This window comes from Bradyrhizobium sp. Arg237L (assembly GCF_029990105.1).
In the GTDB taxonomy this organism is placed as follows: domain Bacteria; phylum Pseudomonadota; class Alphaproteobacteria; order Rhizobiales; family Xanthobacteraceae; genus Bradyrhizobium.
Window position 1 is genome coordinate 56,389 of sequence record NZ_JAQMIL010000004.1, and the last position, 57,671, is coordinate 114,059.

Annotated in this window: 48 protein-coding genes (2 of these 48 only partly in view); 38 read left to right on the forward strand and 10 right to left on the reverse strand. The window is 62.1% G+C overall.

The genetic code is table 11. The features are described from left to right. From OZ411_RS03380 to OZ411_RS03400, 5 genes are all read left to right on the forward strand, one after another. Window positions 1–406: the end of a branched-chain amino acid ABC transporter permease gene (locus OZ411_RS03380; protein WP_282526803.1), read on the forward strand. 668 nt of this gene lie to the left of the window's left edge; only the last 406 of its 1,074 coding nucleotides appear in the window; the start codon falls outside the window, past its left edge; its stop codon occupies window positions 404–406. A 1-nt stretch (window position 407) separates the two neighbouring features. After that, window positions 408–1,127: an ABC transporter ATP-binding protein gene (locus tag OZ411_RS03385; protein WP_282526804.1), complete on the forward strand. Its 720-nt coding sequence runs from the start codon at window positions 408–410 to the stop codon at window positions 1,125–1,127. After that, the gene (locus tag OZ411_RS03390; RefSeq protein WP_282526805.1) at window positions 1,117–1,827 is read left to right on the forward strand and encodes an ABC transporter ATP-binding protein; all 711 of its coding nucleotides are present in this window, start codon (window positions 1,117–1,119) and stop codon (window positions 1,825–1,827) included. Before OZ411_RS03385 ends, OZ411_RS03390 begins: the two co-directional genes overlap by 11 nt. 82 nt (window positions 1,828–1,909) lie before the next feature. Then, entirely contained in the window at window positions 1,910–2,671 is a 762-nt protein-coding gene (locus OZ411_RS03395; protein ID WP_282526806.1) for an SDR family NAD(P)-dependent oxidoreductase, read from the forward strand. Window positions 2,672–2,805: 134 nt separating this feature from the next. Then, window positions 2,806–4,209, forward strand: coding sequence for an amidase (locus OZ411_RS03400; protein ID WP_282526807.1), 1,404 nt, complete (start codon window positions 2,806–2,808; stop codon window positions 4,207–4,209). 17 nt (window positions 4,210–4,226) lie between these two features. Here OZ411_RS03400 and OZ411_RS03405 read toward each other — a convergent pair whose 3' ends face one another. Further along, window positions 4,227–4,382 carry a hypothetical protein gene (locus tag OZ411_RS03405; protein ID WP_165420981.1) on the reverse strand — a complete coding sequence of 52 codons (156 nt, stop codon included), beginning with the start codon at window positions 4,380–4,382 and terminating at the stop codon, window positions 4,227–4,229. A 242-nt stretch (window positions 4,383–4,624) separates the two neighbouring features. On the opposite strand from OZ411_RS03405, the gene OZ411_RS03410 reads away from it, so the two are divergent. The 6 genes from OZ411_RS03410 to OZ411_RS03435 all read left to right on the forward strand — a co-directional run bounded on the left by OZ411_RS03410 (window position 4,625) and on the right by OZ411_RS03435 (window position 10,204). Further along, window positions 4,625–5,194: a cytochrome c oxidase subunit 3 family protein gene (locus OZ411_RS03410; RefSeq protein ID WP_282526808.1), complete on the forward strand. Its 570-nt coding sequence runs from the start codon at window positions 4,625–4,627 to the stop codon at window positions 5,192–5,194. Further along, window positions 5,195–5,461 carry a hypothetical protein gene (locus OZ411_RS03415; RefSeq protein ID WP_349016971.1) on the forward strand — a complete coding sequence of 89 codons (267 nt, stop codon included), beginning with the start codon at window positions 5,195–5,197 and terminating at the stop codon, window positions 5,459–5,461. A gap of 105 nt (window positions 5,462–5,566) precedes the next feature. After that, on the forward strand, window positions 5,567–6,019 hold the full coding sequence (locus OZ411_RS03420) for a cytochrome c (protein WP_282526809.1): 453 nt from the start codon (window positions 5,567–5,569) through the stop codon (window positions 6,017–6,019). 40 nt (window positions 6,020–6,059) lie between these two features. Further along, window positions 6,060–7,406, forward strand: a complete 1,347-nt coding sequence (locus OZ411_RS03425; protein ID WP_130577318.1) for a cbb3-type cytochrome c oxidase subunit I — start codon at window positions 6,060–6,062, stop codon at window positions 7,404–7,406. Between the two features lie 61 nt (window positions 7,407–7,467). After that, on the forward strand, window positions 7,468–8,280 hold the full coding sequence (locus tag OZ411_RS03430) for a CbbQ/NirQ/NorQ/GpvN family protein (RefSeq protein ID WP_282526810.1): 813 nt from the start codon (window positions 7,468–7,470) through the stop codon (window positions 8,278–8,280). 10 nt (window positions 8,281–8,290) lie between these two features. After that, window positions 8,291–10,204, forward strand: coding sequence for a VWA domain-containing protein (locus tag OZ411_RS03435; protein WP_282526811.1), 1,914 nt, complete (start codon window positions 8,291–8,293; stop codon window positions 10,202–10,204). A 320-nt stretch (window positions 10,205–10,524) separates the two neighbouring features. Here OZ411_RS03435 and hemN read toward each other — a convergent pair whose 3' ends face one another. The 3 genes from hemN to nirK all read right to left on the reverse strand — a co-directional run bounded on the left by hemN (window position 10,525) and on the right by nirK (window position 14,017). After that, window positions 10,525–11,877, reverse strand: a complete 1,353-nt coding sequence (gene hemN, locus OZ411_RS03440; protein ID WP_282526812.1) for an oxygen-independent coproporphyrinogen III oxidase — start codon at window positions 11,875–11,877, stop codon at window positions 10,525–10,527. 90 nt (window positions 11,878–11,967) lie between these two features. Continuing rightward, on the reverse strand, window positions 11,968–12,831 hold the full coding sequence (locus OZ411_RS03445) for an SUMF1/EgtB/PvdO family nonheme iron enzyme (protein WP_282526813.1): 864 nt from the start codon (window positions 12,829–12,831) through the stop codon (window positions 11,968–11,970). A 64-nt stretch (window positions 12,832–12,895) separates the two neighbouring features. Continuing rightward, window positions 12,896–14,017 carry a copper-containing nitrite reductase gene (gene nirK, locus OZ411_RS03450; protein WP_130577323.1) on the reverse strand — a complete coding sequence of 374 codons (1,122 nt, stop codon included), beginning with the start codon at window positions 14,015–14,017 and terminating at the stop codon, window positions 12,896–12,898. 172 nt (window positions 14,018–14,189) lie between these two features. Here nirK and OZ411_RS03455 point away from each other — a divergent pair, with 172 nt between their 5' ends. Next, window positions 14,190–14,402: a DUF1858 domain-containing protein gene (locus tag OZ411_RS03455; protein WP_130224002.1), complete on the forward strand. Its 213-nt coding sequence runs from the start codon at window positions 14,190–14,192 to the stop codon at window positions 14,400–14,402. A 34-nt stretch (window positions 14,403–14,436) separates the two neighbouring features. Here OZ411_RS03455 and OZ411_RS03460 read toward each other — a convergent pair whose 3' ends face one another. After that, a complete protein-coding gene (locus tag OZ411_RS03460; protein WP_282526814.1) occupies window positions 14,437–15,159 on the reverse strand; it encodes a Crp/Fnr family transcriptional regulator in 723 nt (240 codons plus the stop codon). 189 nt (window positions 15,160–15,348) lie between these two features. Here OZ411_RS03460 and OZ411_RS03465 point away from each other — a divergent pair, with 189 nt between their 5' ends. Then, window positions 15,349–15,804, forward strand: coding sequence for a pseudoazurin (locus OZ411_RS03465; protein WP_282526815.1), 456 nt, complete (start codon window positions 15,349–15,351; stop codon window positions 15,802–15,804). 343 nt (window positions 15,805–16,147) lie between these two features. Here the strand turns inward: OZ411_RS03465 and OZ411_RS03470 are convergent, their stop codons facing one another. Then, window positions 16,148–16,279 (reverse strand): hypothetical protein, encoded by a 132-nt coding sequence (locus OZ411_RS03470; protein WP_282526816.1) that lies wholly within the window; start codon window positions 16,277–16,279, stop codon window positions 16,148–16,150. Between the two features lie 288 nt (window positions 16,280–16,567). Here OZ411_RS03470 and OZ411_RS03475 point away from each other — a divergent pair, with 288 nt between their 5' ends. The 10 genes from OZ411_RS03475 (at window position 16,568) to OZ411_RS03520 (ending at window position 38,231) form a co-directional block, all read left to right on the forward strand. Continuing rightward, window positions 16,568–17,956 (forward strand): hypothetical protein, encoded by a 1,389-nt coding sequence (locus tag OZ411_RS03475; protein ID WP_349016973.1) that lies wholly within the window; start codon window positions 16,568–16,570, stop codon window positions 17,954–17,956. Between the two features lie 21 nt (window positions 17,957–17,977). After that, on the forward strand, window positions 17,978–18,484 hold the full coding sequence (locus OZ411_RS03480; RefSeq protein ID WP_282526817.1) for a DUF2249 domain-containing protein: 507 nt from the start codon (window positions 17,978–17,980) through the stop codon (window positions 18,482–18,484). Then, window positions 18,481–18,795, forward strand: coding sequence for a metal-sulfur cluster assembly factor (locus OZ411_RS03485; protein WP_282526818.1), 315 nt, complete (start codon window positions 18,481–18,483; stop codon window positions 18,793–18,795). Before OZ411_RS03480 ends, OZ411_RS03485 begins: the two co-directional genes overlap by 4 nt. A gap of 234 nt (window positions 18,796–19,029) precedes the next feature. Further along, window positions 19,030–20,889: a flagellar hook-basal body complex protein gene (locus OZ411_RS03490; protein ID WP_130577329.1), complete on the forward strand. Its 1,860-nt coding sequence runs from the start codon at window positions 19,030–19,032 to the stop codon at window positions 20,887–20,889. 42 nt (window positions 20,890–20,931) lie between these two features. Further along, on the forward strand, window positions 20,932–22,824 hold the full coding sequence (flgK, locus tag OZ411_RS03495; RefSeq protein WP_282526819.1) for a flagellar hook-associated protein FlgK: 1,893 nt from the start codon (window positions 20,932–20,934) through the stop codon (window positions 22,822–22,824). Window positions 22,825–22,831: 7 nt separating this feature from the next. Then, window positions 22,832–24,400: a flagellar biosynthesis protein FlgL gene (locus OZ411_RS03500; protein WP_282526820.1), complete on the forward strand. Its 1,569-nt coding sequence runs from the start codon at window positions 22,832–22,834 to the stop codon at window positions 24,398–24,400. A gap of 267 nt (window positions 24,401–24,667) precedes the next feature. Beyond that, the gene (locus OZ411_RS03505) at window positions 24,668–25,303 is read left to right on the forward strand and encodes an STN domain-containing protein (protein WP_282526821.1); all 636 of its coding nucleotides are present in this window, start codon (window positions 24,668–24,670) and stop codon (window positions 25,301–25,303) included. Further along, a complete protein-coding gene (locus OZ411_RS03510) occupies window positions 25,300–25,812 on the forward strand; it encodes a sigma-70 family RNA polymerase sigma factor (protein ID WP_282526822.1) in 513 nt (170 codons plus the stop codon). Before OZ411_RS03505 ends, OZ411_RS03510 begins: the two co-directional genes overlap by 4 nt. 100 nt (window positions 25,813–25,912) lie before the next feature. Beyond that, a complete protein-coding gene (locus OZ411_RS03515) occupies window positions 25,913–26,923 on the forward strand; it encodes a FecR domain-containing protein (protein ID WP_282526823.1) in 1,011 nt (336 codons plus the stop codon). A 151-nt stretch (window positions 26,924–27,074) separates the two neighbouring features. Continuing rightward, window positions 27,075–38,231 carry a filamentous haemagglutinin family protein gene (locus OZ411_RS03520; protein WP_282526824.1) on the forward strand — a complete coding sequence of 3,719 codons (11,157 nt, stop codon included), beginning with the start codon at window positions 27,075–27,077 and terminating at the stop codon, window positions 38,229–38,231. Window positions 38,232–38,459: 228 nt separating this feature from the next. On the opposite strand, the gene OZ411_RS03525 is transcribed toward OZ411_RS03520, so the two are convergent. Continuing rightward, window positions 38,460–39,233, reverse strand: a complete 774-nt coding sequence (locus tag OZ411_RS03525; RefSeq protein WP_282526825.1) for an IclR family transcriptional regulator — start codon at window positions 39,231–39,233, stop codon at window positions 38,460–38,462. 169 nt (window positions 39,234–39,402) lie between these two features. On the opposite strand from OZ411_RS03525, the gene OZ411_RS03530 reads away from it, so the two are divergent. The 7 genes from OZ411_RS03530 to OZ411_RS03560 are packed head-to-tail and all read left to right on the forward strand — an operon-like array spanning window position 39,403 to window position 45,361. Further along, window positions 39,403–40,368 carry a tripartite tricarboxylate transporter substrate binding protein gene (locus tag OZ411_RS03530; protein ID WP_282526826.1) on the forward strand — a complete coding sequence of 322 codons (966 nt, stop codon included), beginning with the start codon at window positions 39,403–39,405 and terminating at the stop codon, window positions 40,366–40,368. Between the two features lie 35 nt (window positions 40,369–40,403). Then, window positions 40,404–41,021 (forward strand): flavin reductase family protein, encoded by a 618-nt coding sequence (locus OZ411_RS03535; protein ID WP_282526827.1) that lies wholly within the window; start codon window positions 40,404–40,406, stop codon window positions 41,019–41,021. A gap of 24 nt (window positions 41,022–41,045) precedes the next feature. Continuing rightward, window positions 41,046–42,371, forward strand: a complete 1,326-nt coding sequence (locus tag OZ411_RS03540; protein WP_282526828.1) for an MFS transporter — start codon at window positions 41,046–41,048, stop codon at window positions 42,369–42,371. Window positions 42,372–42,396: 25 nt separating this feature from the next. After that, the gene (locus tag OZ411_RS03545) at window positions 42,397–43,257 is read left to right on the forward strand and encodes a fumarylacetoacetate hydrolase family protein (protein ID WP_282526829.1); all 861 of its coding nucleotides are present in this window, start codon (window positions 42,397–42,399) and stop codon (window positions 43,255–43,257) included. 4 nt (window positions 43,258–43,261) lie between these two features. Further along, window positions 43,262–44,065 (forward strand): 2-oxo-hept-4-ene-1,7-dioate hydratase, encoded by an 804-nt coding sequence (hpaH, locus tag OZ411_RS03550; RefSeq protein ID WP_282526830.1) that lies wholly within the window; start codon window positions 43,262–43,264, stop codon window positions 44,063–44,065. A 23-nt stretch (window positions 44,066–44,088) separates the two neighbouring features. Beyond that, on the forward strand, window positions 44,089–44,481 hold the full coding sequence (locus OZ411_RS03555) for a RidA family protein (RefSeq protein WP_130578089.1): 393 nt from the start codon (window positions 44,089–44,091) through the stop codon (window positions 44,479–44,481). Window positions 44,482–44,491: 10 nt separating this feature from the next. After that, window positions 44,492–45,361, forward strand: a complete 870-nt coding sequence (locus OZ411_RS03560; protein WP_282526831.1) for an amidohydrolase family protein — start codon at window positions 44,492–44,494, stop codon at window positions 45,359–45,361. Window positions 45,362–45,566: 205 nt separating this feature from the next. On the opposite strand, the gene OZ411_RS03565 is transcribed toward OZ411_RS03560, so the two are convergent. From OZ411_RS03565 to OZ411_RS03575, 3 genes are read right to left on the reverse strand one after another with little or no spacing between them, the layout of a single operon-like run. After that, a complete protein-coding gene (locus OZ411_RS03565) occupies window positions 45,567–46,190 on the reverse strand; it encodes a hypothetical protein (protein ID WP_282526832.1) in 624 nt (207 codons plus the stop codon). 1 nt (window position 46,191) lies between these two features. Then, entirely contained in the window at window positions 46,192–48,363 is a 2,172-nt protein-coding gene (locus OZ411_RS03570) for a hydantoinase/oxoprolinase family protein (protein WP_282526833.1), read from the reverse strand. Window positions 48,364–48,378: 15 nt separating this feature from the next. After that, window positions 48,379–49,701: a hypothetical protein gene (locus tag OZ411_RS03575; RefSeq protein WP_282526834.1), complete on the reverse strand. Its 1,323-nt coding sequence runs from the start codon at window positions 49,699–49,701 to the stop codon at window positions 48,379–48,381. Window positions 49,702–50,070: 369 nt separating this feature from the next. Between OZ411_RS03575 and OZ411_RS03580 the strand changes: the two genes are divergently transcribed. The 8 genes from OZ411_RS03580 to OZ411_RS03615 form a co-directional block, all read left to right on the forward strand. Then, window positions 50,071–50,904: a phytanoyl-CoA dioxygenase family protein gene (locus tag OZ411_RS03580; RefSeq protein ID WP_282526835.1), complete on the forward strand. Its 834-nt coding sequence runs from the start codon at window positions 50,071–50,073 to the stop codon at window positions 50,902–50,904. 197 nt (window positions 50,905–51,101) lie between these two features. Next, window positions 51,102–51,767, forward strand: coding sequence for an HAD family hydrolase (locus tag OZ411_RS03585; protein ID WP_282526836.1), 666 nt, complete (start codon window positions 51,102–51,104; stop codon window positions 51,765–51,767). 9 nt (window positions 51,768–51,776) lie between these two features. Continuing rightward, window positions 51,777–52,730: a sugar-binding transcriptional regulator gene (locus OZ411_RS03590; RefSeq protein ID WP_130578092.1), complete on the forward strand. Its 954-nt coding sequence runs from the start codon at window positions 51,777–51,779 to the stop codon at window positions 52,728–52,730. 159 nt (window positions 52,731–52,889) lie between these two features. Continuing rightward, window positions 52,890–54,203 (forward strand): sugar ABC transporter substrate-binding protein, encoded by a 1,314-nt coding sequence (locus OZ411_RS03595; RefSeq protein ID WP_282526837.1) that lies wholly within the window; start codon window positions 52,890–52,892, stop codon window positions 54,201–54,203. A 63-nt stretch (window positions 54,204–54,266) separates the two neighbouring features. Further along, window positions 54,267–55,175, forward strand: a complete 909-nt coding sequence (locus OZ411_RS03600; RefSeq protein ID WP_282526838.1) for a sugar ABC transporter permease — start codon at window positions 54,267–54,269, stop codon at window positions 55,173–55,175. A 3-nt stretch (window positions 55,176–55,178) separates the two neighbouring features. After that, window positions 55,179–56,009, forward strand: a complete 831-nt coding sequence (locus OZ411_RS03605) for a carbohydrate ABC transporter permease (protein ID WP_282526839.1) — start codon at window positions 55,179–55,181, stop codon at window positions 56,007–56,009. Between the two features lie 18 nt (window positions 56,010–56,027). Further along, window positions 56,028–57,032, forward strand: a complete 1,005-nt coding sequence (locus OZ411_RS03610; protein ID WP_282526840.1) for an ABC transporter ATP-binding protein — start codon at window positions 56,028–56,030, stop codon at window positions 57,030–57,032. Window positions 57,033–57,045: 13 nt separating this feature from the next. Beyond that, on the forward strand, window positions 57,046–57,671 hold the 5' portion of the coding sequence (locus tag OZ411_RS03615; RefSeq protein WP_282526841.1) for an SDR family oxidoreductase. Its footprint extends 148 nt past the window's final position; 626 of the gene's 774 nt are visible here — the first part of the coding sequence; it begins with the start codon at window positions 57,046–57,048; the stop codon falls past the right edge of the window.

Below are 57,671 nucleotides of genomic sequence, written 5' to 3' on the forward strand. Positions count from 1 at the left end.
CGTCCGCAAGTATCAATTGCTCACGTTCATCATCGGAAGCGGGCTCGCGGGCCTCAGCGGCGCGCTGTATACGTCGTGGGGGCAATTCATCACCCCGTCGAGCATCGGGCTGCCGGCCGCCGCGATGCCGATCGTATGGGTGGCTTTCTCCGGGCGAAGCGATCTGACAGCGACGCTGGTTGGCTCGTTCCTGCTGCTGTTCGGGTTCCAGACCATCACCGTCTATAGCCAGCAGGCCGCGCTCGTGCTGATGGGTACGCTGCTGCTCGCCACCGTGATGTTGGCGCCGCAGGGTTTTGTGCTCGGCGTTGGCAAGCTTGTGGTTGACCGATGGACTAGGCGCCGGCGGCGTGACGCGAATTCCACTCTGGCGGACACCGGCCGCCTGCAATCGGACGAGGCCTGACATGGCGCTTGTCGATGTGAAGGGCGTGACAAAACGTTTTGGCGGATTGACGGCAGTCTCCGACGTCGATCTGACTGTCAATGTCGGGGAGGTTCACTGCCTGATCGGCCCCAACGGGGCCGGCAAGAGCACGCTGTTCAAGCTGATCGTCGGCCTCTATCCGCCGACCAAGGGCCATATCTTCTTCGACTCCATCGATATCACCGAAGAGCGGCCCTTTGCGCGTGTGCAGCGGGGCATGAGCATCAAGATGCAGGCGCCGAGCGTGTTCAAGGAGCTGCCGGTCCGGCAGAATATCCAGATCGCCCTGCAGGGGCGTTTCTCGGGCGCGGAGCGCGACGTCGAGGAGGAGCGGCTGCTTACGCTGCTCGATCTGGCGTCGGAGAGCAGCAAATTGGCCGGAGCACTTTCGCATGGCCAGCAGCAATGGCTCGAGATCGGCATGGCGCTGGCGCTGCAGCCGCAGCTATTGCTGCTGGACGAGCCGACGGCCGGCATGTCGCCGGAGGAGACGTTCAAGACCGGCGAACTCATCAAGTCGTTCAATGCCGAGGGCATGACGGTGCTCGTCGTCGAGCACGATATGGCGTTTGTGCGCCAGATTGCGCAACGCGTGACTGTGCTGCATCTTGGCAAGATCTTTGCGCGAGGCAGTCTGGAGACCATCATTCAGGACGAGAAGGTCGCCGAAATCTACCTTGGGAAGACGCATGCCCACTGATCGGATTCTGGAGGTATCGGAACTCTGGGCGGGCTACGGCGCCACGCCGATCCTGCAGGGCGTGAGCATGTCGGTATCCCGCGGCGAGATCGTCGGCGTGATCGGCCGGAACGGCGTCGGCAAGTCGACGCTGATGCGATGCCTGATCGGGCTGCTGGAGACGTGGCGCGGCACGATCACTTTCTTGGACCAGGATGTAACCCAGTTGCAGGCGGACGCCCGGGCGCGCGCCGGCTTCGGCTACATCCCGCAGGGACGGGATGTGTTTCCACAGATGAGCGTCGAGGAAAACCTGCAGGTCGGCGAGCTGATTGGCGGACCGGAGGGCAAGAAGCTGCCGGAGCTCGTCTACGAGTATTTTCCGCGATTGAAGGAACGACGGCGGCAGGTTGCCGGCACCATGTCGGGAGGCGAGCAACAGCAACTCGCGATCGGCCGGGCTCTGATCGGAAACCCGACCTTGATGATCCTCGATGAGCCGTCCGAGGGCATTCAGCCGTCGATCGTGCAGCACATTTGCGATGCGCTGAAATCGTTCCGGGCTGAGCTGGGCACGACGATCGTTTTCGTCGAGCAGAACCTCGACACGATCCTGGAGATCGCCGAGCGATGCTACATCATGGAAAAAGGCAAGATCACGCGATCACTGATCGGCGGGGACGTCAACGCCGACAATGTCCGCGGGCAACTGTTGTTGTGAGGCTGATCCGCCGTTTTTGAGAACGCGTCTTGTTCATCAGCGTGCCATTTGAAGTCAAAAATGACCAGGGAGGGAGACGAACATGGACTTAGGACTCAAAGGAGCCAACGTTCTCGTCACGGGCAGCACCAAGGGCATCGGCAGGGCGATCGCCGAGACCTTCGCCACTGAGGGCGCCAATGTCGGAATTTGCGCGCGCAATCAGGCGGACGTGGACAGCACCGTCGCCGCCCTCAAGGCAAAGGGCGTCGCGGCGTTTGGCGGTTCGGTCGATGTATCCAATGGTGCGGCGCTCAAGGCCTGGGTGAGCGACATGGCATCGAAGCTCGGCGGCGTCGATGTCGTCGTCGCCAATGTCAGCGCCCTCTCGATAGGGCAGGACGAGGAAAGCTGGGAGAAGGAATTCTCCACCGACATGATGGGAACGGTCCGCCTGGTGAACGCCGCGATGCCATATCTGGAAAAGAGCGGCGCTCCTGCGATCGTGACGATCGCCAGCGTGTCGGGACGCGAGGTCGACTTTGCGAGCGGCCCCTACGGCACCTTCAAGGCGGCGATCATCCACTATACGCAGGGCCTGGCCTACCAGCTCGCCGCGAAGGGCATACGGGCCAACTCCGTGTCTCCGGGCAACACCTATTTCGAGGGCGGTGTCTGGAACATGATCAAGGACAGCAATCCCGAACTGTACAAGACCGCGCTGGCGCTCAATCCGACGGGACGGATGGGCACGCCGCAGGAGATGGCGAATGCCGTCGTGTTTCTTGCGAGCCGGGCCGCCAGCTTCATCACGGGAACGAACCTTGTCGTGGACGGTGCCTTGACGCGAGGCGTCCAGTTCTAGAGCATTTTCGGTTCTGATTGAATCAGAACCGAAGCTCTAGATTCTTGTTTTGACGCGTTTTCTTCACGCGAACCGGTATCCACTTCGCTCGAAAACGCTCTAAGGCGCATTCCCGATGGCAACAGGAACTCGATATGTCCGCGGATCAACTGCACTACAAGTCCATAACTGAACTGTCCGAACTGTTTCGCCGTAAGGAGCTGCGGCCTTCGGAGGTCACCGAAGCAACGTTGAACCGTATCGACAAGCTCGATGGAGGCTTGCACGGATATGCCATCGTCCTCGCGGAACGGGCCATGGCGCAGGCAAGGAAGCATGACAGCGAGATCGTCAAGGGCATTTGGCGCGGCCCCCTTCATGGCGTTCCGATCGGTCTGAAGGATCTGTGCTACACGACATTCGCACCGACGGCGGGCGGCACGAAGATTCATGCGAACTTCGTGCCGTCGTTCAATGCGACCATCGTTGATCGGCTCGAGCGCGCCGGCGCGGTCACGCTCGGAAAGCTCAAGATGACGGAAGGCGCCTATACCAGCCATCATCCTGATGATCAGGCCCCGCTCAATCCCTGGAATGCGGATTATTGGGTCGGCTCTTCGTCGACTGGATCGGGCGTCGCCACCTCCGCCGGTCTCTGCTACGGATCGATCGGAAGCGACACGGGCGGTTCGATCAGGTTTCCATCGGCGACCTGCGGGCTGACCGGAATCAAGCCGACATGGGGCCGGGTGAGCCGCTATGGCATTTTCCCGCTGGCGGACTCGCTCGATCATATCGGGCCGATGTGCCGAAGTGCTGCGGACGCCGCAGCGATGCTGGGCGTCATCGCAGGCGCGGATGCCAACGATCCGACGGCTTTGCAGGCTCCCGTTCCGAATTATCTGGCTCGGATTGGCGATGGCGTACGCGGCCTCAGGATTGGGGTGGATCGCAAATACACGCAGGAAGGAATCGACCCGCAGGTCGTAGCAGCCTTGCTGGAGGCCGAGCGCACGCTGGTGGATCTCGGTGCCGAAATCCGTGAGGTTCGATTTCCCTCCTACGAGAAGCTCGTGAGCCTGTGGATTCCGATGTGCTCGGTCGAGACGGCCGAAGCGCACCTCAAGACCTATCCGTCGCGCAAGTCGGAATACGGTCCGGACCTTGCGCAGTTGATCGAGCAGGGCAGGTCGGTCAGCGGTATCGAAATCGCCGCCATTCATCATGAGCGCCTCAAGTTCTGCGGCAGCCTCGCAGCATTGTTTGGGGATATCGACCTTTTGCTCATTCCGACGATGCCGGTGCCGATTCCGACGCTTGCGAAGATGAGTGAATATGGCGCTGATCCGAATGTGTTGTTGAGCATCCTGCGCTTCACCGCGGTGTTCGACTTCAGCGGAAGTCCGACCATTACGCTCCCCATGGGGGTTGCGTCAGATCGGATGCCGTTGAGCATGCAACTGGTCGGCCCGCATCTATCTGAGGGTGTGCTTGCTCGCGCAGCTCACGCGTTCCAGTCGACGACGGACTGGCATACCCTGCGGCCGCCGATTGGATGACCCTGGCCGGGACCGGCCTATTGCGTGAAGAAGAGCACGGCGGCGATAGCGCCCGACAGCGCAATCGCCGCGATCGTCGCGGTGGTCGACAGGACACCCATCGCTCGCATCGCGCCGGCGAAGATCATGATCAGAGGCGTCGCGGTGAGGAGGCCGACCTGCGCGTCGCTCATGGTTCCAACTCCGATTCGTAGATCTCTTTGTTTGAGCATGATCTCCGCGCAAACGCTTCGCGTTTGTCGCGAGGGAAAACCGGTTTCCACTTTTCCGGATCATGCTCTGACGCCGTCCGCCTTAGCGCGACCGTGCTGACCCGGACCCTACGCGGCGGGCTGCCCCCGTCTTTGTCCGGGGACAAAGATCGCGGCTCTCATCGCCGGTAGCGATCCGGGCGACGACCCCGCCCGGAGGATCCATGTCGGCTCAAGATTGCGAAGTGCAGGAAAGCGGCCTGCTGGCTGAACTCCCCGGCGACCCCATGATCTGGGTCCTGATCTTCAGCGAATTCGCCGTCTTTGGTCTGCTGCTGGGCGCGTTCGCGGTCGCCCGCGCCGTCAACCCCGCCGTCTTCGCCTCCGGCCAGGCCGTCCTGGATCCCGGCCTCGCGGCCCTCAACACCTTGGTGTTGGTGACCAGCGGGTGGGCCGCGGCACGTGGAGCCGCGGCCGCTCGCGCGCGTGCAGCGGCGGCCTGCCGTCGCTGGCTGGGGCTTGCGATCGCGCTCGGATGCGCGTTCGTCGCGATCAAGCTTCTCGAATACGATAGCGAAATCGCGACCGGTGTCGGACTGGAGACCAGCACGTTCTTCACGCTGTACTTCCTCCTGACCGGCTTCCATCTGCTGCATGTCGTGCTCGGCATGGTGATACTGGCGGTGGTTCAGCGCGGTGCGGAACCTGGCGCGGTCGAGACCGGAACGTCGTTCTGGCACATGGTCGACCTGGTCTGGATCCTGATGTTTCCGATCATCTACCTGGTGCGCTGAATGATGGCCCGTCATCCGCTCGAAACGACCCTGATCCTCCTGATCGGCCTCGCGATCGCGACGCTGATCGCTTCCCGCAGCGTGCCAGTTGCATGGTTGAGCAATGTCGTCGTGCTCGCCCTCGCGGCGCTGAAGGGGCGATGGATCCTGCTCGACTTCCTCGGACTTCGCGCGGTGCCGGCGATCTGGCGCGGACTGGTCAGCGCCTGGGTGCTCGGCGTGGCATCGTTCGCCTTGGCTGCCTCCATCGCCAGACTGCTGATCTGAGGCGGCGAATGCGACGCTGGTTGCTCCAGCACAAAGAACCGATGGGGCTGCTACGTAGATTGGCGCGGCGCTCGCACTATCAACAAGAACGGGAAAGGATAGGTGATGGCTGAACGCCTCACGAAAACGGCTGCCCGGAACGTCTTCTACGGGGGATCCGCCTTCTTCTTTGCGATCTTCCTCGGCCTGACGGCCCACAGCCACTACTACATGGTGAACACCTCGACGAACGCCTCGACGCTGACGGATTCGGTCGCGCGCGGCAAACATGTCTGGGAAAAGAACTCCTGCATCAACTGCCACACGCTGCTGGGCGAGGGCGCCTATTTCGCGCCGGAAGTCGGCAATGTCTGGGACCGCTGGGGCGGCAAGGAAGATCCGGCCGCTGCAAGGGACATCCTGAAGGCGTGGATGCAGGCGCAGCCGTCCGGCGCGCCGGGCCGGCGACAGATGCCGCAATTCAACCTGACCGATCAGGAACTCAACGATCTCGCCGACTTCCTGCAATGGACCAGCACCATCAAGCGCCAGGACTGGCCGCCCAACAAGGCCGGATGAGCACCGCGTCCCGACAGCCCTTCAACAAGTGAGCTTTTCGATGAAATACCAGACCCAAAAAGTCGCGATGCTGTATTTCTACGGCGCGCTGACGCTTTTCCTCGCGCAGGTCGTCTTCGGCCTGCTCGCCGGCACGATCTACGTCCTGCCGAACACGCTTTCGGTCATCCTGCCCTTCAACATCGTCAGGATGATACACACCAACGCCCTGATCGTGTGGTCGCTGATCGGCTTCATGGGCGCGACCTACTACCTGTTGCCGGAGGAGACCGAGACCGAGCTTTTCAGTCCGCTGCTCGCCAAGATCCAGTTCTGGATGTTCTTCGGCGCGGCGGGCGCCGCGGTCGTCGGCTATCTCTTCCACTATCATGAGGGACGTGAATTCCTCGAGCAGCCCTTCATCATCAAGGTCGGCATCGTCGTCGTCTGCCTGATGTTCCTATTCAACGTGACGATGACCGCGTTGAAGGGGCGCAAGACCACGGTCACGAACATCCTGCTGTTCGGCCTGTGGGGCGTCGCGATCTTCTTCCTGTTCGCGTTCTACAATCCGGCGAACCTCGCGGTCGACAAGATGTACTGGTGGTACATCGTGCATCTGTGGGTCGAGGGCGTCTGGGAGCTGATCATGGCCTCCGTGCTCGCCTTCCTGATGATCAAGCTCAACGGCATCGACCGCGAGGTGGTCGAGAAGTGGCTCTATGTCATCATCGGCCTGGCGCTGTTCTCGGGCATCCTTGGCACCGGCCACCACTTCTACTGGATCGGCGCGCCGGGATACTGGCAGTGGATCGGTTCGCTGTTCTCGACGCTCGAGGTCGCGCCCTTCTTCACCATGGTGATCTTCACCGTGCAGATGACCTGGAAGGCCGGACGCAAGCATCCGAACCGTGCGGCGCTGTTGTGGTCCGTCGGTTGCTCCGTGATGGCGTTCCTCGGCGCTGGCGTGTGGGGCTTCCTGCACACCCTGTCCTCGGTGAACTACTACACGCACGGCACCCAGGTCACCGCCGCGCACGGGCACCTCGCGTTCTTCGGCGCCTATGTGATGCTGAACCTCGCGGTGATGGCTTACGCGATCCCGGAGATCCGCGGACGCGCGCCCTACAACCAGTGGCTCAGCATGGCAAGCTTCTGGATCATGTGCACGGCGATGCTGACGATGACCTTCGCGCTCACCTTCGCCGGCATCATCCAGGTCCATCTGCAGCGCGTGCTCGGCCAGAGCTACATGGAAGTGCAGGACCAGCTCGCAATGTTCTACTGGGTCCGTCTCGGCTCCGGTGTGTTCGTCGCGATCTCCGCGCTGATGTTCGTCTGGGCCGTGCTGGTGCCCGGACGTGAGAAGCACTCCCTGGCCGGCGGAGCGCTGCAGCCCGCCGAGTAGAGCAACGCGGCGGCCGCGCACCTCGCGGCCGCCATTCCCCTGGATGTCCCGGAGAACCATCATGAAATCCGTCCTTCAGGCTGTAGCAAGCTCCGTTTCGGAGATTCCGGCTTATGTGCCGAGTGGAAACGAGTGCGCGCTGTTCGAGCACGCGTGGCGTCACCGCCTGCCGGTGCTGCTGAAAGGCCCAACGGGCTGCGGCAAGACCCGCTTCGTGGCTCACATGGCCGCACGCCTCGGCATCCCCTTGCATACCGTCGCCTGCCACGACGACCTCACCGCGGCCGATCTCACCGGCCGCTATTTGCTCAAGGGCGGCGACACGGTCTGGACGGACGGTCCCCTGACGCGGGCGGTACGCGAAGGCGGCATCTGCTATCTCGACGAGGTGGTGGAAGCCCGCAAGGACGTGACGGTGGTGCTGCATCCATTGACCGACGACCGCCGGCTCCTGCCGCTCGAACGGACCGGCGAGGAGCTCGTCGCGCCGCCGGGCTTCATGCTGGTCGTGTCCTACAATCCCGGCTACCAGAGCCTGTTGAAGGCATTGAAGCCTTCGACGCGGCAACGCTTCGTTGCCATCGAGTTCGACTTTCTGCCGCCGGAGCAGGAGATCGCCGTCGTGTCGGCGGAAAGCGGGCTTCCACCGGATCGCGTGCGCCCGCTGGTTCAGCTTGCCCAACGCCTACGCGCGCTGAAGGGACATGACCTGGAGGAGGGCGTCTCGACGCGCCTCATCGTCTACTGCGCCACCCTCGTCGCGGCCGGTGTTTCCGTCACCGAGGCCGTCCTCGCCGGCATGATCGAGCCGCTGACTGACGATAGCGACGTCAAGGCCGCGCTGGTGGAGGTCACACGGGCCGTGATTGGATAGGTGAGCGCCGATGCTGGATTTTCTCGAGCTGGAGGAGACCGTCGGCCGTGCGTGGCATCGCCTGGTCGGCGCGACTGCGTCCTATCCGGTTCATGCCGAACACGCCGTCGCACTCTCGGAGATGCAGGGACAGATCGCCGTCATGTTCCGCGCGCTCGGCGGCGAGGCGGGCGTTGCGCTCGCCGGCACGGGCGCGCGCAAATCCGGACACCGGCTCGCCTGGAGGCAGAGGATTGGCCTCGGTGATGAATCCCTTGCCCATCCCGGGCGCGACGCGGCGACCGTCTTCCTGCCCGAGCGCATCGCTTTGTTTCCGGATCGCGGCCTGAACGCGGCTCTCTATCGTTGGCTCGCTGCGTGGTTTGCGATCGTGCCGCTGGAGGCGATAGATGAGACCGATCCGCTCCGGCGCGATCTCCTCATCTTGCGTCGCGCCCGCGCCACGGCCGCCATGGTCGCCGCTCGATTTCCGGGACTAGCCGGCTCCTACACGCGACTGGCCGCGGCAGTCGCATCTGGCCGGCCGCAGCGGCCATTGCCTCGCGTGGAGCGCGAGGTCGAACAGATCGTGCTCGCGCTGCTTGGCGCCGCGGCGCCGCCGCAAGGAAAGCTTTGGCTTTCGCTGACCGGCGACAAGGCGCTGCCGGAACGGGCGCCGCCCGGATATCGTCCGGTGCTGCCATGTCCATTGTGGGGCGATTGCTGGACCCGCGACGTCGGGCAGGTATCTCAAGATCAGGACGACGCCTCGCACGACGCCCAGGCGGACGCACCGGACGCGCGAAAGCGCTTTGCGACACGCGAGCGGGAGAACGGAGCCGACAAGAGGGATCCGTTCATCCTCAACCGCTTCGAGAAGATCCTGGCCATGGCGGAGATGGTGAACGTTGATCGCCCCTCCGACGACACCGAGGACGAAAATGCGCGCAAGGCGGCCGACGATCTGGAAGAGCTGTCAATCGGGCGGCGCAGCGGAAAGCCTGCGACGAAGCTGAAGTTCGATCTCGACCTGCCGCCGGAAGCGGTCGACCCCTCGCGGCTCGACGGCGAGCGGCTGTATCCGGAATGGGATTACCGCAGCCGCAATTATCTGCAGGACCACTGCCGCGTGTTGACGGCGCATGCGAGCGAGACCGGCGAAAGCTGGGCGGCCGACCAGGCCACGCGCCGTCGCATCCGCCAGGTGCGGCGCCAGTTCGAGGCGCTGCGGCCCCGCCACGAGCTCGCAAGGGCACAGCCCGACGGGCACGACCTCGACATCGACGCGCTGGTCCGCGCGCGTTGCGATCTCCGCGCCGGCAGCGGCACGCTCGATCGCGTTCATCTCGCGATGCGGCCGCAAGGTTACGATCTGGCGGTGACGCTGCTCGTCGACGTGTCGCTCTCGACCGACGCCTGGGTCGATGGGTACCGCGTCCTGGACGTGGAGAAAGAGGCGTTGCTTGTCCTGGCTCATGGACTGTCGGCCTGCGGTGACCACCACAGCATCCTGACCTTTACCTCGCGCCGCCGGTCATGGGTGCGGCTCGAAACCGTTAAGGCGTTCGGAGAGCCGATGAGCGCGTCCGTGGAGCGGCGCATCGGGGCACTCAAGCCCGGATACTATACCCGCATCGGGGCGGCTGTGCGCCACGCCGCGTCCGAACTCGCAGCGCAGCCGCAGCGGAAGAAATTGCTGATCGTTCTCACCGACGGCAAGCCGAACGACGTCGATCACTATGAGGGGCGCTTCGCCATCGAAGACACCCGCAAGGCCGTACAAGAGGCGCGCCGGCTCGGCGCCGCCGTCTTCGGCGTCACGATCGATGCAACCGCCCAGAGTTATTTTCCAACGCTGTTCGGGCGAAGCGGTTATGCGATCGTCGGCAACATCCGACTCCTGCCGGCCGCGTTGCCGGCGCTCTACCGGCAGCTCACGCAATAGCCAGCTTCTCGGGGCAAATGCAGGGCTATCGCATATAGCTGTTTGATGGCCGTGAACGAGGCGGGCCTCATGGTTCTCCGAGCGATGCGCATCGTCTCGAGACGCGCCGCAAGCGGCGCTCCTCACCATGAGGGTCTAAGATTCCGCCACGAAATCAGACCTCATCCCGAGGAGCCCGCCGAAGGCGGGCGTCTCGAAGGATGGGCCGCGATGGAACCGCCCACCAAGTTCTGTTCCATATGCAATAGCACTGCCCGCAAGCGGAGGAAGTGTAGCCAAGCTGCAATCGATCAACCTGATCGGATCATGCTCTCGTTAGTTCAGACCGCGCGACTGTGCGTGGCTACGGATCGTGGAAGATGCGCGTCGAATGCCGAAGCGACGCTGCGGACCAGGAATTCGGCGCCGTTGTTGACCGCGAGGCGGTCATCGAACATCGTCACAGCGCCATCGGCGATGAGGCTATCGATCCGTTGCCGATCGACGATCGCGGAGTTCGGATCGCGGCCGTGCAGCCGCGATACCTTGGGGAGGTCGACGGCAAGATCGCACATGATCCGCTCGATGATGTCGGCGCGGAAGAGATCTTCCTCGGTAAACGCGTAGCCCTTGACCGTGGCGAGCCGGTCCTCGACGATGCGCGCAAGATAGTCGCGTGTCGGCACGGCGTTCTGTACGAATCCTTGAGGCATGCGGCCGATGGCGCTGGCGCCGAGACCAATGAGCGTGTCGGCCGAATCGTCGGTGTAGCCCTGGAAATTCCGCCGCAACCTGCCTTCCCGTCTTGCCACGGCAAGATTGTCGGTGGAAAGGGCGAAGTGATCGAGGCCAATGCGCACGTAGCCTGCATCGAGCAAGGCCCGCGCGATCGTCTCGGACTGAAGATGCCGCTCGATGCTGTCAGGCAGGGATTCTTCGGCAATCTTGCGCTGGTGCTTCTTGAACGACGGAATGTGCGCGTAGCCGAACACCGAGAAGCGATCCGGACGCAGCTCGACACATTTTGCAACCGTGTCCAGGCACGAATCCACCGTCTGCAGGGGAAGGCCATAGAGCAGGTCGAAATTGAGCCTGCCGACGCCGGCCTGGCGCAGCCGCTCGACGCACGCGGCGGTCTGTTGGAAACTCTGGTGCCGATTGATGGCGCGCTGCACGGCCGGATCGAAGCTCTGGACGCCAAGGCTCGCACGGTTGACGCCGCAATAGCCGAGCGCCTCCACCATCGGCTCAGTCATCGTGCGGGGATCGATCTCGACGGCGATCTCGGCTTCCGGCAGCACGAAGAACGAATAGCGCAAGGCGCCGATGAGATCCGCGAACGTCTCCGGCGACATGATCGTCGGCGTGCCGCCACCGAAGTGGATATGGGAGAGCGGCAGTCTCTGGCCAATCGTCTCTGCGACAAGGAGCGCTTCCGTGCGCAGGCCCGCCGCGTAGATCGCGATCGGCTCGTCACGCTTGGTCACGGACGTATGACATCCGCAGTACCAGCACATCGCTCGGCAGAACGGGACGTGGAGGTAGAGCGACGCCGGCTGGCGAATGGGTATCGATTTGAGCCACCGCCGATAGTCGTCCTCGCCGATTTCAGGTGAAAAATTCGGGGCCGTCGGATAGCTGGTGTAGCGTGGGAGCCGGTCCTGCCCGTAGGATTGCGCCAAGTCGGATCGCATCTGCCTTCCTCCTTCGTCTCGGCATGATCTATCGGACCCGTGGGGGAATGACTTTGTTCTGGCTCAACCCGTCCGCTTCTCGTCGAACGTTCATGTTCGCGGCAGCAGCTTCGCCACGTTCCGGGAGATCGCCGCGGCGACCGAGCTGGAACGCTCGGCGACGAGCCTAAAGCCAAGATTGGTCGGCGGAATGCCCACGGCGCATCCGCCGGACTTGGGATCGCGGATGAAGTCGGTCATGTAGGCGCGGTGGACTCCCTCCACGACGCGGACCCCGCAATTCGTGTTGGTGATCCGCTCGCCTCCGTCGTCGAGCGAGGCGCGGACGAAGCAGCTATCCGTCCACTCCCAGACATTGCCGGCCAGGTCGTCCAATCCGTTGCTGTTCGTGCCGAACGCGCCCCCGGGCTGCGCGGCCTTCTCGGCGGGCTTGGAGCGGGCAGATTCGGCTTCATAACGGGCGATCCAGGCCTGCGCCGGATCCGCGGGGTCGACCAGCGGCAACGCTTCGTCGCGGGCCTTCTCGGCGGCCGCGAATGTCCACTCCTCGTCGGTCGGCAGACGGTGGATAACACCGGTCCTGCGCGACAACCATGCAGCATAGGCCGAGGCGTCGTGCCAACTGACGCCGACGACGGGCACGTCCAGGGAGCCGTTGGGGACCGGCACCTTTGGACAGGCTCCGTCGTCGACGCAGCGCACGTACTCGGCGACCGTGACCTGCCGCTTCATGACGATAAGATCAGCAGGCAGGCGGAGTTTGCGCAGGGGCCCTTCGACCGGTCTGTTGTCCTGCGAGAAATCGCCGGCAGCCCGATAGCTGAAGGAAACAGGAGAGAGGCGCACAGCACCATTGTCATCATGCGGAGGCGCGGGCGAGAACACGGTGGCCAGGATCGGCGCAGCCAGCGCGCCAGCGAGCATGGCCGTCTTCATTTTCATCAGGATAAGCATGATGTCGCCTCACTTGGTGAAACGGCCCGCGGGTAGGGACCGCGGGCCGTTCCTTCAGCTCCACCTACCGGCTTAGGGTCACCGGGTCGGCGGCGCCGAGCTTGTCGGCCGGGATCGGGCCGGGAGGAGAGACCTGCTTCATGAGGTCATCGCTCCATTTGCCTTCCACCTTGATGTGCGCCGCGGCGCCGAGTTCGAAGGCCTCGATCAAGTTGTGGTTGAGATAGGCGTACACACCGGGCTGGCGGAAGGTATACAGCGCGGCTGCCGCCGAACCGCCACGCACCAGCCAGGTCTCGAGATCCTTCTCCGGCGGGTTGTTGAACTTGCCGGTCTCCCAGACATAATCGCCGTGCCCGCCGATCAGGTGCGGACGGGTGTCGCGGTTGGCCTGCGAATGCACGATCATCACGGTCTCGCCGACCTTCGCGGTCAATGCATTCTTGCCGGTCAGCGCACCGACCCGTCCGTTGAAGACGACGTGCGTCGGGATCAGCTTGCGCATGACCTCCGTGGTATCAGCATAGGACTCGCCGACCGTGTCGTAGGTCTTGTACTTGCCGTTCGCGTCCTTCGGCACATAGAGGTCGTTTTCGCCGATGTAGAAGATCTTGTCGTAGCGCAGCGACTTGCCGTCACGGTCCTTCAGCCCATCACGCGGCAGCACCATCACCGTGCCATGCATGCCGGAGACCACGTGCCATGGGACCATGCCCTCAGGAGCGCAGTGATAGACGAAGACACCGGGACGCGTCGCCTTCCAGCGCAGCACGGCCTGTTCGCCCGGATTAACCTTGGTCAGCGCGCCACCGCCCAACGCTCCGGTCGACGAGTGAAGGTCGATGTTGTGCGGCATGGAATTGGTCGCGGGATTGACGAGCGTCAGCTCCATGTAGTCGCCTTCGTGCACCACCATCATCGGGCCGGGCATGGAGCCATTGAAGGTCATCGCATGAAACTTGGTGCCGGCGTCGTCGATCACGACTTCCTTCTCCTGGACCGTGAGCTTGAACTCGACGATCTTCGGTCCGGCCTTGGTCGCCTGTTCGTGCGGATGCACGAAAGGCGGCGCGACCAGCTCGACTCGTTCACGCGGCAGCTTGAGGTCGTCGGCGGCCAGCGCCGGCGCGCTTATCATCAGCGCCGCGATCGCGGCTCCCATCAGGGCGGTCCTTCTCGTCAGCATGATGTTCTCCATCGCTTCAATCGTCCTAATTCGATGCCTGCATCATGTTCGATCTGGTGGCCAGACACTTTGCTCTGGAACAATGAGATGTCGATTTATTCGACGAAGCGATCTGCTTGAGAATTTGCGGACGATCAAAGAGAACTGAAGGCCGACACGTTAAGGTAGCGACATGAAATCGAACGCAGTGCCTACCGCGGATATGATGGTTGACGACGTGATGCGTCGATGGCCGCTCGCGATAGGCGTCTTTCTCGACTTCCGGATGCTATGTGTCGGCTGTCCGATCGGCGCTTTCCACTCGATCGAAGAAGCATGCGGCGAACACGGCGTGGACACCGACGTCTTCGTGTCGAAGCTTATGGATACTGCGAGAGCGGCTTAGATCATGATCCGATTAGAAGGAATCGGATCATGCTCTAGGGCCCGCGCTTGTGTGCCTGAACAGCTTCTTCGCCTTCGGCAAGGTGATGCAGCCGATGCGTGTCGCGCAGAACGATGCGCTGCCTGCCGCCCTCGACCAGACCCTGCTGCTCCCACGCGCTGAGAATCCGGCTGACGGTATGCAGCGTCGTTCCGGTCATCTCGGCGACGTCCTGCCGGCTGATCGGGAAGTCGATCTCGACACCGGCATCGACTTTCTTTCCGGCCTGTTTGGCGAGGCGGAGCAGCGCGTGGGCGACGCGCTGCTCGACCTGCTCGCTCGACATTTCCATGACGCGCGCTTGGGTGTCCTGAAGACGGCTCCCCACGGTTTGGAGCGCGGTGCTGGCAAGGCTCGGGTATTTGACGATCAGGCGGTGCCAGGAAGACGAAGGCCAGGCGAGCGCGATGCTGTCCACGGCGGCGACGGCGGTTGCCGGATATTGCGTCAGGTTCATGGCCTGCGCGACGCCGAAGAGTTCGCCGGCCGAGACGTAGCGGACGACGGACTGCTGCCCCTGCGATGTCGTCTTCTCGACCCGAAGATGTCCGTGAAGCAAAAGGAAGAAGCGGTCCGCCTCGGCGCCCTGGTCGAACACCGCGGCCCCCTTCGGGTATCGAATCGAACGCGCCTCGCGCAGCAGTTCGTCCTGTTCGGTGGGCGTAAGCCCGGCGAACATCGGCAGGTTCGCGACCAGCGAGCGGTCGACTGCGGCCATGGATATCCTCGTTCCAACATGCGGCGGCGACTATCCGCGGCCGATGCAAGCCCCAACGGCTCGTCAGGGTTCTTAGTCCAGGATTCTACGATGAAGTTGAGCTGGCGCAACCTAGACCGGGCGAGGCGGGGATATCTGAGTTGCGGGAGCCCGGTGGACCTCGGGCGCAAGTTTCAGGAAGTGGAAAGCATGAGACAAATTGCGATGTTGGTTGGCGCCGCGGCGGCTCTAATCCTGGCCGGAAGCGCCCAGGCGGCGGAGGTGGAAGTCAAGCTCCTGAACAGGGGCGCCGAAGGTGTGATGGTGTTCGAGCCGGCCTTCGTGAAGATCGCACCCGGCGACGCCGTGAAGTTCCTGTCTACCGACAAGGGCCACAACGCCGAATCCATCAAGGGCATGCTTCCGGAAGGCGCAACGCCGTTCGTCGGCAAGAACGGCGAAGACGTCGCCGTCAAATTCGACAAGGAGGGTGTCTACGGCATCAAGTGTCTTCCCCACTACGGCATGGGCATGGTCGCGATGATCGTGGTCGGAACGCCCGGCAACGTCGATCAGGCCAAGGCAGTCCCACAGAGCGGCAAGGCAAAGCAGGTGTTCGCGACGCTCTTCGACAAACTCGAAGCCGGCAAGACCGCGTCCAAGTAACGGTCTACCGGCCTCAGCTTCGCCAGAGCGTGATGCGATCAGATCGCTTGGCATCCCCGATGGCAACTGCGCTCCCTCTCCTGCTTGCGGGGGAGGGCCGGGGTGGGGGTGTCTCCGCGATTCACGCTGTCCTTGCAAGCGGAGAGAGCCCCCACCCGGCGCTGGCGCGCCGACCTCCCCGCAAGCGGGAGAGGTAAAGCAGTCGCTGCGGATTTAATCAAATCGCATCAGGCTTTAGTAAGTCGAATGGCGGGAGCCAGCCGCCGTCTGGGGCAGCGCCACACATTGACAGCTATTCTATTGCCGAAAGCGACAGGCGCATTGATATAGCGCAAAGCCAGACCTATTGACGCACCTTCTCTTCGACCGGGCAGCAGGCAGCCTTGCTCTCGGGGAAAATCAGGATCGACGTTCCCTCCTCGAGCCTCCGGAGAATATCGTCGGTGATAGCCTCGAAAAGTTTGCGTTCGATCACGCGATCTCTTCGGCTTCGTCGTCGCAATCTTTCGAAAATCCGCATCGCGTCCTCCGTTCATGATGAACCCGATATTGCAGATTTGGGGCGGTTCGATCTTTGTCGGGGATCAAACAGCTAGAGCTTCGGTTCTGATGGAATCAGAACCGAAGCTCTAGATTCTTGTTTTGACGCGTTTTCTTCACGCGAACCGGTGTCCACTTCGCTCGAAAACGCTCTATGTGAAGGACACGGCAATTTGTGCTCCGACAAAGAGCCCTCGATCGTGACGACCTACGATTACCGTCATTGAAAGAGAAAGACGCCCGCGGCGACGATGCAGAGAGTTCTGAGATCACGATGATCGGCGCCAGCATATCACGATGGACGATGAGCTACTTCGCGATGGCGATCGCCTGGCTGTTCGTCGCGCTGGCGCTGATGGTGGCGGGCGTCGGCTTTCCCGCGGCCGATGTTGCAGCACCGGATACGCTCGTCCTCGCGCACGTGGTCTGCATCGGATGGCTCAGCCTCGCAATGTGCGGCGCGCTGTTCCAGTTCGTGCCTGTGCTCGTGGCGAAGCCGCTGTTCTCGGAGAAGTGGGCCTTGCCTGCTCTGGGTCTTCTGACCGCCGGTCTCGCCTCGCTGCTCGCGGGCTTCCTGGCATTGGGAGGTCGGCTGCCGGCCTGGCTCTGGCTGCTTCCGCTCGGCGCGGTCCTACTGATCGCTGGATTCGGGCTGATCGTCGTCGATCTCGGGCTGACCGCATGGTTGCGGCCGGTGGGGCCGGCCCGCTTCGTCCTCGTCGGGTTGGCCTCGCTCTGTGTCACCGTCGCCTTCGGCGCGGTGTTCGCGTTCGCACTCGTGGGGTGGGCGGGATCGACCGGGCAATCGCTTCTGGCCGGCGGCGTGCCACTGCACGCGATCGCCGGTCTTGGCGGCTGGCTGACGTTGACGGCGATGGGCGTCAGCTACCGGCTATTGTCCATGTTCATGCTCTCGCCTGACGTCGACGACCGGAAAAGCGGCACGACGTTGATGGCGGGCGCGCTCGCGATCGCCGTCACAGTGGTCGGCGGCGTCCTCGCGGTCGAGCTCTTTGCCGGAATGGACGTGGTGCTATCGATTGCCGCGGTCCTCGGCCTGGCGACTGCCGCTCTATACGGGCGCGACGTGTGCGCAATCTTCCGCGCGCGCAAGCGCCGCCAGCTCGAGCTCAATACGCGGATGGCGACGCTGTCCTTCGCGAGCCTGGCGGGGACGGCGCTTCTGGGTGCAGCGCTTGTCGTGACCGGCGACTTTGCCGCGCATGTGGGCGCGTTCGCCTTCCTCGCCGTCTTCGGCTGGCTGTCGGGCCTGGTCCTCGCCAAGCTCTACAAGATCGTAGCGTTCCTGACCTGGCTGGAGACCTATGGTCCCGTGATGGGACGAACCCCGACTCCCCGCGTTCAGGACCTCGTCGCGGAGCGGAGGGCATCGAAGTGGTTCGTGATCTACTACGCGGGCGTCTGGACCGGAACGCTGATGCTGCTGGTCGGCCAACCCTGGGGATTCCGAGCGGCCGCGATGGCGATGACGGCCGGAGTCATCGGCGTCGTTCGCGAAGTGATCCGGACGCGGCAGCTTGCGGATGTCGCGAATCCGCTGCGCCTTCCGGGCGGCGCCCGCGCGCCCCATCTGCTGTTCGCAAGGAACTAGAACGAAACGGAGGGAAGAAGCATGACCGAATACATCGACGTAGATGTTCGTCCGATCCTGCGTGCAGGCGGCGAACCGTTCTCGGTCATCATGGCCGCACTCGAACGCCTAGAGCCTGGGCAGGGGCTCCGCCTTTACGCCACGTTCAAGCCGATCCCGCTATTCGCCGTCATGGCAGACAGAGGGTTCGTGCATTCCGAGCGCGCGCTCGACGACGGCGAATGGGAAGTTCTGTTTACGCCGGTGGAGGCGACGGAGAACACGGCTGCTCCGAGCGGCACGCCGAGCTTCGACAATTGGCCGGAGCCCACTGTGACGCTCGACAATCGCGATCTCGATCCTCCTGAGCCCATGGTCCGGATCCTTGCAGCCGCCGAGAAACTAGGTCCCGGCGAGACTCTTTCCGCGCTGCTGCGCCGCGAGCCCGTCTTTCTGTTTCCGCAGCTCGAGAAGCGTGGATACCGCTGGCTCGGCGGGTTCACGCCTGATGGCGCGACCTACGAACTGACCGTGAGGGCTCCGTCATGACAAGCGAACTCGTCGACCGTATCAGGGACGCGCTGCGTGTCGTGATCGATCCCGAGCTCGGTCACAACATTGTCGATCTCGGCTTCGTCTATGACATCTCGGTCATCGGAGGCGCCGTCCGCATCACGATGACGGCGACCACCCCAGGATGCCCCGCGACCGGTTTCCTGCAAGAAGGCGTGACCAGCTGTGTCGCGGAGGTGCCGGGCGTCGACTCGGTCGATGTCGAGATGACGTTCGATCCGCCCTGGACTCCAGCACGTATCGATCCAGCCGTCCGCGCGGCGCTTGGCTTCGCCGCGGTCAACTGACCTCGGGACGACGACGTCCCCGGCAAGGCGACGTCGTATTCGCGACACGCGAACAGGTGGGCAAAAGTTGCTCGGTCCGGCAATTTTGATCCGGTCTTGCTGCTATCGCGAAGTCTCAACTATCTGATTTTATTGCATTTTTTCATTGGCAGGCGGCTTGCAACAATTCCAGCGGTTGCGGCCATGACACCTGAAGCATCCCGGCGGCCGCCCGGATCCATTGGAGATGATGTAATGGGTATCTTCGGCGCCCTTACCACGTCCGTTGCAGGACTGCGGGCAAACTCGTACGCGCTGGAAAACATTTCCGGTAACATCGCGAACTCGCAGACGACCGGCTTCAAGCGGATCGACACCAGCTTCCTTGACCTCATTCCCGACACCGGCACGAACGCGCAGCTTGCAGGCAGCGTGGTTGCGAACTCGCGCAGCACCAACACGCTTGCCGGCTCCGTTCAGTCGGCTTCGGTCTCCACCTACATGGCGATCAACGGCGACGGATTCTTCGCCGTGCAGAAGCCGGGCAGCATATCTGACAGCCAGCCGATATTCGACGGCGTCAACCGATACACAAGGCGCGGCGACTTTACGCTGGATAAAAACGGATATCTCGTTAACGGTGCCGGCTACTATCTCGAGGGCGTGAAGATTGATCCGACGACCGGAAATCCCGCCGGAAGTACGCCAGAAGTCCTGAGGTTCCAGAACGATTTCCTGCCGTCGCAGGCAACCACCAAGATCGACTATCGAGCCAATCTCGCCAGCTACCCGCTGACAACCAAGCACCAAACATCAGTGCCAGGCTCGGAATTGCTGAGGCCTGCCGATTTCATATCCAATCCACGAACCCTTGGAACGGCCGCGACGCCGTTTGCCAATACACCCGTGACCGGTAATGCGCGGAACAACCTCGAGACGATAGCGAAGCCCATTTCCGCAGCAACGTCGCTCGTGAGCGCGGCGGGCACGGATTCGCTCACGGCAGGCTTTGCCAGCGGTGACACGCTGGTGCTGAAGACCACCACGGGCGGTGTCACGACAACCAAGACGATCTCGTTCTATACCGGAGCCGCGCCCGCGCCTGTCGCCGGAACGACCTTTGTCGATCTCGCCACCGCGACGGTTGGAAGCCTTTTAACCACCATTGACGGTCTTACAGGCAATGTTTCGCCATCACCGGTGTCCAGCGTGTCGAGCACCGGCGCGATCACCTTGAATACGGGTACGGCAAACGACTTCAGCCTTGCCGCAGGTTCTTCCGCATCGGCTGTGGCAGCATTTCAAGCGCTGGGCTTCTCGGGCACCGTTGTCGGGATGCGTGCGGGCGGCGGGACAGCCGGTACCGGCGTCGTCATTGGCAGCGACAATCAAGCCTTCCTGGATGAGTCGATAAGCGGAGGCGCGAGGACCGTGTATGACGGCAACGGCGCTCCAGTCAGCCTGCAGTTCCGCTGGGCCAAGGTTGAATCGTCCACCATGGGGGGGACGGATACCTGGAATCTATTCTACCAGGTCAATTCCAACGCGACCGGAAACACCGTTGCCTGGCAGAACGTCGGAACGGACTTCAAGTTTGGTCCGAACGGGCAGATGCAGCCGGTGGTCAGTCAGATCACGCTGGCCGGGCTTACCGTGGATGGTACCAGCCTGGGTAACGTCACAATGGCATTTGGCACCGGCGGACTAACGTCGTTTGCGGACACCAATGGCAACGTGCAAGTGAACCAACTGCAACAGGACGGTTACGCCGCAGGTCAACTGCAAAGCGTGTCGGTCAGCGACGAGGGACGTGTTGTCGGCACCTACTCGAACGGCCGCACCATCGATCTCGCGGAGGTCTCTATTGCCACCTTCAACGGCGCCAACTTCCTGAAGCGTGTCGACGGCGGCGCTTTTGAAGTGACCAACGAATCCGGAGACGCGCTCTATGGAAAAGGCGGGAGTATTTCGGGCTCGTCGCTCGAATCTTCGAACACTGATATCGCTGACGAATTCACAAAATTGATCGTGACGCAGCAGGCCTATTCGGCGAACACCAAGGTGATCACGACAACGAACACGATGGTCCAGGATCTCCTGAACGTGATGCGGTAATTGACACCGGGCGCGCACGTAACCGCTTGAGAGTATCTTGTCATGAGTCTGAATGACGCCCTCGCCATCGCCATGTCCGGCCTCCGCGCCAACCAGGCGGCGATTTCGTTAGTCTCATCGAACGTCGCCAATGCGGAAACGCCCGGCTACGTTCGCAAGACGCTCGACCAGGTCACGTCCTATGCCGGTGCACATGGCAGCAACGTCGTCGTCGCCGGGATCAATCGTGAACTCGATCAATATATCCAGGCGCAGTTGCGCACGGAAACGTCGGGCGCGTCGTATGCCTCGCTTCGCTCAAACGTTCTGCAGCAACTGCAAAGCCTCTATGGAGACCCGGGTTCAATCGGAACGCTGGAGAGCGCATTTAACAACCTCACGACGGCGCTGCAGGCGCTCACCACCAGCGCTGACAGCCAGTCGGCCCGAATAGGCGTTCTCAACGCGGCGTCGACGCTCACGCAACAACTGAACTCGATGACGCAAGGTATTCAAACCTTGCGCGGCACCGCAGAGACCGGCATCAAGGACTCGGTCACGACGGCGAACAATCTGCTCAAGCAGATAGCGTCAATCAACAACCAATTGAAGGCTAATCCATCCGGCGGCACGTCTACCGATGCGTCGACCGCCGCATTGCTCGATCAACGTGACCAGTATGTGAATCAGCTGTCCGAGCTGATGGACATCCGTGTCACGACCAATGGCGCCAACCAGGTCACGGTTTTTACCGGCTCGGGCATCCAGCTCGTGGGTAACGAAGCCGCGACCCTGTCGTTCAATGCTCAGGCCACCGTTGGTGCAAATACGACTTGGAGCAGCGATCCCAATCAGAGCCAGCTTGGCTCCGTCATACTTGAGTTTCCGGGCAGTGGCGCGTCGATCGATCTCACGGCTACCGGTGCGATCAAATCGGGCAAGATCGCGGCTTATACCGAGCTGCGAGACAAGACGTTAGTCACTGCACAGAACCAGCTCGACCAGTTCGCTGCGTCGCTGTCGAGCGCGTTGTCCGATCAGACAACAGCGGGCACGCCGATAACGGGCTCGCCAGTCCCGGCCGGAACTCCTTCGGGGTTTGCGCTCGATGTCTCGGGCATGAAATCCGGCAACGTCATTCATCTCACTTATACTGATGCGGCGACCAATCAGCAGCGCCAAATCTCCCTCGTGCGGGTTGACGACCCCCGCGTGCTGCCGCTGTCGAATGATGTGACGGCGGACCCGAATGATCAGGTGATCGGGATCGATTTCTCCGGATCGTTCTCGTCGGTGCTCGATCAGCTCAACACGGCTCTGGGTGGCAACGTCACATTCAGCGGGACAAGCACATCGCTGAGCGTTCTGAGCAATCCCGCTTTCGCCCGGATCGATAGCGCCTCGGTTACGGTCACCAAGGGCACGAACGCCTTGAGCGATGGCAGCCCGCAGATCGATCTCTTCACTGACAGCGGTTCACCTTACAGCGGTGCGATCAGCGCGTCCGGATCTCAGATAACGGGTCTCGCGGGACGCCTGACGGTCAACAGTGCGCTGATCAATGATCCTGCCAAGCTCGTGACGTACGGGAGTTCGACGCCGGCAGGAGACACCACACGGCCCTCGTTCATCCTCAATCAGCTGAGCAACGCGACTTACACGTTTGGTGCGCAGAGCGGGGTTGGTAGTGCGAGCGCGCCGTTCAAGGGCACGCTGCTCAGCTTCATGCGACAGTTCACCAGTCAGCAGGGGGCAGATGCCGACGCTGCGAAGCAGCTTGCCGATGGTCAGAACGTCGTGCTCAGCACGCTCCAGCAGAAGATGTCAACGTCCTCGGGCGTGAACATGGATGAAGAGATGGCGCATCTCTTGTCGTTACAGAACGCTTATTCGGCAAACGCGCGCGTGATGTCGGCGGTCAACGACATGTACAAGACCCTGATGCAGGTATTCTGAGGCAGCCATGACAATATCCGGGGTTAGTCAACGCACATCCTATATCGGCTCGGGCATTCTCGATTTGCGCAGTCAGCTTGATACGCTGACGCAGCAGCTCGCGTCCGGCAAGATTTCCAATACTTACGCTGGACAGGGGAGTGGCCGCAGCCTTGCGATCGCGCTGCGCGCGCAGATCACAGGGATAGGAGCCTATTCCGATACTGCGACCAATCTGAACACGCGCATTGGTGTCGTCAACCTTTCACTGCAGCAACTGGTGAAGATCGGGTCGGAAGTGAAGGGCGCCGCCGTCAGCGCAAGCACGGATCTCGACGATGCGGGCCATACCTCCGGCCAGAAGACCGCATTGCTCGACTTCACCGATTCAGTCGACATGCTCAACGCGAAGTCAGGCGATCGCTATCTGTTTTCCGGCCGTGCTACCGATACCGCGCCCGTGGCGTCGGCCGATGAGATCATGAACGGTCGCGGCGCGCAGGTCGCCGGACTGAAGCAGGTCATCGCCGAGCGAAAGATCGCGGATCTCGGTGTCAATCAGAATGGGCGCGTCGGCAACGCCATCGGCACGCCGGCAACGTCGGTTGTTCTCACCGAGGAGGATGCAACACCGGCGCCTCCGCAGCAGGCGCAGCCGTTTGGGATCAAGCTCACCGGCGTATCCACAAATATAACGGGCGCTACCGTCACCCAGCCCGTCGACCTGCCCGCGACCGTTCCGCCGGCGCCGCCGGCAACGCCGGTGCAGAAGTCCATGTCGGTCGATCTTGGCGCGACCAATCCGAAGCCCGGCGACCAGGTCAAGTTCACCTTCACCATGCCGGACGGCACCAAAGAAGATATTGTCATGACGGCGTCGAACACCACGCCGCTCGCCGCCAACAGCTTCCTGATTGGGGCCGATCCCACCGCGACCGCGGCCAACCTGAACACGGCGCTCGGGACCTCGATGAAGAATCTGGCGAACGGTCCGATGGTGGCAGCGTCTGCGATGGAGGCCGGTGATAACTTTTTCGATCAACCTCCGCTGCGCGTCGGCACGACGCCGCTTGCCCCGGCCACGACGCTTGTGGCCGGCACTCCCGACAACACCGTGATTTGGTACAACGGCGAACAGAATACTGCTGCGAACGGTTCGGCGCGCGGATCGGCGGTAGCCCAGATCGATACATCCATCACGGTGCAATATGGCGCCAGAGCCGACGAACCCGCATTGCGTTCGCAACTGCAGACGGTGGCGGTATTCGCGGCTGTGACCACATCGGCGACGGACCCCTATGCCAATGCCCAGGTCACTGCGCTCAACCAGCGCGTCGCTAACAGTTTGGCAACGGTCCCGGGGACCCAGACGATTGAAGATATCCAGGCGGACTTCGCCGGCGCGCAGGGCTCGATCAAAGCGGCCACCGATCGGCAAGTTCAAACCAAGGCGATGGCGCAAACGATGCTGGATTCCATCGAAGGCATCAATGACGACGAAGTCGCGACCAAGATCCTGGCACTGCAGACGGCTCTGCAGGCGTCTTATCAAACGACATCGATGCTTTACCAGATGAGCCTGGTCAAATTCATCTAACTGCAGGCTTTCGGCAGGCCGGCGCGCGTGTCGTGAAACTGTAATATCGCGTCTTTAGTGTCGTGACATTCGCCGGCGTGGGGATGGATCTGCTGGCGTCCAACTTGAATCGTCAGCAGCCAGTGTCTTTCCGAAGCTTCTACTGCTGATCGGGCAGTGAAAATGCTTCAATCGGCCGATACGGCGGTTAGGTCACACCATAATTTGCAGCGTTGCTGGCTCAGTTATGTCGCCCCTTGGGCTATTGGACTTGCGCTGACCGGCATGATGCCGGCTGGACGACCGGTTCTGGCGCAGTCAGGGAGCGAGACAGTCATCGATTTTTCGATCCCGTCGCAGCCGCTCGCCTCGGCGCTCAGCCGCTATGGCGATGCCACGGGCAATGAGGCGCTTTACGAAGGCGGTCTCGCGGACGGGCGACTCTCGGCCGACGTGCAAGGGCGGTTGACGCCGACCGAAGCCTTGCAGCGCCTCCTGGCAGGGACCGGCCTGGTTGCCCGCTTCGTCGCCGAAGGCACCTTCGTCCTCGCGCCCGCGCCGCAGCACAAATCGAAGCAAGCGATGCCGGCTGCGCATCAACGCTATTATGCGCTTATCCAGGAGGATGTGCTCGACACCTTGTGCAGGCTGCACGAAGCGCGGCCTAATCACTACCGTCTTGTTACCGTGTTCTGGATTGCGCAAAGCGGCGCTGTTGAAGATCTCTTGCGCGTCGGCACGTCGGGAAGTGCGAGTACCGATCAACTGATCGATCAGACATTGCGCGGGCTGAAATTCAGAGAACCGCCGCCGGCCGATTTCGTACAGCCGGTTCGCCTGTTGTTCGTGCCGCAAGGCCCTGGTGTGAATCCTGGCTGCGCAACCGCAGACGCTCGCCTGCGCGCTCATGGAGCCGCGCCGTGACCGAGACCGCCTTGGCGATCATGCGTAGGCTGTTTATCGACGGCTATGACGATCTGAAAAAGCGACTGACCCTGCGCCTGGGCTCGGCCGACCTCGCTGGTGAGGCCATGCATGATACATGGTTGCGCCTGGCGCGGCTGGAGCCGGCCGGCGTTATCCAGCGTCCCGAGCATTATCTTTTTCGCGCCGCCTTGAATGCGGCCGATGATCGACGCCGCAGCGAGAAGCGCCACAGCCGCAACGTCGAGCTGGATGACGCTTTGGAGATTCCAGACGGGCAGCCGACGGCGGAGGAGGAGCTGATCGCCCGGTCGGAGCTTGCGGCATTCGAGACGATCATGGCAGAACTTCCGCCGCGTCGACGGGCGATTTTTCTGGCGGCGCGTGTCGGCAATGTCCCTCGCCAGGTCATTGCCGATCAGATGAGGATTTCGCGACGACTGGTTGCCAGAGAGCTGATGCTGGCGCACAAGCATTGTCTGTCGCGCTGGAAAGAGTTGATGGAATAGCGTTGCCGTTTCGGCCTCCCAGAACCGTCTTAGTATAGAGAACTATGAAGATTGCGAGCCGTACCCTCGGGCGTCGTGCGGAAAGAAGCGCGGTAGTGCGATGAGCAAAGAGCATGGCCAAGGGCCGGATCTTAGCCGCATCGAGCATGAAGCCGTCGGTTGGGTCCAAAAGGTCGCGTCTGGAGAAGCGACGCCGGAGGAATTGCAGGCGGCGCTGCGCTGGCGTACGCAGAGCTCGCTTCATACCAAGGCCTATGCGGACGCGGAACGCGTTTGGAGCAGGATGGGCGTGGTTGGCCGTGCGCAGCACGGCCGCGACATGGACTTTGTGGGTCCCCTGAAGGAGTTCGGGCAGCGCAAAGCGGCGCTGAACCGTCGTATGATGTTGGGTGGCGGCGCGGCCGTGATTGGTACGGCGGCCGTCTACGGCGTGATGAATCCGCCGCTTGGTCTGTGGCCATCGCTTTCGGAACTGCGGGCCGATTTTCGCACCGGCACCGGCCAACAACAGACGATCCGCTTCGTTGAGGCCGTTGCGATCGACCTGAATACACAGACAAGTCTTGCGATCCGTCCGGCGACCGCGCGGGAGGATTGCATCGAGTTGATTGCCGGAGAAGCATCGTTTGCGACGCAGGGTCGTCTGGCGCGGTCACTGGCCGTGTTTGCCGCAAATGGAAAGACGGTGAGTGATTCCGGCCGGTTTGATGTCCGCCACATTGCGACCAGCGATCATGCCGTGGTCAACGTGACTTGTTTCGAGGGCCAATTGCGGATCGAATTTCGCGATGATGTCGCTGAGCTTCGTCCGGGACAACGGGTCGGATATGACGGCGTCGGCTTGAGCGAGATCGGTACGGTCGATCTGGCGGTCGAATCGGAATGGCGGCGGGGCATTGTCGAGTTCCGCAGCACACCGCTTGCGGATGCGGTCGAGGAAATGAACCGATATCGGCCGGGCCGCATCATCCTCGTGAACCCTGCGCTCGGGCGAAGACTGCTCAGCGGCCGCTTCCGGATCGACCAGATGGAGCGGGTGTTGCTGCAGCTCGAGCACACTTTTCAGGCGAAGCTTCAACGCCTTCCAGGCGGAATCGTCCTGCTGAGCTGACCACTCCGCATTTTTTTAAGAATTTCTTCCCCCGACGTTGCTCAACCTGCGGGGTCACTCAGTCTCCCTCAATGAGAGCCAATTTTGCCGAGGCGGCAGCGTCATCGCGCTGCTGCGTCGGTCGTCCATTGTCGGCTGAAGGAACCGCCCGATGTCCGCCCTAGCAGTTTCCTCCATCAACACAATGCGTTGCAGGGCTCGTTACGCCGCCCTTCTCGCCGGGGTGAGTATTGCGGCCCTTGTACTGTCCAGCCCGCATGCGGCAGCTCGTCCCCTTGGTGGTTCGGCGCCGACCCCATCTGCGGCGGCAATCGCCGCGGCACAATCGGCGGCACAGGAAGCAGCACAAGCGGCGCAGTCCGCCGGCAATTCGCTGAACCGCGCGGCGCTGGCGATCCAGGCACAGCAGGCCGTTCAGCAGGCGGCGCGAGACGCGGCAAGGGCGGCGCTGCAGGCGACGCCGGATAGCGTGCCGAACGGTCTGCGGCCGGGCGGTTTGCGGATTGGGGCTGGCGTCGTCGGCCCCGACGGCAGCGTAAACCGGAACCTCTGGAGAGGCGCTGACCTTCCGACCGAGTTTACCAATGGCGATCGCGTCAACGTCAACATCAAGCAACGCGAGCAAAGGGCGATCCTGAGCTGGGATAGCTTCAACGTGGGCGGCCGGACGGATCTACGCTTCGACCAGCAGGGCAATCGCGACTGGGTTGCGCTGAACCGCGTCCTCAGTGCGGATGCGCGGCCGAGCCAGATCCTCGGCAGCATCAAGGCCGACGGCTCGGTCTATGTCATCAACCAAAATGGAATCATCTTCGGTGGCGGCTCGCAGGTGAATGTCGGCGCGCTGATCGCCTCGACCGCTCACATCACCGACACTCAGTTTCTGAACAGCGGCATCTATTCGACGAAGCCGTCGGACAGCAGCCCCTATCAGCCGAGCTTCATTAATGCCGGCGGCTTGATCAAGGTGGAAGCTGGGGCGCAGATCAAGACCCATGCGCCGCAAAAGGCGGAGCAGGGCGGAGGTCTTGTGCTCTTCTTGGGCACGGAGGTCGACAACGCGGGATCGATCTCGACGCCAAAGGGGCAAACGCAGTTCGCTGCCGGCGATAACTTCATCCTCAGGCCTGGTTACGGCACCGATGCGAACCAGTCTTCGACCACGAACGGCAATGAGATCGTGCCGCTCCTCAATTCGTCGAGCGCTAGCGGGCTGGTGAGGAACTCCGGGGTCGTTTTCAGCCAGCAGGGCGATATCACGCTTGCGGGGCACACCATCGAGCAGAATGGCCTCCTGATGTCAACCACCTCGGTCGACACGCGCGGTACGATCCATCTTCTGAACTCGGTGTCAGATACGAAAGGCGGCGTTACCCTCGGTGCTGGTAGCGTGACGACAATCCTGCCGGAGCTGACAAGCGATGCCACCGCGCTGAACGGCAAGCGTGATGCCCTGATCACGGCCTCGGGTGACATCAAGCACCGTCCGATCGCGAACGCGCAGTTCGACAACCTCTCCACCATGGATGACCGGCTCGACCAGTCGCGTGTGGAAATCGTCACCGGCGGCAGTGTTGTGTTCAAGGGCGGTTCGATCACCCAGGCGCAAGGCGGGCAGATCGTGGTGGAGGCGCCAAAGGCGCGCATCTTCGCCGAAAGCAACGCCGTGCTCGATGTGTCCGGCACGCGCGGCGTCCTGCTGCCGATGTCTACCAACAACATCGAAGTCAACATCCAGGGTAATGAGCTGCGCGACTCGCCGGTGAATCGCGAAGGCAGCAGCGTGAAGAACGCCGATGTCTGGATCGATCTGCGCGATCTCGTTCTGGTGCCGGGCGGGACCGGCGGCTATGAGAGCGACCGCTACTACACGCCAGGCGGGTTGTTGGAGGTTTCCGGATATCTCGGCAACGTCACGCACAAGATCGGCGAGTGGACGGCCGTCGGCGGCACCATCACGCTCTCCGCCAAGGAGGTCGTCGCGCAACAGCACGCGATCTTCGACATCTCCGGCGGCTCGGTTACCTACGAAGGCGGCTATATCACGACCACGAATTTCCTCGGCGCCGACGGCCGCACGTACAACATCAACAATGCGCGCGGAGATATGCAGTTCTTGGGTCTGGGTGAGGGCTTCATCCGCGATCACGAGCATTGGAACGTTAAGGAGGTATGGGCCAGCCCGTTCGGAAAGGGCCGCACGAGCCGCCGCTGGGAGGACGGTTACACGGTTGGCCGCGATGCCGGCCATCTGGTGTTGTCGACGCCGACCTCGATCTTCGAAGGCGACATCCTCGCCGGCGTGGTCACGGGCGAGCGGCAAACCGGCAAGCGACCGTCCGGAGCGAGTGACGGCTACAAGCTCGGCCAGAACGTGGTCGCGCAGGCCGGTTCGCTCGAACTTGGCAAATATACGCCGGCGGAAGGTCGCGACGCCTACGTCACCAAGGTGATCCTCGGCCAGATCTTGCCGAGCGCGAACATGGTCAAGCCTGGCGATAGCCTGCCGTCAGATCGCGCCAACACCGCCTGGTTCGATGCTGCGCATTTGAATGCGCAGGGATTGGGCGGCCTGGAGATCAGGACGCGCGATAGCATCACCGTCGATGCGCCGCTCACGTTGGCGGACGGCGGCGCGCTGTCCTCCATCGCGCCGGTCATCGACTTCAAGGCCGATGTCACCGTGCATGGGGGCAGCATCAGCACGGGCAACGTGCTGCAGCGGACGAACACGGCGCTGACACTGGATGGCCTCGCCGCCGTCACCTTGCATGCGGGCGTCACCCTCGATGTCAGCGGACAGTGGAGCAACGGTCTCCTGGATCGGACAGCGCCGCGGCTCGCGTCTATCGATGGCGGATCTGTCTCGCTGCAATCGTCGCAAAGCGTCATCATGGAATCCGGCAGCGTGATCGACGTGTCGTCGGGCGCTGCGATCCTCACCGACGGAAAAACCAAGGGCGGCAAGGGCGGCAATGTCACCGTCCAGGCCAACGCCAATGCAAATTCGACGACCACGGGCGTGGGCAAGTTGGTGCTCGATGGCGAGTTCCGCGGCTATGGAGTGGAAGGCGGCGGCAGGCTCAGCGTCGGGGGAGCAGCCGTGCTTATCGCCAATAATGACGCCGCGCTTGAAGCCGGGCAGATTCTCCTGAAGCCCGACTTTTTCAAGAAGGGCTTCTCGCAGTACGAAATCAAGGGAACCATCACCAACAGCGGCGGTGTGACGGTCGCAGACGGCACCGTGCTTGATGTGGAGATGCCGGTCTACCGCTTCACCGACGCGGCTTACGCCACGTCCACCGGCGCCGATCCCGCTGCTGCGCTGGAAATCTGGACGCCGCCGCTTTATCTCGAAAACATCAGGACAGCGAGCTTCGCCCAGCGCAAAGGGGCAAGCCTCGCATTTTCCGATGTGGGGTACGTATCCGTCGGGACGGGTTCGCTCATCGAGGTCGATCCCGGCCAGTCCATTGCCATTTCGGCGCTCGGGCAGGTCACGATTGATGGACGGCTCAATGCCTGGGGTGGTGCAATCAGCCTCAATAGCGGCGTAAGCGAAAACGTGGGTATTGTTTTTGTGCCGGGACGCTCGATCTGGATCGGCGATAACGCGGTGCTCGACGTCGCCGCGCGCGCGGTCACCGGGGTTGATGGTCGCGGCCGCCCGTTTGCGCAAGTTCCGAATGGCGGCTCGATCAAGATCGGCATCGAGACGCTAACGCCGAACCGCGATGGCGAGCTGGACACGATCAGCGGAGCCCTGGTGATCATACGTCCAGGCGCGGTCCTCGATGTCTCGGGCACCAGTGCGACAATCGATCTTGCGTCGGGCGGCAATCCGCTATTGCGCTCCGATGTCGGGACATTGCCCAGCAGCGGCGGGTCGATCATGCTCGCCTCGACCACGGGCCTTATGCTCGATGGCGAGATGCGCGCCGCATCAGGTGGTGCGGGGGCCACCGGTGGCAGCCTCGACGTGATCCTCGAAACAACGAGTTATTTGAAGACAGATATTCAAGCGATCAAGCAGCCACGCATCTTCACCGTGACGCAGGCGCGCCAGTACTCAGGCTTGCGGGCCGATCTCAAGCCAGGCGAACAGGATGCGTCGCTTGGCTACGCACGCGCGCGGCTGAGCGTCGAGCAGGTCGCAGCCGGAGGCTTCGACAATCTCTCGCTCTGGAGTTCCGACGTCATACAGTTCGAGGGCGATGTCTCGCTGCAGATGGGCCAGAGGCTCGCCTTGCAGCGCGGCGTCATCGCTGTGGCGGATACGACGCCGGAGGCGCGGATCTCTCTTGCGGCGCCCGTGGTGTCCATGGGTTTGGGCGTCGGCTCCGTGCCCAGTTCAGGAAGTGACGCGAGGGCAGGAATTATCAATCCCCGTCTTTTCGCTCTCGCGCCAACGCAGAGATATGCCGGCCGGCTGACGGTGGAAGCAGACCTGATCGATATCGGCGCCGTCCAGTTTGGCGCATCCGGCACTTATGACTTCGCGATCGATTCCAGCGGTCCATTACCTGCGATGGTGTCGGCCTCGCTCGACGTCGCAGGTTTTGCGGACGTTCATCTCTTCAGCCGTGGCGATGTCCGTTTCCGCGGCGGCTCATTCACCAGCGCGGGTAATCTGACTTTCACGGCGGCGCAGCTCTATCCCGTCACCGGCGCGACCGCGATGATCATGGCAGGTGCTGTCTGGGACGGATCTTATGCCAGATCGCGGCCAGACAGCGTTCTCGCCATCGACAGCAACGGCACGTCTGCGCAGATGCCATCGTCCGTGTTTGGCAAGCTGCAACTTGTTGGCGGCGTCATCGACCAGGGCGGCGTTCTTCGCGCACCACTCGGCACCATCCAAATGGGTGACCCGTATAGAGGTAGCGGCCGCGTGATCCTGCGGGATGGCAGCGTCACCTCGGTCAGCGCGGCGGGCCTTGTCATTCCCTACGGCGGCACCGTTGATGGCGTCAAATACATCTATAATGGCACTGAATTGACGCTCCCCGACCTGATGACTCTCAACGCCATGGGCCGGATCGAGATCACATCGGACAAGTTTGAGGCAGCGCCCGGTGCGGTGCTTGATCTTACCGGTGGTGGCGAACTGGCCGGCGCGGGCTTCATGGCTGGCCGCGGCGGCTCGGTCGATGTCCTCAAGACGCCGCTCTTGAGCGCCAATCCCGCCTTCAGTTACAGCGCGGCGGGCAACAAGGTCTATGCCATCATACCCGGTTACGCCCCGGGTTATGCGCCCGTCGTCCAGGAAAAGGGAGCAGGCGATCCGGCCATCGGCCAGCAGATCACCATTCCGTCGGGCATTCCCGGACTTCCGGCCGGCACTTACACCTTGCTGCCTTCAACCTATGCACTCATGCCCGGCGCCTACCGCGTCGAGATCGGCGGCGGTCTGCCACGCGACAACGGCGCGGCCCCGCTTGGCAATGGCTCCTATGTTGCAAGTGCCCATCTCGGTGTCGCGAATACGGCGATCCGCTCCGTCCTGCCGAACCAGGTCATAGTCACGCCCGAAAAGACGGTGCGCACGCATTCCCAGTACAATGCGGCGAGCTACAGCACCTTCGCACTGGAGACCGCGGCCCGCTTCGGCACCACGCGGGCGCGCCTGCCCATCGATGGCAAGCAACTCGTGCTCTCCTTCGAGGAGGCCGGCGATGTGCTCGACTTCAAGGGCACCGCCCGGTTCGCGCCGGGCGAAGGCGGCTATGCCGGCACCCTGCTGGTCCAGAGCATCAAGCCACTGGAAATCAAGGCATCTGGCGCCGCGGCCACTGCGGGCATGGCGGCGCTCGATGCGGAGGACCTTTCGCGCTTCAACGCCGGAACTCTGCTCGTCGGAGCGGAGTATTGGGCGAACCGGGGCTTTATCACTCTTCAACAAAACAGTTTCGGCAGCAGCGATGCGATCACGGTGCGGTCTGGCGCCGAGCTTGAGGCGGGCCAGATCCTCCTGGCTGGCAATGCGGTCTCGGTCGAAGATGGAGCTGTCCTCGACACGACCCGCAGCGCCTTTGTGGTGCCCGACTCGACACTTGGTTACGTCTTTGCGAACGGCAACTCCCCAGACAACGTGCCATTCGGTTCTGTGCTTGTGGTCGCGAACGGATGGTTCAATCTGTTGCCGGCGGTGGTTCCGAGGAATGCGCGGCCGAGCACATTGACGGTGGCAGACGGTGCCATCCTGCGCACGCGCGGGACCATCGGATTTATCGCCTCCGATCGACTCTCGCTTGGACAAGCGCAGCTCAACACACGCTATCTCGCATTGAGTCTGCCGGCCGTTAACGTGGGAACGGAAGCTTCGCTTGCCGCCGCAGAAGCGGCGGGTGTGCTCGGTACCGGCTGGAATCTGACGCAGACAACGTTGGACCGCCTGCTCAATCCTGCCACGACGAACCTTGCGGCGCTCGAGCGGCTGTCGATATCGGTGCGTGATGCGATCAAGTTCTATGGCGATGTCGCACTCGATGCGCGCAGTCGGGCCGGCGATTCCGTGGAGACCATGGTCGTACTCAATACGCCGGCGATCTACGGTTGGGGCGATAGTACATCCGCCATCCTCGCCGCCGACACGCTGATCTGGAACGGTGTCGCAAGCGGCGATGGGTCAGTGCAGAATCCTTTTGCCAGCCTGAAGCCGCCGGCCGTACAGCCGAACGGCGCCGGCACCGGATCCGGCCGGCTTACCTTCCAGGCGCGCGAAATCCACTTCGGCTATGATCCGCTGGCGCGCAGCCAGAGCAGCGCCGAGCTTGAGCGGCTGGCGCTCGGCTTCTCGAGCGTGGACCTCGTCGCCAGCGAGAAGATTACCGCCAATAATCGCGGCAGCGTGTCGGTCTATCACACCGGCACGGATGCGGCGTCCTATAGCGGCGGCAACCTCATTATTTCGACATCGCTCTTCACCGCCGACAGCGGCGCCATGATCGACATCCGCGCCGGCGGCTCGATCACGGTCAATGCCGGGGGCAAGACCATCGATCCGTCGGCGCGCAGCGATCTCGGCGGCGAGATACGCCTGCAGGGTACTGCCATCGCGCTCGACACGACGGTCGCTGTGCCGAGCGGGCGCCTGGTCATGGCAGCGCAGGACGACATCGTGCTCGGCAACGGCGCGCTCATCGATCTCGCCGGCCGCGCGATCTCCTTTTACGAGGTGACGAAATACAGTTGGGGCGGGACCCTGGAGATCGAAAGCCGCGCTGGCAGCATCATCCAGGCTGCGGGCTCTGTCATCGATGTGTCGGCCAGCAACAACGACGCGGGGGCGATCAAGGCGTCTGCAGTCGGCGGCACGGCAACATTCGGCGGCACATTGCGCGGTGGGAGCAGCGGCGGCTCGAGCGCGGGCAGCTTCTCGCTTGCTGCGAACACCATCGCCGATTTTGCAAGCCTCAATACCAAGCTCAACGCGAGCAGCTTCTTGGGCACACGCAGCTTCACTGCCAAGAGCGGTGATCTTGTCATCGGCGACGAGGTGAAGGCGCGCATCGTCGATATTTCGGCCGATGGCGGCAGCCTGATCGTGAACGGCAGGATCGATGCGAGCGGCAACAAGGTCGGCACCATCCGCCTTTCTGCACGCGATAATCTCACGCTGACATCGAATGCCGTTCTCGACGCGCATGGCAGCGTGCTGCAAACCGACAGCTACGGCGCGGCGATCGAAGCCTCCAATCGCGGCTCGATCGAGCTGACAGCAAAGAACGGCGCCGTCACGTTGGCGGGTGGCTCGACGATCGACATGCGTTCGGCCGATGGCGTGTCTCGCGGCAGGCTCGAGATCAACGCGCCGCGTGTGGGCGGGGACGGTATCGCGATCAACGCGGCAAGCCATATCAACATTCTCGGCGCAGCCAGCATCGCCGTGAATGGTTTCCGCAACTACACGCCCTTGGATGGCATCATCAATCAGGCGTTTCTCGATGGCATCCATGCTGACAACGCGGCGTTCATCGACGCGGCAAGCGTGAATGGCGCGTTGCAGGCGCAGCTTGCCGGGCTGAAAGGCTATGGTTCCGCGTTCCATCTGCGTCCTGGCGTCGAGATCACAAGTGAAGGCGATCTTGTGACGAGTGGCGATCTCGATCTCTCGGACTATCGCTACGGCGCCGCGGCGGACGCCAACATTCGCGGTTCAGGTGAGCCCGGCGTCCTCGTCGTGCGGGCTGGCGGCAATTTTACGGTCAACGGCAGCATCAATGACGGCTTCGCGCCGCCGCCGCCCACGCCAGACGATTACAACTGGGCAGACGGCCGCGAGGGACGAATGTGGGCCGTATCGGAGATGCTTGCGCCAGGGTCCCTGTCCTGGTCCATGCGTTTCGTTTCGGGGGCCGATCTCGCCGCGAGCGACACACGGGCGGTCAAGCCTATCCGTTCGCTCGGCCAGGGCGGCGACCTTGTCCTCGATGATCGGCATAGTGCCGGGGATTGGATCCTGGAAGCGATGAGTGTGGTGCGTACCGGCACCGGCTATCTCGATCTCATCGCCGGCGGCGATTACCGGCATGCCTCTCTCTTTGGTGTCTACACCGCCGGCACGGCTCTACCTGAAACTCAAAACCATACTGGCCTATGGCTCACCGCAGGGGGCGGCGACGTGCGCGTTGAGGCCGGCGGCACCATGGCCGGCTACAACTATATGTCCGACCTGAACACGAACCAGAGTCGCATCAATGAATGGCTGCGCTGGCAAGATGGCGCGTGGGGCATCAATTTCGGCGCCTACGTTCCGGATTCCTGGGGGCTGAATCAAGTCGTGGGCTTTTCCGGCATCGGCGCGCTGGGTGGCGGCAATGTGAACGTGATCGCAGGTGGCGACGCCGGCGTCATGACGCCGCAGATTTTGGAAATTAGCCCGATCAACACGCTGTTCGAAACCAGGGCCTCCGCCTTGGTGGTCGCGATCGGCGGCGGCGGCTACCTCGATGCCAATGGTGTGCTGAGACAAACGGGCGGCGGCGATCTCGTGATGAATATCGGCGGCCGCCTAAATACGGCGCCGCTCTACTATGCGAACAACCCGGGCGGAGGCACGCTCGTCAATGTCCGGGGCGACGTGTCGGTCACCGCCTCCGCTATCGGTCTCGTGAGCGAAATGAGCTACGGCATTCCGCTGGGCTATACCGATCCGCGGCCGATCGACCCCATGCGTCCCTATAACTACTACGCCGATAGCGGTCTGTACCTGGCGCTGGGCGACAGTCGCGCCACGATCAATACGCGCGGCGACCTCGTCATCCTGTACGCCACCGATCCAGGCCTACCTGATCCGGCTGCTTCTCGTGGTCTTCTGCCGTCCACTGGTGGACCTGGCTTCTCGCTGTGGAGCAACCGCACTGCCGTGGACCTGTTCTCGGCGGGAGGATCGGTCGCGCCCATCACATCCAACGACTCAAGGGGCCCGCAGGACTACTACAGCTATTACACCGGGCGCCCGTATCCACCGGCTCTCGGCGTCGTGGCCGCCGGTGGTGATGTGCTGGTGTTTGGCCAGGCAAATCTGACGCCTTTGCCGAACGCGCGGCTTGATCTGTTGGCGCGCGATTCGATCTTTTACGGCTACAATCCCAGCTACCCAGAGGGCAATTATCTCGCCATCTTGGGAGACGGCGCGGATCAAAATCCGATGCGTTTCTATGCGGTGCACGGGGATATCACCAATTTCCACGTCGGATATATTCAACCGCCTACATTCGAAGTGCCGGCGACCCTCTACATCGGCGGGCCGGTGTGGATGCGTGCCGGGCGTGACATCATCGCTGCCGGTGGGGTCGACGATCCCAATAGCGATTGGCGTGACGAGGCCGGGGGCGGCGGGCTGATCATCCACAGCCGTGACGATGATATCTCGGTCATCCAGGCCGGCCGCGACATCATCTACGCGAATTTGCAGGTGTCAGGTCCTGGTGTGCTCGCGCTCACCGCGGGCCGCCACATCTATCAGGCGGATCAAGGCAGGTTGCAAAGCATCGCCCCTGCCGTGCCTGGTGATACGCGGCCCGGCGCCTCGATCGTGCTGCAGGCTGGCGTGGGCAGCAGCGGCCCGGACTATGCCGCGCTGATGCGCTATCTCGATCCGGCCAATCTTGCGATGTCAGGCACGCCGCTCGCCGAGCAGCAGGGCAAAGTCGCCAAGACCTATGAGAACGAACTTGTTGCGTGGCTGAAAGAGCAGCGCGGCTTTGCCGGCAGGGATGAGGACGCGCTGAGCTATTTCCAGACCTTGCCGCGCGATTTGCAGGCGGTGTTCCTGCGCACGGTCTTCTATAACGAACTGCGCCAGGGCGGCATCGAATACAACGATACGGAAAGTCCGCGTCATGGCAGCTATCTGCGCGGTCGCCAGTCGATCGCGACGCTTTTCCCTGACAGGGACGCGAATGGCAACCCGATCCGCTATCAGGGTGATATCACGCTGTTCGGCGGCTCGGGCGTCACGACCGAATTCGGCGGCGACATCCAGTTGCTTGCACCGGGCGGCAAAGTGGTGTTGGGCGTAGAAGGCGAGGTTCCCCCGAGCACGGCGGGGCTGGTCACGCAAGGCAAGGGCAATATCGAAATCTACAGCAAGGGCTCGATCCTGCTTGGTCTCTCGCGCATCATGACCACCTTGGGCGGCGACATTCTCGGCTGGTCGGCGGAGGGCGACATCAACGCCGGCAACGGCTCGAAGACGACCGTGATCTACACGCCGACGCGACGCCGCTATGATCCCTATGGCCATGTAGTGTTGAGTCCGACTGTGCCCTCGACCGGCGCAGGCATTGCCGCCATCGCCTCGGTGCCGGACATTCCGCCCGCCCGTGTCGACCTGATCGCGCCATTGGGCACGATCGACGTGGGCGAAGCCGGGATCCGTTCCTCCGGAAAGGTCAACGTTGCCGCTTTGCAAGTCGTCAATGCGGCGAATATCCAGGCGCAGGGCGGTGTCAGCGGCGTGCCGACCGTCCAGGCGCCGAATATTGGCGGCTTGACGCAAGCCTCGAACCTCGCCGGTGCGGCCCAACAGACCACCATGCCGACCCAGAACACCCCTTCCGGTCAGGCGTCGATCATCATCGTCGAGTTTCTCGGCTTTGGTGGCGGATCGGGTGAGGAAGAGCGTCCGGCTGAGCCAAAAAACAACAACCGGCAAAGCCGCTTGAACTATGACTCCGACAGCACAGTCCGCGTCCTCGGCAATGGCCCCATCAGCGCGGAGCAGACCAGCCTTCTGACGGACGACGAGAAAAAACTCGTCGCCGAAGGGGAGCAACGGAGGAGGCCGGATCTGGCAAACTGAGCAGACATGCAAGGACAGTCGCGCCCAGAGGATACAGTCCCGCGCCCGCATCTCGTGCTTCAGCGCGTGGATCATCCCTGCGAAGGACATAGCGATCGCATCAAAGCGAAGCCTCGAGTCGGATACTAGAGCATTTTCGGTTCTGATTGAATCAGAACCGAAGCTCTAGATTCTTGTTTTGACGCGTTTTCTTCACGCGAACCGGTATCCACTTCGCTCGAAAACGCTCTAAGGGAGAGACTCAATTTTCTTCTCGATCGCGAGAGCAGCCTCTAGCAAAATCTCGGCGACCTCTTGCTCTCGGCGCGGTCCGAGTCTGGTGCGAACGGCTGATACGGTGATCGCTGCGGCCGGCCGGCGATCGGGGGTCTTGATCCAGGTGGACAGCGATTTCGTTCCCTGCACCAGACCGGCCTCGCGCAGATTATAGCCTCTGCGCTTGGCCAAGGCGATTTGTGAAAGCACCGTCGCCACGCTGGTGCGATAACCGGCAAACCGCACTTCATTGGCAGTCACGATCTTGCGTGCGTCGGGCGTCGGCATCGCGGCAAGAATCGCAACACCTGCACTGCTGACGCCGAGCGGACGTCTGGCGCCGACTTCGATCGACAACACCTGGATCGGATAGGAGCCGATCCTGCGATCGATGCACAGCGTATCATTGCCGGTACGTACCGTCAGGAACAACGTGTCGCCGACCCGCTGCGAGGTTCGCGCCAGGATATTGTCCGCCGCGGCAAGCAGCGGCGAACGCGAGGGGCGCGCCAGCGCCAATTCCGGCACCTGTCCGCCGATCGCATAGCGGCCGGTCTTCTCGTGCCGTTCGACGATGCCTTCCTCGATCAGCACGTGAACGATCCGGTGCACCGTCGGCCGCGTCAGCCCGGTCGCCTGCACCACTTCGGTAAGCGGTACTCCGGTCTCCCTGCCAGCGGCGAGGATGCGCAAGACCATCAACGCGCGCCGGATCGCCTGGGCACCTTGCCTCGGTTCCGTGGTCACGGTTTGCTGTCCATAATGTGGACAGAATTGGCGCAAAGCCGTCGACAAGTAAAGCCCGCTCGCCGAATGATCTCGCATCTCATCGAGGCGTCGCCCAGACGACCCCGATCGGACACTCAACAAGAACAGGGTGGAGACCTCATCCGCCGCGGCTTTGGGAGGATGTCACATGAGGTTTCTCGCGGTTGCGGTCGCGGCCATCGCGGTGATGGTCATTGGACCGGTCGCAGCCCAGACATGGCCGGAGCGCAATGTCCGCTTGATCGTGCCATATCCCGCCGGCGGCAATGTCGACAGCGCTGCCCGCATCGTGGCTGACAAGCTGCAGCAACGGCTCGGGCAGGCCTTCATCGTGGAGAACAAGTCCGGCGCCGGTGGCCTGATCGCGGGCGAGGCGTTCGCGAAATCGGCGAAGGATGGCTACACGCTGTTCATCGGCGCCAACGGCCCGGTGCTGTTCGCTCCCGAGATCAATAAGCGCGAGGCCTATGTCTGGAAACGGGATTTCCTCCCGATCACGACCATCTCGATGACGCCCTTGGTGCTCGAGGTTCATCCATCCGTTCAGGCAAAGACGTTGAAGGAGTTTCTTGACCTGGCGCGCCGCGAGCCGGGCAAACTCACGATGGCCTCGCCGGGGGCGGGGACGACCAATCATTTGCTCAGCGAACTGGCGCAATCGGAACTCGGCCTGCAATGGGTCACAGTGCATTACCGCGGCAATGCGCCGGCGACCAATGATCTCATCGGTGGGCAGGTGCAGTTCGCGTTCGACCAGGTTTCCGTCGCGCTGCCCTTCGTCAAGAGCGGCGCGGTTCGTGTGCTTGCAGTCACCAGCGGACATCGCTTGGCCTCGATGCCCGACGTGCCGACCTTCGCCGAGCTCGGCTACAAGGATTTCGACGCGCAGACCTTCACCGGCCTGTTCGCGCCGGCCGGTACGCCGGATGCGATCGTGACGAAGCTGCACGACACCATGGCGGAGATCCTGAAGGATCCCGCGGTCGTCGAGAAATTCGACAAGCTCGGCGCCGAGGCCGTCACAATGTCACCTGCGGAGTTCACGGCCTATCTGACGCGCGAAGACGCCAAATGGATTCCCATCGTGCGCAAGGCGAACATCCGGGCCGATTGAGGCCGGTGCGCAGGCCAGTCAAGCTTCGAGGCAGCATGCAGATTGACCCCTCAGAACTCGGCGCCGAGCGCATCTATCGGCTGATGACCGGGATCGTCGTGCCACGGCCGATCGCCTGGGTGACCAGCATGTCGCGCAAGGGTGTGCTCAATCTCGCCCCCTTCAGCGCCTTCACCTTTGTCTCGCAGAAACCGCCGATGCTCGCCATCAGCGTTGGCCGCAAGGCCGACGTCTACAAGGACACCGCGCATAATATTCTAGATACCGAAGAATACGTCATCCACATCGCCGACACGCCGCTGATGACGGCACTGCATGAGAGCTCGGTCGAGCATCCGCCCGAGGTGAGCGAGGTCGAACTGCTCAAGCTTGAGACCGTGCCGAGCGAACGCATCAAGGTGCCGCGGCTCGCCGCGCCGCCGGTTGCCATGGAATGCCGGTTTCGCCAATGTCTCGAATTCGGTGAGGCCCGCAGCCGGCTGATCGTCGGCGAGGTTCTGATGTTCCACCTCCGGGACGGTCTCGTGAACAACGGCAAGGTCGAAACCGAGGCGCTCGATCCGATTGCGCGCATCGCAGGCCCGCGTTATGCCCGGCTCGGAGAGATCGTCACCTTGCGCGCCGTGTTCCAGGCGCCGAAGTCGACCGATTGAGATCGCAATATCAGCAAGACAGACATGACCGAACAGTCCTCTCTTTCCGCAATCGGCACCTATACGACCGGCGAACGCGCCGCGATCATCTTCTCCTGCATGCTCGGCTTCGCGCTCGATCTCTACGACGTGCTCATCATGCCGTTCCTGATGAGCTCGATACAGTCGTCGCTCGGCATTTCGCTGGGCCAGGTCGCGAGCGTGACGAGTCTGACCTTGATCGGGTCAGTGATCGGCGGCGCACTATTCGGCTGGCTCGGCGACCGCATCGGCCGCAAGCAGGCGCTGCAGCTCACGCTCGGCGTGTTCGCCGCCGGATCGATCGCATCGGCGTTCGCCTGGGATTATTGGAGCCTGGCATTGCTCCGCTTCATCACCGGCGTCGGGCTCGGCGGCGAATGGGGTGCCGGCATGGTGCTGTTCAATGAGGCCTGGAACAAGGACCGCCGCGGTATCGGCAGCGCCTTCATCCAGGGCAGTGCGGTGGTCGCGAGCGCCGGCGCCTCGATCGTCGGAGTTTGGGCCACCACGTCGTTCAGCGTGGAATGGGGATGGCGCATTGCGCTCCTGACCGGCGGCTCGCCAATCCTGCTGATGATCTTCATCCGCTTCTTCATGCCGGAATCCAAGGCGTGGCTGCAGTTCGATCGTACGCGCAAAAGCGGCCTGGTCGAGAGCAAGGTCAAGACCACCAACACGATGCTTTTGATGTTCCAGGGCCGGTTGCTGCCGATCTCGCTGATGTGCCTGGCGTGGATGATGGCCTACATGTTCTGCTATTACGGTGTCGTCGTCTTCATGCCGACCCTGATGCAGAAGTCGCTCGCGGCGCCGCCCGAAGTCGTGCGCAACATCTCGGTGATCGCTTCCATCGTCGGCGGCTGCTCGTACATCAGCATGGGCCTGCTCAACGACGCCTTCGGCCGGCGGTTCGGCGCGCTGTTGCCGGGCCTCGCGTGGGGCGCGATGGCCTGCGGCCTCTATATCTTCGCGTATGACAGGTTCGCCGGCAGCCTGTTTGGCTTCCCAATGTTCTGGGTCTACATCGCCTTCGTGATCGGTAACTCGGCGCTCGGCGTGGTCGGCACCTGGCTGTCGGAAATCTATCCGATCGAGGTGCGTTCGACCGCGGTATCCTTCATCTACATGGCGGGGCGCGGCGTCGGCAGCTTGGCACCTGTGGTCGTTCCGCTGACGGCCGGCTGGTTCGGCGGCCAGCTTGCGCTCGGCATGATAGTCGTCGTGCCCGCCATCATCATCTTCCTGGCGATGACCCTATCCTTGCCCGAGACGCGCGGGCGCGAACTGGCTGCGGCCGCCGGCGCCCAGCGTAGCGGCCAGACAGCGTGAAACTCTCGTCGAAGGAAAGCGTGCGATGCGACTGTTGAGCTATCTCGTGAATGGCGAGCCACATTATGGTGTGGCTGATGACGATGGGGTCGTCGATCTGACGGTGCGGATCGGCGCTGAATTTCCCGATCTGAAATCACTGATCGCGCGCGACGGCCTTGCGTCGGCCCGGCGTGCTTCGGCCGGCCAGCGTCCCGATCATGCGCTGGACCAATTGACGCTGCTGCCGCCGGTACCGGCACCGGAAAAGCTCTGGTGCATCGGCGTGAACTACAAGGACCGCAACGCCGAATACAAGGACAACTCGGACCTGCCGAAATATCCGAGCCTGTTCGTGCGCAATCCATCGTCGGTGGTGGGATCGGGGCAGGGGATCGAGAAGCCGAAAGTCTCCGACCAGCTCGACTATGAGGGCGAGCTCGTCATCGTGATCGGCAAGCAGGGAAGGCACATCGCGCGCGACGACGCCTTCTCGCATATCTTCGGCATGACGCTGTGCAACGAGGGCAGCGTGCGAGACTGGCTGCATCACGGCAAGTTCAACGTCACGCAGGGCAAGAATTTCGATCGCTCCGGCAGCATCGGCCCCTGGATCGTGACGTCGGAAGAATGCGATCCGCGGGGACCACACGACATCATCACCCGCGTCAATGGCGAGGTCAGACAGCAGGACAGCACCGAGCGGCTGATGTTCCCGTTCGATTTCCTGATCTCCTATCTCTCCACATTCGCGACCCTGAAGCCCGGCGACATGATCGCGACCGGCACACCGACGGGCGCCGGCGCCCGGTTCGATCCGCCGCGCTGGCTCAAACCCGGCGATGTGGTCGAGGTGGAGTCGTCGCGGATCGGCGTGCTGCGCAACTCGGTGGTTATGGAGCAATAGCGCCATGCTAGATCCTTCAATCATCCGGCGCCTCGCAGAGCGGCTTGACGAGGCCGAACGGACCAAGACGCTCACTACCATGTTCACGCGCCAGCATCCCGATCTCACGATCGAGGATGCCTATGCGATCCAGCGCGCCTGGACGCGTCTGCAGCTCGATCGCGGACGCGTCATCAAGGGCCACAAGATCGGCCTGACCTCAAAAGCGATGCAAAACGCGGTCGGCATCGCCGAGCCCGATTATGGCGTGCTGTTCGCCGACATGTTCTATCCGGATGCGAGCGCGATTCCGTTCGATCGCTTCCATGCGCCGCGGATCGAGGTCGAGCTCGCCTTCGTGCTGAAGGCGCCGTTGCGCGGCCCGGACTGCTCCATCTTCGACGTGCTCAACGCCACCGACTACGTGACGCCCGCGCTCGAAATCCTCGAGACCCGCATGCATCGCGTCGATCCCGAGACTGGCCAGACCCGTAAGGTCATGGACACGATTTCGGACAATGCCGCCAATGCCGCGCTCGTGCTCGGCGGCCGTCCGTTCCGGCCGCTCGAGGCGGATCTGCGCTGGATCGGCGCGCTGCTGTTCCGCAATGGCCAGGTCGAGGAGACCGGGCTCGCCGCCGGCGTGCTCAACCATCCGGCCAACGGCATCGCGTGGCTCGCCAATCGCCTGGCACCGCATGACGAGCAATTGGGCGCCGGCGAAGTCGTGCTCGCCGGATCGTTCACGCGACCGGTTGATATCAGCCGCGGTGATACCTTCCATGCCGATTACGGATCGTTCGGCTCGGTGTCCTGCCAATTTGTCTGAACCAAACCAGCAGAGGGAAAGCGATGACTGGTCAAGCACGGCGCAGAAGCGTCCACATCGGCGGATTCAAGCATGCCAATCCGATCCCGAACGCTTCTCGCATCGGCAATCTTGTGATGTCCGGCGTTATCCTCGGCCGCGATCCCGCGACCGGAGCGATGCCGGAGAGCCTGGAAGCGCAATGCGCCAACATGTTCGCGCATATGAAGGCGACCATCGAGGCGGCTGGTGGCAGCACCGACGACATCATCAAGATGACGGTCTGGCTCAAGGACCGTTCGCAGCGCGCGCCTGTCAATGCCGAGTGGCTGAAGATGTTTCCCGACGAACACTCACGCCCGGCGCGTCATGCGCTGCCGATGGACATGGAAGGCGGCGCGCTGGTGCAGTGCGATTTCACCGCCGTGATTGACTAAGGAGTTTGCCGTGCCGACCTACTTGCCCTTCGATCCGAATCCGCGCCGGCCTTCGAAGCTGCCGCCGCCAAAGACTGTCGACAGCCAGTTTCACGTGCTTGGGCCGCTGGAGAAATATCCGGTACGTCCGGGCGCCGCCTATCAGATGCCGACCGCAACCTGGGAGGCGGCGCTGCGGATGCACAAGGCGCTCGGGATCGATCGCGGCGTGATCGTGCAGACCACGACCTATGGCGCGGACCACACGGTCGTGCTCGACGGTCTGGCGGCAATGGGCCCGAACTATCGCGGCTGCGCCAACGCGCTGGTGTTTGCCGAAGCTGATGATGCCTACCTCGCCAAGCTGCATGAGGCAGGAGTCCGCGGCGCGCGCTTCAGTTTTCGGCAGGAACTAGGGGCTGTGCTGTCGGACAAGGATTTTGCGCGGGCGATCGCGCGCATCCGCGAGCTCGGCTGGTACGTCAAGATTCAGCCGGAGAAGGACGGCATCATCTCCAGCGTTGAGAAGTACCAATCCCTCGACGTGCCGGTGCTGATCGATCACATGGCGCGTCCCGACCCGACCCGCGGCAAGAACGATCCGAATCTGCAGAAGATGCTTGAGCTGCTGTCGAAGGGCAATTTCTGGGTCATGCTGTCGCTTGGGGAAAAGACCTCAAAGGCCGGCCCCCCCTGGGAAGACGTCATCCCCATCGCGCGCACCTATATCGAAGCGGCGCCGGACCGCTGCGTCTGGGCCACCGACTGGCCGCATCCGGTTTCGGTCGTGCAGCCGCCCAACGACGCCGATCTTCTCGAACTCATGTACAAGTATGCGCCTGACGAAACGATCTTGGAGAAGATCCTTGTTCACAATCCGGCAAGACTATTCGGATTCTAGAGCGTTTTCGAGCGAAGTGGATACCGGTTCGCGTGAAGAAAACGCGTCAAAACAAGAATCTAGAGCTTCGGTTCTGATTCAATCAGAACCGAAAATGCTCTAGGCTCGGCCTCGGGGACATCCTGCTTACGGTCCGCCGCACGTCGGTTGCGCCCGCCGATTTGGCGGTCGCCGCGCTCCTGGCCGCGAGCCTTGTGCTTCACAGTCAACGGCGCGGTAAACGAGTCACGTGTTCCAGCACTTTGGGGTAACAGGGCAAGTCGAGCAGGGTTTGCGAAAAGGATCCTGCTGCGATCTCGGCGAGTGTTGCGATGCCAGTGCGCCACTGCCACTTGCCAAGCTTGAGCAATGTGGCGCAATAGCGACGAGCGATGGGTACTGCAGATCGAATAGCTTCGGCATGATGGTAAAGTTCGTGCGCGATGAAAACGTCTCGAGTCGTTGCTCGGCCAAGAAATCGCTTGGCCAGATCATCGACGAGCACCTGCTCAAGCGGGGCGATCCCACGCGTATAGAGCACAATATGCGGCGGCCGCGACCGATACTCGGCGAAACGCCATATAGAGGCGACCAAGGGATCATCGTCGGCGGCAACAACGGGTACTTGCAGCTCGCGCGCAATTTCACGAGGACCTGACCCGGGGAAACGTTGTTGCAGACTCCTCGCCGTCGCTGCACCGTCGAGAAGCGCGTCGGAAACGGCGGCGAGTTGCGTGCGACCGTCGAGACGAATCGCGTAACGGTCAGTCTTCAGCATCAACAGTCCGAGCGTCTCCGGTGACGCGGTTGCGAGCTGCTCTAGGGGCAAGCGTGCGCCGTCTTGCACCATCTCACAAACCTCGAGACGGCGGTACACCGATCAGCGCGATGGAAGCGTCGGCTGTTAGTCCGTCGAGTTCGCCGCGGGTGACAGCCATGGCCTGATCGATCGAATTCACGCCTGACAAATCGATTAGCTGTCCGCCGACGATCACGAAAATGTCGGGCGTGATCGTGCTGTCACCATTATAGATCGTTGTATCTTCCCATAGCCGCCGCAGGCCATCGAGCGCGGTCCGCGCAGTGACCCGGCGCACCACGCTGTGGCTGCGTTGCACGCGAATGACGCCGTCGAGATCAATCGCGCGAACCGGGTTGCGGCGCTTCTTGAAGATGCCCCAGCTTCGCTCTTCCACCGCGCCCTGGAACACGCGGATGCGCGGCGTAGCGGCTGCAAGCGCAACATGTTCGGGGCCAACCCCCATCGCCTTCGCGGCTATTTCGCGCGCCTCGGTCTCTCCAACTTCTTCCTTTCGTTGACGCGCGCGCATTTCCGAAGCGCCCATCGCGGTCGCCCGGACACGATGGGTATTCGGATCGACCTCGATCGTCACTTCGACGCCCTCGGGCGCAGCGCCGAGCTTGACCACAGCTTCAACAGCCTCGCGCCTTATTCGTTTGATGTCCCCGGGCTTTGCATTGGGTATGATACGTTCCACCACGTCGCGGACCAACGCCAGTGCGACGCCGATAGAGGAAATCACTTCGGCATCCCTGGAAATTTCGTGGTGAAGGCCGGTCCGGACGGACGTATGAGGGATCAAAGCGGCCGCACCGCCACCTTCGCCGACGAGCAGCGCCTGATCGCGATCCAGCTTGTATTCGGTGATCAGATCGTCAACGACGGGGATAATCTTATCGGTAGCGATATCGAGTATAGCGCGTGCGGTATCCTCAATCGGCTTGCCTATGAAGGCCGCGAGCGCTGCCATGGCACGCCTTGCCGACTCCGTGTTGCCGCTGGCATGTAAACCGGGCTTGGCGTAGCCAAGAATGTTGGCTGCGCAGGTGTTGGTGATGGCATAACAGGTGCCGGTAGCCGAACGCAGTGCGACATAGTCGGCCGGATCGTCAGCCTTCGGCTGGAAGAACTCTATCTTGGGGTCGATGATGTCTTCAGGGGCGGCAAAAGCGGCGTAGGGGAGCCCGGCTATATGGGCACTCCGAGGGCCGACATCGACCAGTTTGCCGTCACGGGCGCGGACCATGCTGCCGCCAGCGATACCGATCACGCGAACGTCGAGCGAGCTGACATAGGTCTCGTGGCCGCCGACGCGCGCATATTTGACGGTCGGGCGCCCATTCCGGATTACGCCGATGTTGGTGCTGGTGCCGCCGACCTCGAAGTATATGCCGTCGGACACGCGCAGATACATCAAGGCTCCCGCGACGCTTGCCGCAGGGCCAGACAGCATCGTCATGACCGGACGGCGTCGCATCTCCTTGATATCCATCACGCCGCCGTCACCGCGCATGATCATCAGGGGCGCCAGGATGCCGGCTTCGCGAACACTGGCTTCGGTCATCGAAGCGGTATCAATCATCTTTGGCAGGATGCTGGCGTTTATGACGGCGGTGCGGGTCCGTGTGGTCAAGCCATAGAGCTTGGTGATCTCGTTGCCGCAGGTTGCGGCCAAACCGGCCCTGACGGCCAGACGACGAACGGTTTCCTCGGCCTCGTTGTCATCGACGCCGAAGGCCGAACTGGCGACGACGACCTTCACGCCTTCGGCTTTGAGTTCATCGATCGCCTTGTCGACTGTCTCATCGCTCAACGTTTCCTTCATCAGGAAACGGTTGGCGGGCGTGAGATAGCGACCAGGCGCGAGTTCAATCGGCTTCATGGCGCTCTGCCCCTTGGCCAGCAGGGATTCCACGCGGGTCGACATCCCGATCACGCCCACACTTGCGACGTCGCCCTCAAGCAACGCATTGGTGGCCTGGGTGGTCGAATGGGCCAGAAAGATAACCTCGCGGGGGTCGACGGACGATTGCTCCAGCACATTATGAAACACCTCAACGACGCCTTTCGCGACGCCGCGCGGATCGGAATGAGTAGTGAGCACCGAGAACCGGCCGACCACCTCATGGGTCGCATTGTCGATCAACACAGCTTTGGTGAAAGTCCCGCCGACATCGATGCCGATGCGATAACCGCGAGCAGGTGTGTTCGGTTCCGTCAACTTGTTGTTGTCCTTCTAGTTGAGAGAACCAAGCATCAGGTAGCAGATCAATGAATTGACCGCGACCATCAGACATCCGAAGGGTAGGGCCGTTCTTAGGAAATCCTCGTGGCTGACCTTGGTTTGTCCAATTGTCCAAAGTGTCCACGAGTTGGTCGGGTCCATGCTCCCCTGCAGGATCGTTGGCGCAAGCCAGATCGAATAGAGATAGGGAATTGGGATATCGTTGTTCGCGAGCACAATGGCCAGCAATGCAGCACCGGTGCCGATTACGACCAGCGGCCCACGGTAGATGCTCCCGATGCCTCCAAGCAAACCGAAGAAGATGGCGGCCTGCAGCGGCGTGTGCGGCAGCACTGGGCCGAAGAGGGGTTTCAGGGCATTGGCTACCTCAGGGGTCTGGCCGGCAACGATGATCATGCCGCAGATCGTCCATAACGCGGCCATGGTCGCAATGTCGGGAAACGCATCGGAGAACGTCTTGTTGAAGAGATTGATGCTGCCCTGAAATGTTCGATCGCGCCCCGTCAACACGAGTGCGAGCACGATCGAGACCAGGAAGGTCGGGATTATCTCCCATTTTAGGATCATGATCATGAGCACGGGAAAGATCGGCACGACGTAGGTGTAGTAGGGGGTCCGCCTGCGAACGGCAGGTTCATCGGCTAGGTCGATGGAAGATAGCCGGCGGACACCACCGTTCCGCAGGTAGATGAATTCGAGAAGCCACGCCGCCAGGATGTAGACGCACATTCCGACGATCCAGTACGTCAAATAGGGCGCTTCGTATTTGAGACCAGGAAACAGTTTTTGAAATGTTCCGAACTGAACCAGGTTGATGAAGGTGCCAGCACCGATTCCCATCGTGAACGCGGGAGCTGCAATGTAAGGTGGGATGCCCTGGCCGAGCATAATCGGAAGTGCGATGATGCCGATCGCGATTGCGGCGCCTACGCCGTACATCGACGTAAACAACAACGCGGTAACGAGCGTGATGGTCATCGCTGTGACAAGCGGCCGATCGCCCGCCAATTCCACCGCAGAGCGGATTACGCTTTCGGCGATACCGGTCTGGATCAGCACCTGCGCAAACCAGGCGCCGAACACGATGATGATGACCGCGCTTGCGTAGGCGACGCCGCCGGCCTGAAGGATCTTCTTCTGAATATCATCGATACCGATGCCAGCGATCGCCGACCACAGCACTGCCAGTATCAGCAGCATGATGATCGGACTCTGCCCCCGGATGATCAAAACAACGACGGCCAGAAATGCAACGAGCAGCGCAATGCCAGTCCCAACGTCCATGGTTGCTTCCCTTCCCGTTTCGCTGGCCATTTTTGATATCGGCCTTTTGCGAGGAATAAGTCTGGCATAACTGGCAGGGGCTGGCGAGACCAAGATACGAACACGTGCAATGAGTAAAACGCTCGTATATTGCAGCGCATTCGCGCCGCACCAATTGCGTCCCACGACCTTGCATCTGATGGAGAGCGTGGCCGAGCACGTCGCTAGTGCGATCGTTACGGCGTTCCGTGCCTGTCTTGAACGTCGCTGACGATGGCGATCAACGAATGACTTGTGCAGTGCACCGACCTGGATGGCTGCTGCGCAATCTGCGCTTCTTGACTTGGCCCGATACCAGGGTCACCTTCGCTGAAAAATCTGTTGCCGGTCGTAATGAAAAAAGAAGACTGGAGGATACCAATGACGAAATCGCTGAGTGAGAGCGAGGTCAACAACTATCGCGAGCGTGGCTACCATTTCCCGGTTGATGTCCTGAGCGAAAGCGAGGTCGCAGAATTTCGCGGCAAACTCGAGGACTATGAGGTGAGGAGTGGCGGTCCGATCAAAGGCGAGATGCGTCATCGCAGCCATGTGCTCTTTCCCTGGATCAACGAAATGATCCGCCATCCCAAAATCCTCGATGCGGTCGAGGATTTGTTGGGTCCGGATATCCTCTGCTGGAATACGAGTTTCTTCATCAAGGAACCGCGTGATCCCGGGTTCGTCTCCTGGCACCAGGATGCGACCTATTGGGGACTGAGTTCGTCCGATGTGGCGACCGCCTGGATCGCGATGTCGCCGGCCAACAGGTTGTCTGGCTGTATGAAGTTCGTGGCTGGGACCCATAAGCAGCAGGTCCAGCACGAAGATACTTTCGACCAGGATAACCTTCTGACCCGCGGTCAGGAGATCGCTGTGACCGTCGACGAATCCGAGGCTGTCTTTGTCGAGTTGAAACCCGGACAGGCTTCGTTGCATCATGTACTGTTGTTTCATGGATCGGAACCCAATCGTTCCGATGACCGGCGCATAGGCTTGGCCATCCGCTACATCCCGACCCGTCTGAAGCAGGCGGTGGGGCAAAGGGATTGGGCGACGCTGGTACGGGGCACGGACATCTACCGTCACTTCGAGCCGGAATACGTGCCGAAGCGCGATCTCGAGCCTGAGGCTCTGGCGTTCCACAAAGCGGTGACCGAAGAACAGGTCCGTGTGCTCTATCGCGGTACTGATAAGACGGCTTACCGTGCCTGACGATCGCTCACGGAGCTGAGTGGTCCGCGCCGATCAGTTCACTAAGTTCTTCGAGGTCGGCAGCCTCGCGGTCCTGCATGCATGTCAGGACGGTCGCACCTGCTTGAACTCTATCCCGGAGCGGACAGATTGCTCCGCCGCCTCAGATGGATCGCTGGGCTATTGCTCAACTGATGAGCATATGATCCTATTGTGGGATGGAACCCAATCACCCAAGGCCTGATCTGGTTATCTTCGACTGCGATGGCGTCCTCGTGGACAGCGAGATATTGAGCTGTCAGTGCCTGTCAGAGGTCCTTGGCGAGTTCGGCATAGAGCTCAGTAGGGACGATGCCCTCGAGTTATTTCTTGGCCGCAGCACGACGGCCATCTTGCAACACTACCAGGGGGACCAACGCCTCGTTCCCGAGAACTTTCTGGTCGCGTTGAAGGCGCGGGTGCTGCAACGGTTCAGGCATTCGTTGCGGCCTGTCCTTGGAGTGGGCTCATTGATCTCCAATCTGCAAGTGCCGTTTTGTGTTGCATCGTCCAGCGATCTCGACCGGGTATCGCTTTCGCTGGCGTTGACCGGTCTGGCGCCGCATTTCGGCGACAGGGTGTACACGGCGCAGATGGTGGCCCGCGGCAAGCCGGCCCCTGACCTGTTTCTCCATGCGGCTGCGCAGATGCGCGCCGCGCCGCAGCGCACGCTTGTCATCGAAGACAGTGTCAGCGGTGTGACCGCAGCAAAGGCCGCTGGCATGACCGTATGGGGCTTTATCGGTGGCAGTCACTACCCGTCTGGTGATCGGCATAGCATGCTGCGCGATGCCGGCGCAGATCGTGTCTTCGACCGGATGGCGGACTTCTGGGGCGAAAGATAGCGGGCTTTCATGGCAGCACTCGAGAACGAGAAATCCCGTCTTGACGACGCCGCGCGCGCCGGCTGGCTCTATTTCATCGCCGGCCATACGCAGGACGAGATCGCCAAGATGCTGCAGGTCTCGCGAGCGTCCGCGCAGCGTCTGGTGTCGCTTTGCCTCGCAGAACGCCTGATCACCTTCCGCCTCGAACACCCTATTGCCGCATGCATGGAACTGGCGTTGAAGCTCAAGGATCGCTTCGATCTCGTTCACTGCGAGGTGGTGCCGTCGGACCCGGCGTCGCCGCATTCCGCCGCCGGCATCGCGGAGCGTTGCGCCAACCTGCTGGACTCAACCTTGCGCGCGGAAACGCCGGTCATTGTCGCATTGGGCACCGGGCGCGCGGTGCGGGCCGCGGTGGAGCGCGTCACGCCGATCGAGCGACCGAATCACCAGATCGTTTCGCTGGTGGGAAACATCTCGGCGGACGGCTCGGCGAGTTTCTTCGATACGGTGGGGCGCCTTGCCGATCGCACCGGCGCCCGCCACTATCCGATGCCTCTGCCATTCCTGATGTCGTCGGAAGACGAGCGCAACCGTATGAACCGGATCGAACCAATCGCCAAGATCCAGGCGATTGCCGCGAGAGCCGACCTGCGCCTCATCGGCATCGGTCAGATGGACCAGAAGGCCCAGGTGCATGTTGACGGCTTCGTCAGCCGCGAAGAGCTGTTCGAGATGATGCGGCTGGGCGCCGTCGGCGAAGTGACGGGTTGGGCCTATGACGCCAAGGGCCGGCTCATCAAGGGCGGTACGAACAAGCGGTTGACCAGTATTCCGCCGCAGGTGCCGGCGCGGACCACGACGATCGCCGCCGCGATCGGGCAGGCCAAGGTTCCAGCGATCGGCGCCGCGCTGATCGGGCGCCTCATCAACGGCCTCATCACCGACGAAGCAACGGCCCGGGCTATCCTCGATCGATAGCGCCGGCACGATCGTCGCGTCTTCCTCAATGAAACGGATTTTCTCTCCGGCGCTGCGGGCAGCCGGATAGCGTGTGTCAGCTTGACAAGCTGAAAGGTTGATGTGAACATACGCTCAACGCGTGGGCATATGCTCAAACGCGACTATGGGAGGTTTACCGTGAAAAACGTCCATGGCGCCCTTCTGGGCGCGGCTGTGCTCTTGCTTTCAACTCCCTCACTCGCCCAGACCGCCCTGACGATTGCCACCGTCAACAACGGCGACATGATCCGCATGCAGGGATTGACGAGCGACTTCACCAGCAAAAATCCGGACATCACGGTCAAATGGGTGACGCTCGAGGAGAACGTGCTGCGCCAGCGCGTCACCACCGATATCGCGACCAAGGGCGGCCAGTTCGACGTCCTGACTATCGGCACCTATGAGGTGCCGATCTGGGCCAAGAAGAACTGGCTGGTGCCGCTCGACAAGCTCGGCGCCGACTACGACGTCGCCGATCTCTTGCCGAGGATCAAGGACGCGGTGTCCTTCTCCGGCAAGCTTTATGCGGCGCCGTTCTACGGCGAAAGCTCGATGACCATGTATCGGACCGACCTGTTCCAGAAGGCCGGGCTTACCATGCCGGAAAATCCGAGCTGGGATTTCGTGATCAGTGCGGCCAAGAAGCTGACCGACAAGGAGGCTGGGGTCTACGGCATCTGCCTGCGTGGCAAGGCCGGCTGGGGTGAGAACATGGCGTTCCTCACCGCTATGGCCAATTCCTATGGTGCACGCTGGTTCGACGAGAAGTGGGTGCCGCAGTTCGACAAACCCGAATGGAAGAAAACGCTGGCGACCTATGTCGACCTGATGAAGGAGGCGGGCCCTCCCGGCGCCAGCTCGAATGGCTTCAACGAAAATCTGGCCCTGTTCAACGCCGGCAAATGCGCGATGTGGATCGACGCAACAGTTGCGGCGTCGTTTGTGACCAATCCAAAGGACTCCACGGTCGCCGACAAGGTCGGCTTTGCGCTCGCGCCGAACACCGGGCTCGGCAAGAACGCAAACTGGCTGTGGGCCTGGAACCTCGCGATTCCCGCAGGCTCCAAGAAGGTCGAGGCCGCCGAGAAATTCATCGCCTGGGCGACCGGCAAGGACTACGCAAAACTGGTTGCGTCGAAGGAGGGCTGGGCCAACGTGCCGCCGGGTACGCGGACGTCGCTGTACCAGAACCCTGACTATCTGAAGGTCGCGCCGTTCGCCAAATTGACGCTGGCGTCGATCGATGCCGCCGATCCGAACAAACCGACGGTGCAGCCGGTGCCTTACGTTGGCGTGCAGTATGCGGCGATCCCGGAATTCCAGGGCATCGGCACTGCAGTCGGCCAGCAGTTCTCGGCAGCACTGTCCGGCTCGACCAGCGTGGACGCGGCGTTGTCGGCGGCGCAGGCGTCGACGGAGCGGGAAATGAAGCGTGCCGGTTACATCAAATAGGTGGCTCCCTTGGCTCACACTCCCGAGCTAAGCCCCTCGCAGCCATCCGGCAGCTTGCACCGGATGGCTGCGCCTGCTTTGCAGCCGACGGAAACGGGGACGGGGACCCGACAAACGCAACTGCTCGCGCGGATGCTGCTGACGCCAGCGGTCGCGCTGCTGTTCATCTGGATGATCGTCCCCTTGGCGCTGACGATCTATTTCTCGCTGCTGCGTTACAATCTGCTCGATTCCGAATCCGCGCAGTTCGTCGGCTTTGAGAACTTTCGTTATTTCCTGACCGACCCGGCTTTTCTCGCTTCGCTGCAGAACACACTGGTTCTGGTCGGGTCCGTGCTTGGACTGACCATCCTGCTTGGGATTCCGCTCGCGCTGTTGCTCGACCAGCCGGTCATTGGCCGCAACATCGTGCGGCTGATGGTGATCGCGCCATTCTTCGTGATGCCAACGGTCAGCGCGCTGATCTGGAAGAACCTCCTGATGCATCCGGTTTCTGGCCTGTTCGCCTGGATCGCAAAGCTGTTCGGCGCGCCACCGATCGACTGGTTCAACGACATACCGCTATTCGCAATCATCCTGATCGTCGCCTGGCAATGGCTGCCGTTTGCAACGCTGATCCTTTTAACGGCGCTGCAATCCCTAGACGAAGAGCAGAAGGAGGCGGCGGAGATGGACGGCGCCGGCGCGCTGTCGACCTTCATCTACATCACGCTGCCGCATCTGGCACGACCGATCACTGTCGTGATCCTGATCGAGACGATTTTCCTTCTGACCGTGTTCGCCGAGATCTTCGTCACCACCGGCGGCGGGCCGGGATTGCAGACCACCAACATCGCCTTCCTGATCTATTCGCAGGCGCTGATCCAGTACGACGTAGGCGGTGCCTCCGCGGGCGGGTTGGTGGCGGTGGTCATCGCCAACATCGTGGCCTTCTTCCTGGTCAGGATCGTCGGCCGGAATTTGGAGGCCTGACGCATGGCGCGGATGGCAACAAGCAGGCATGTGGCGGTCTCGACCGTTGCGGCGTGGCTGGTCGGCTTCCTGATCTTCTTTCCGATCCTGTGGATGGTGCTGGCGAGCTTCAAGACCGAGCTCGATGCCTTCGCCATACCGCCAAAATTCCTGTTCTTTCACTGGACCACCGAGAATTATGCCGCCGTGCAGGAGCGCAGCGACTATGTCCATCATGCGCTCAACTCCATCATCGTGGCAGGCGGCTCGACGCTGATCGCGCTGCTGATTGCGATTCCCGCTGCGTGGTCGATGGCGTTCTCGCCGACCAAACGCACCAAGGATGTGCTGCTCTGGATGCTGTCGACCAAGATGATGCCGCCGGTCGGCGTGCTGGTGCCGATCTACCTGATCTACCGCGATTTCGGTTTGCTCGATACTTTGACTGGTCTCGTCTTCATCCTCTGCCTCGGCAATCTGCCGATCGTAATCTGGATGCTGTTTACCTACTTCAAGGAAATCCCGAAGGACATCCTCGAAGCCGCGCGCATGGACGGCGCAACGATCGGCCGGGAGCTCGTCTATGTGTTGACGCCGATGGCCGTCCCGGGGCTCGCATCAACGTTGCTCTTGAACTTTATCCTGGCCTGGAACGAGGCGTTCTGGACGTTGAATCTCTCGACGCTGGAGGCCGCGCCGCTGACCGTGTTCATCGCGTCCTATTCGAGTCCCGAAGGGCTGTTCTGGGCCAAGCTATCGGCCGCTTCCACGCTTGCGATCGCGCCGATCCTGGTGCTCGGTTGGTTCAGCCAGCGCCAGCTCGTCCGCGGCCTGACTTTTGGCGCGGTCAAGTAAAACGGAAAGGCTGGAGCCATGGGTCAGATCACGCTTCAGAATGTCCAGAAATCGTTCGGGCCTGTTCGCATCATCAAGGGCGCCGATCTGGATATCTCGGATGGTTCCTTCGTCGTTTTCGTCGGACCTTCCGGCTGCGGCAAGACCACTCTTCTCCGCCTGATCGCCGGGCTCGAGGACGTCAGCGGCGGCAATATCCTGATCGACGGCAAGAACGTCGTCGACGTTCCGCCCGCCAAGCGCGGCCTGTCGATGGTTTTCCAATCCTATGCTCTCTATCCGCATATGAGCGTGCGCGGCAACATCGCCTTCGGCCTGAAGATGGCCGGCCTGCCGAAGGCCGAGATCGACCGGAAGGTGGAGGCCGCGGCAGCAACCCTTAATCTGACGCCGTATCTCGATAGGAAGCCGCGCGAATTGTCGGGTGGCCAGCGCCAGCGCGTTGCGATCGGGCGCGCCATCGTTCGTGAGCCGAAGGCGTTTCTGTTCGACGAGCCCCTGTCAAATCTCGACGCCGCGCTGCGCGTGCAGATGCGTCTGGAGGTCACGCGGCTGCAGAAGCAGCTTGGCACGACGGCCATCTATGTCACGCACGACCAGGTCGAGGCGATGACAATGGCGGACAAGATTGTGGTGCTCAATGGCGGCAAGATCGAGCAATACGGGACGCCGCTCGAACTCTACGAAAAGCCGGCCAATCTGTTCGTCGCCGGCTTCATCGGCTCGCCGAAAATGAACTTCATCTCCGGCGAGGTCGCAGGCCGCCATGACGCGGCCACCATTGGCGTTCGGCCCGAGCACCTGAAAATCGCGCGCGACGGCGAGGGATGGCCGGGAAACATCATGGTCGCCGAGCATCTCGGCAGCGACACCTTTCTCTATGTCGACGCTGGCTCAATTGGAACACTCACCGCGCGCCACGTTGGCGAGCTCGATTTGAGCGCCGGCGACCGTGTCCTGCTGTCGCCGGATCCCGGCCGCCTGCATCGGTTCGATGAAAGCGGAAAATCGCTGCGGGCTTAACAGGAAGACCAAGATGTATCTGGAAAAATTCAAACTACCCGGCAAAACCGCAGTCGTAACCGGGGGCGGGCAGGGGATTGGCCTCGCCTGTGCTGAGGCGCTGGCGGAGGCCGGCGCGAGGGTCGTGATTGCCGATCGCGATGCGGCGGTAGCCGGCGAAGCGGGCGCCTATCTGAGCGGGAAGGGCTATCAGGCCGAGGTCGCGGTCGTGGACGTGACGGATTCACGGCGCGTTACCGAGGTTGCTGACGAACTCGTCGCCCGCTACGGCCGGGTCGATGTCCTCGTCAACAATGCCGGCATCGCGCGCAGCGAGACTCCGGCCGAAACCGTGACCGACGAGCACTGGCTGAATGTCATTGACGTCAATCTCAACGGCACCTTCTGGTGCTGCCGCGCCTTCGGCAGGCACATGCTTCAGGCGCGGACGGGCAATATCGTCAATATCGGCTCGATGTCCGGCTTCATCGTCAATAAGCCGCAGGAGCAGTGCTACTACAACGCCTCCAAGGCCGCGGTGCACCATCTGACCAAATCGCTCGCAGCCGAATGGGGCGCACGCGGCGTGCGCGTCAACGCGGTGGCGCCGACCTATATCGAGACGCCCCTGAACGCATTCGTGAAGGACAACCCCCGCAT

Excerpts from the sequence above, each read along its gene's own strand:
- OZ411_RS03385 (WP_282526804.1), top strand. The coding sequence starts at position 408 with ATGGCGCTTGTCGATGTGAAGGGCGTGACAAAACGTTTTGGCGGATTG.
- OZ411_RS03390 (WP_282526805.1), top strand. The coding sequence starts at position 1,117 with ATGCCCACTGATCGGATTCTGGAGGTATCGGAACTCTGGGCGGGCTAC.
- OZ411_RS03395 (WP_282526806.1), top strand. The coding sequence starts at position 1,910 with ATGGACTTAGGACTCAAAGGAGCCAACGTTCTCGTCACGGGCAGCACC.
- OZ411_RS03400 (WP_282526807.1), top strand. The coding sequence starts at position 2,806 with ATGTCCGCGGATCAACTGCACTACAAGTCCATAACTGAACTGTCCGAA.
- OZ411_RS03405 (WP_165420981.1), bottom strand. The coding sequence starts at position 4,382 with ATGAGCGACGCGCAGGTCGGCCTCCTCACCGCGACGCCTCTGATCATG.
- OZ411_RS03410 (WP_282526808.1), top strand. The coding sequence starts at position 4,625 with ATGTCGGCTCAAGATTGCGAAGTGCAGGAAAGCGGCCTGCTGGCTGAA.
- OZ411_RS03415 (WP_349016971.1), top strand. The coding sequence starts at position 5,195 with ATGATGGCCCGTCATCCGCTCGAAACGACCCTGATCCTCCTGATCGGC.
- OZ411_RS03420 (WP_282526809.1), top strand. The coding sequence starts at position 5,567 with ATGGCTGAACGCCTCACGAAAACGGCTGCCCGGAACGTCTTCTACGGG.
- OZ411_RS03425 (WP_130577318.1), top strand. The coding sequence starts at position 6,060 with ATGAAATACCAGACCCAAAAAGTCGCGATGCTGTATTTCTACGGCGCG.
- OZ411_RS03430 (WP_282526810.1), top strand. The coding sequence starts at position 7,468 with ATGAAATCCGTCCTTCAGGCTGTAGCAAGCTCCGTTTCGGAGATTCCG.
- OZ411_RS03435 (WP_282526811.1), top strand. The coding sequence starts at position 8,291 with ATGCTGGATTTTCTCGAGCTGGAGGAGACCGTCGGCCGTGCGTGGCAT.
- hemN (WP_282526812.1), bottom strand. The coding sequence starts at position 11,877 with ATGCGATCCGACTTGGCGCAATCCTACGGGCAGGACCGGCTCCCACGC.
- OZ411_RS03445 (WP_282526813.1), bottom strand. The coding sequence starts at position 12,831 with ATGCTTATCCTGATGAAAATGAAGACGGCCATGCTCGCTGGCGCGCTG.
- nirK (WP_130577323.1), bottom strand. The coding sequence starts at position 14,017 with ATGCTGACGAGAAGGACCGCCCTGATGGGAGCCGCGATCGCGGCGCTG.
- OZ411_RS03455 (WP_130224002.1), top strand. The coding sequence starts at position 14,190 with ATGAAATCGAACGCAGTGCCTACCGCGGATATGATGGTTGACGACGTG.
- OZ411_RS03460 (WP_282526814.1), bottom strand. The coding sequence starts at position 15,159 with ATGGCCGCAGTCGACCGCTCGCTGGTCGCGAACCTGCCGATGTTCGCC.
- OZ411_RS03465 (WP_282526815.1), top strand. The coding sequence starts at position 15,349 with ATGAGACAAATTGCGATGTTGGTTGGCGCCGCGGCGGCTCTAATCCTG.
- OZ411_RS03480 (WP_282526817.1), top strand. The coding sequence starts at position 17,978 with ATGACCGAATACATCGACGTAGATGTTCGTCCGATCCTGCGTGCAGGC.
- OZ411_RS03485 (WP_282526818.1), top strand. The coding sequence starts at position 18,481 with ATGACAAGCGAACTCGTCGACCGTATCAGGGACGCGCTGCGTGTCGTG.
- OZ411_RS03490 (WP_130577329.1), top strand. The coding sequence starts at position 19,030 with ATGGGTATCTTCGGCGCCCTTACCACGTCCGTTGCAGGACTGCGGGCA.
- flgK (WP_282526819.1), top strand. The coding sequence starts at position 20,932 with ATGAGTCTGAATGACGCCCTCGCCATCGCCATGTCCGGCCTCCGCGCC.
- OZ411_RS03500 (WP_282526820.1), top strand. The coding sequence starts at position 22,832 with ATGACAATATCCGGGGTTAGTCAACGCACATCCTATATCGGCTCGGGC.
- OZ411_RS03505 (WP_282526821.1), top strand. The coding sequence starts at position 24,668 with ATGCCGGCTGGACGACCGGTTCTGGCGCAGTCAGGGAGCGAGACAGTC.
- OZ411_RS03515 (WP_282526823.1), top strand. The coding sequence starts at position 25,913 with ATGAGCAAAGAGCATGGCCAAGGGCCGGATCTTAGCCGCATCGAGCAT.
- OZ411_RS03520 (WP_282526824.1), top strand. The coding sequence starts at position 27,075 with ATGTCCGCCCTAGCAGTTTCCTCCATCAACACAATGCGTTGCAGGGCT.
- OZ411_RS03530 (WP_282526826.1), top strand. The coding sequence starts at position 39,403 with ATGAGGTTTCTCGCGGTTGCGGTCGCGGCCATCGCGGTGATGGTCATT.
- OZ411_RS03535 (WP_282526827.1), top strand. The coding sequence starts at position 40,404 with ATGCAGATTGACCCCTCAGAACTCGGCGCCGAGCGCATCTATCGGCTG.
- OZ411_RS03540 (WP_282526828.1), top strand. The coding sequence starts at position 41,046 with ATGACCGAACAGTCCTCTCTTTCCGCAATCGGCACCTATACGACCGGC.
- OZ411_RS03545 (WP_282526829.1), top strand. The coding sequence starts at position 42,397 with ATGCGACTGTTGAGCTATCTCGTGAATGGCGAGCCACATTATGGTGTG.
- hpaH (WP_282526830.1), top strand. The coding sequence starts at position 43,262 with ATGCTAGATCCTTCAATCATCCGGCGCCTCGCAGAGCGGCTTGACGAG.
- OZ411_RS03555 (WP_130578089.1), top strand. The coding sequence starts at position 44,089 with ATGACTGGTCAAGCACGGCGCAGAAGCGTCCACATCGGCGGATTCAAG.
- OZ411_RS03565 (WP_282526832.1), bottom strand. The coding sequence starts at position 46,190 with ATGGTGCAAGACGGCGCACGCTTGCCCCTAGAGCAGCTCGCAACCGCG.
- OZ411_RS03575 (WP_282526834.1), bottom strand. The coding sequence starts at position 49,701 with ATGGCCAGCGAAACGGGAAGGGAAGCAACCATGGACGTTGGGACTGGC.
- OZ411_RS03580 (WP_282526835.1), top strand. The coding sequence starts at position 50,071 with ATGACGAAATCGCTGAGTGAGAGCGAGGTCAACAACTATCGCGAGCGT.
- OZ411_RS03585 (WP_282526836.1), top strand. The coding sequence starts at position 51,102 with ATGGAACCCAATCACCCAAGGCCTGATCTGGTTATCTTCGACTGCGAT.
- OZ411_RS03590 (WP_130578092.1), top strand. The coding sequence starts at position 51,777 with ATGGCAGCACTCGAGAACGAGAAATCCCGTCTTGACGACGCCGCGCGC.
- OZ411_RS03600 (WP_282526838.1), top strand. The coding sequence starts at position 54,267 with ATGGCTGCGCCTGCTTTGCAGCCGACGGAAACGGGGACGGGGACCCGA.
- OZ411_RS03605 (WP_282526839.1), top strand. The coding sequence starts at position 55,179 with ATGGCGCGGATGGCAACAAGCAGGCATGTGGCGGTCTCGACCGTTGCG.
- OZ411_RS03610 (WP_282526840.1), top strand. The coding sequence starts at position 56,028 with ATGGGTCAGATCACGCTTCAGAATGTCCAGAAATCGTTCGGGCCTGTT.